This is a genomic window from Roseobacter sp. FCG-D35 (assembly GCF_033436665.1).
Taxonomy (GTDB): Bacteria; Pseudomonadota; Alphaproteobacteria; order Rhodobacterales; family Rhodobacteraceae; genus JAWQFO01.
Window position 1 is genome coordinate 53,065 of record NZ_JAWQFO010000011.1, and the last position, 54,429, is coordinate 107,493.

At 63.8% G+C, this 54,429-nt stretch carries 59 protein-coding genes (2 of these 59 cut by a window edge); 31 read left to right on the forward strand and 28 right to left on the reverse strand.

Annotated elements, in window-relative coordinates; all coding sequences use genetic code 11:
- Both R5H30_RS19855 and R5H30_RS19860 read right to left on the reverse strand, forming a co-directional pair.
- A protein-coding gene (locus tag R5H30_RS19855; protein ID WP_318330398.1) for a xanthine dehydrogenase family protein molybdopterin-binding subunit crosses the window boundary here: on the reverse strand, positions 1 to 1,764 show its 5' portion. It extends 480 nt beyond the left edge of the window; only the first 1,764 of its 2,244 coding nucleotides appear in the window; it begins with the start codon at positions 1,762 to 1,764; its stop codon lies off the left edge, out of view.
- A 3-nt stretch (positions 1,765 to 1,767) separates the two neighbouring features.
- The gene (locus R5H30_RS19860) at positions 1,768 to 2,226 is read right to left on the reverse strand and encodes a (2Fe-2S)-binding protein (RefSeq protein WP_318330400.1); all 459 of its coding nucleotides are present in this window, start codon (positions 2,224 to 2,226) and stop codon (positions 1,768 to 1,770) included.
- A gap of 215 nt (positions 2,227 to 2,441) precedes the next feature.
- Here R5H30_RS19860 and R5H30_RS19865 point away from each other — a divergent pair, with 215 nt between their 5' ends.
- A complete protein-coding gene (locus R5H30_RS19865; protein ID WP_318330401.1) occupies positions 2,442 to 3,437 on the forward strand; it encodes a helix-turn-helix domain-containing protein in 996 nt (331 codons plus the stop codon).
- Positions 3,438 to 3,796: 359 nt separating this feature from the next.
- Here R5H30_RS19865 and R5H30_RS19870 read toward each other — a convergent pair whose 3' ends face one another.
- The 3 genes from R5H30_RS19870 to R5H30_RS19880 all read right to left on the reverse strand — a co-directional run bounded on the left by R5H30_RS19870 (position 3,797) and on the right by R5H30_RS19880 (position 6,382).
- Positions 3,797 to 4,252 (reverse strand): GNAT family N-acetyltransferase, encoded by a 456-nt coding sequence (locus R5H30_RS19870; protein WP_318330402.1) that lies wholly within the window; start codon positions 4,250 to 4,252, stop codon positions 3,797 to 3,799.
- Positions 4,253 to 4,361: 109 nt separating this feature from the next.
- Positions 4,362 to 4,985 carry a LysE family translocator gene (locus R5H30_RS19875; RefSeq protein ID WP_318330403.1) on the reverse strand — a complete coding sequence of 208 codons (624 nt, stop codon included), beginning with the start codon at positions 4,983 to 4,985 and terminating at the stop codon, positions 4,362 to 4,364.
- Positions 4,982 to 6,382 (reverse strand): aminotransferase-like domain-containing protein, encoded by a 1,401-nt coding sequence (locus tag R5H30_RS19880; protein ID WP_318330404.1) that lies wholly within the window; start codon positions 6,380 to 6,382, stop codon positions 4,982 to 4,984. Before R5H30_RS19880 ends, R5H30_RS19875 begins: the two co-directional genes overlap by 4 nt.
- Before the next feature lie 59 nt (positions 6,383 to 6,441).
- On the opposite strand from R5H30_RS19880, the gene R5H30_RS19885 reads away from it, so the two are divergent.
- The 7 genes from R5H30_RS19885 (at position 6,442) to R5H30_RS19915 (ending at position 11,993) form a co-directional block, all read left to right on the forward strand.
- Entirely contained in the window at positions 6,442 to 7,005 is a 564-nt protein-coding gene (locus tag R5H30_RS19885; RefSeq protein ID WP_318330405.1) for a DinB family protein, read from the forward strand.
- Positions 7,002 to 7,862: an NAD(P)-dependent oxidoreductase gene (locus R5H30_RS19890; protein ID WP_318330406.1), complete on the forward strand. Its 861-nt coding sequence runs from the start codon at positions 7,002 to 7,004 to the stop codon at positions 7,860 to 7,862. Before R5H30_RS19885 ends, R5H30_RS19890 begins: the two co-directional genes overlap by 4 nt.
- A 4-nt stretch (positions 7,863 to 7,866) precedes the next feature.
- A complete protein-coding gene (locus tag R5H30_RS19895; protein WP_318330407.1) occupies positions 7,867 to 8,523 on the forward strand; it encodes a LysE family translocator in 657 nt (218 codons plus the stop codon).
- Positions 8,524 to 8,571: 48 nt separating this feature from the next.
- On the forward strand, positions 8,572 to 9,183 hold the full coding sequence (locus R5H30_RS19900) for a VOC family protein (RefSeq protein WP_318330408.1): 612 nt from the start codon (positions 8,572 to 8,574) through the stop codon (positions 9,181 to 9,183).
- A 103-nt stretch (positions 9,184 to 9,286) separates the two neighbouring features.
- Entirely contained in the window at positions 9,287 to 10,360 is a 1,074-nt protein-coding gene (locus tag R5H30_RS19905; protein WP_318330409.1) for a bifunctional transcriptional activator/DNA repair enzyme AdaA, read from the forward strand.
- Positions 10,357 to 11,127 carry an isocitrate lyase/PEP mutase family protein gene (locus R5H30_RS19910; protein ID WP_318330410.1) on the forward strand — a complete coding sequence of 257 codons (771 nt, stop codon included), beginning with the start codon at positions 10,357 to 10,359 and terminating at the stop codon, positions 11,125 to 11,127. The genes R5H30_RS19905 and R5H30_RS19910 overlap by 4 nt, the downstream gene beginning before the upstream one ends.
- 41 nt (positions 11,128 to 11,168) lie before the next feature.
- On the forward strand, positions 11,169 to 11,993 hold the full coding sequence (locus R5H30_RS19915) for a class I SAM-dependent methyltransferase (RefSeq protein ID WP_318330411.1): 825 nt from the start codon (positions 11,169 to 11,171) through the stop codon (positions 11,991 to 11,993).
- Between the two features lie 119 nt (positions 11,994 to 12,112).
- On the opposite strand, the gene R5H30_RS19920 is transcribed toward R5H30_RS19915, so the two are convergent.
- Positions 12,113 to 12,508, reverse strand: a complete 396-nt coding sequence (locus R5H30_RS19920; protein WP_318330413.1) for a RidA family protein — start codon at positions 12,506 to 12,508, stop codon at positions 12,113 to 12,115.
- Positions 12,509 to 12,593: 85 nt separating this feature from the next.
- Between R5H30_RS19920 and R5H30_RS19925 the strand changes: the two genes are divergently transcribed.
- The 5 genes from R5H30_RS19925 to R5H30_RS19945 all read left to right on the forward strand — a co-directional run bounded on the left by R5H30_RS19925 (position 12,594) and on the right by R5H30_RS19945 (position 15,980).
- Positions 12,594 to 13,316, forward strand: a complete 723-nt coding sequence (locus R5H30_RS19925) for a helix-turn-helix transcriptional regulator (RefSeq protein WP_318330414.1) — start codon at positions 12,594 to 12,596, stop codon at positions 13,314 to 13,316.
- A 392-nt stretch (positions 13,317 to 13,708) separates the two neighbouring features.
- Positions 13,709 to 13,921, forward strand: coding sequence for a helix-turn-helix domain-containing protein (locus R5H30_RS19930; protein WP_318330416.1), 213 nt, complete (start codon positions 13,709 to 13,711; stop codon positions 13,919 to 13,921).
- Positions 13,922 to 14,278: 357 nt separating this feature from the next.
- Positions 14,279 to 14,635 carry a hypothetical protein gene (locus R5H30_RS19935; RefSeq protein WP_318330417.1) on the forward strand — a complete coding sequence of 119 codons (357 nt, stop codon included), beginning with the start codon at positions 14,279 to 14,281 and terminating at the stop codon, positions 14,633 to 14,635.
- A 240-nt stretch (positions 14,636 to 14,875) separates the two neighbouring features.
- A complete protein-coding gene (locus R5H30_RS19940) occupies positions 14,876 to 15,124 on the forward strand; it encodes a hypothetical protein (protein ID WP_318330418.1) in 249 nt (82 codons plus the stop codon).
- 109 nt (positions 15,125 to 15,233) lie between these two features.
- The gene (locus R5H30_RS19945; protein ID WP_318330419.1) at positions 15,234 to 15,980 is read left to right on the forward strand and encodes a hypothetical protein; all 747 of its coding nucleotides are present in this window, start codon (positions 15,234 to 15,236) and stop codon (positions 15,978 to 15,980) included.
- 114 nt (positions 15,981 to 16,094) lie between these two features.
- Here the strand turns inward: R5H30_RS19945 and R5H30_RS19950 are convergent, their stop codons facing one another.
- On the reverse strand, positions 16,095 to 16,358 hold the full coding sequence (locus tag R5H30_RS19950) for a hypothetical protein (RefSeq protein ID WP_412105159.1): 264 nt from the start codon (positions 16,356 to 16,358) through the stop codon (positions 16,095 to 16,097).
- Positions 16,359 to 16,571: 213 nt separating this feature from the next.
- On the opposite strand from R5H30_RS19950, the gene R5H30_RS19955 reads away from it, so the two are divergent.
- The 15 genes from R5H30_RS19955 (at position 16,572) to R5H30_RS20025 (ending at position 28,181) form a co-directional block, all read left to right on the forward strand.
- A complete protein-coding gene (locus R5H30_RS19955) occupies positions 16,572 to 16,907 on the forward strand; it encodes a hypothetical protein (RefSeq protein WP_318330483.1) in 336 nt (111 codons plus the stop codon).
- Between the two features lie 64 nt (positions 16,908 to 16,971).
- Complete coding sequence (locus R5H30_RS19960; RefSeq protein WP_318330421.1) at positions 16,972 to 17,595, forward strand: lytic transglycosylase domain-containing protein; 624 nt, start codon at positions 16,972 to 16,974, stop codon at positions 17,593 to 17,595.
- Positions 17,592 to 17,882, forward strand: coding sequence for a TrbC/VirB2 family type IV secretion system protein (locus R5H30_RS19965; RefSeq protein WP_318330422.1), 291 nt, complete (start codon positions 17,592 to 17,594; stop codon positions 17,880 to 17,882). The genes R5H30_RS19960 and R5H30_RS19965 overlap by 4 nt, the downstream gene beginning before the upstream one ends.
- Before the next feature lie 7 nt (positions 17,883 to 17,889).
- A complete protein-coding gene (locus tag R5H30_RS19970) occupies positions 17,890 to 18,168 on the forward strand; it encodes a VirB3 family type IV secretion system protein (RefSeq protein ID WP_318330423.1) in 279 nt (92 codons plus the stop codon).
- Entirely contained in the window at positions 18,158 to 20,521 is a 2,364-nt protein-coding gene (locus tag R5H30_RS19975) for a VirB4 family type IV secretion/conjugal transfer ATPase (RefSeq protein WP_318330424.1), read from the forward strand. The genes R5H30_RS19970 and R5H30_RS19975 overlap by 11 nt, the downstream gene beginning before the upstream one ends.
- Entirely contained in the window at positions 20,518 to 20,688 is a 171-nt protein-coding gene (locus tag R5H30_RS19980; protein ID WP_318330425.1) for a hypothetical protein, read from the forward strand. The genes R5H30_RS19975 and R5H30_RS19980 overlap by 4 nt, the downstream gene beginning before the upstream one ends.
- Positions 20,689 to 20,746: 58 nt before the next feature.
- Entirely contained in the window at positions 20,747 to 21,835 is a 1,089-nt protein-coding gene (locus tag R5H30_RS19985; RefSeq protein WP_318330485.1) for a lytic transglycosylase domain-containing protein, read from the forward strand.
- Positions 21,835 to 22,659 carry a type IV secretion system protein gene (locus tag R5H30_RS19990; protein WP_318330427.1) on the forward strand — a complete coding sequence of 275 codons (825 nt, stop codon included), beginning with the start codon at positions 21,835 to 21,837 and terminating at the stop codon, positions 22,657 to 22,659. The genes R5H30_RS19985 and R5H30_RS19990 overlap by 1 nt, the downstream gene beginning before the upstream one ends.
- Before the next feature lie 102 nt (positions 22,660 to 22,761).
- Complete coding sequence (locus R5H30_RS19995) at positions 22,762 to 23,433, forward strand: VirB8 family type IV secretion system protein (protein WP_412105157.1); 672 nt, start codon at positions 22,762 to 22,764, stop codon at positions 23,431 to 23,433.
- Positions 23,434 to 24,129 (forward strand): TrbG/VirB9 family P-type conjugative transfer protein, encoded by a 696-nt coding sequence (locus tag R5H30_RS20000; protein WP_318330428.1) that lies wholly within the window; start codon positions 23,434 to 23,436, stop codon positions 24,127 to 24,129.
- Positions 24,126 to 25,508: a TraB/TrbI/VirB10 family type IV secretion system protein gene (locus R5H30_RS20005; protein WP_318330429.1), complete on the forward strand. Its 1,383-nt coding sequence runs from the start codon at positions 24,126 to 24,128 to the stop codon at positions 25,506 to 25,508. The genes R5H30_RS20000 and R5H30_RS20005 overlap by 4 nt, the downstream gene beginning before the upstream one ends.
- Positions 25,508 to 26,494, forward strand: coding sequence for an ATPase, T2SS/T4P/T4SS family (locus R5H30_RS20010; RefSeq protein WP_318330431.1), 987 nt, complete (start codon positions 25,508 to 25,510; stop codon positions 26,492 to 26,494). Before R5H30_RS20005 ends, R5H30_RS20010 begins: the two co-directional genes overlap by 1 nt.
- Entirely contained in the window at positions 26,491 to 26,685 is a 195-nt protein-coding gene (locus R5H30_RS20015; RefSeq protein WP_318330432.1) for a DUF4177 domain-containing protein, read from the forward strand. Before R5H30_RS20010 ends, R5H30_RS20015 begins: the two co-directional genes overlap by 4 nt.
- Positions 26,682 to 27,083 (forward strand): hypothetical protein, encoded by a 402-nt coding sequence (locus R5H30_RS20020; protein WP_318330433.1) that lies wholly within the window; start codon positions 26,682 to 26,684, stop codon positions 27,081 to 27,083. The genes R5H30_RS20015 and R5H30_RS20020 overlap by 4 nt, the downstream gene beginning before the upstream one ends.
- A gap of 15 nt (positions 27,084 to 27,098) precedes the next feature.
- Positions 27,099 to 28,181, forward strand: a complete 1,083-nt coding sequence (locus R5H30_RS20025) for a TrbL/VirB6 family protein (RefSeq protein ID WP_318330434.1) — start codon at positions 27,099 to 27,101, stop codon at positions 28,179 to 28,181.
- A gap of 365 nt (positions 28,182 to 28,546) precedes the next feature.
- Here the strand turns inward: R5H30_RS20025 and R5H30_RS20030 are convergent, their stop codons facing one another.
- The 10 genes from R5H30_RS20030 to R5H30_RS20075 form a co-directional block, all read right to left on the reverse strand.
- Positions 28,547 to 29,068, reverse strand: coding sequence for a DUF2478 domain-containing protein (locus tag R5H30_RS20030; RefSeq protein ID WP_318330436.1), 522 nt, complete (start codon positions 29,066 to 29,068; stop codon positions 28,547 to 28,549).
- A gap of 12 nt (positions 29,069 to 29,080) precedes the next feature.
- Positions 29,081 to 30,358, reverse strand: a complete 1,278-nt coding sequence (locus tag R5H30_RS20035; protein ID WP_318330437.1) for a molybdopterin molybdotransferase MoeA — start codon at positions 30,356 to 30,358, stop codon at positions 29,081 to 29,083.
- A complete protein-coding gene (locus R5H30_RS20040; RefSeq protein WP_318330438.1) occupies positions 30,355 to 30,987 on the reverse strand; it encodes a carbonic anhydrase in 633 nt (210 codons plus the stop codon). Before R5H30_RS20040 ends, R5H30_RS20035 begins: the two co-directional genes overlap by 4 nt.
- Positions 30,977 to 31,546, reverse strand: a complete 570-nt coding sequence (locus tag R5H30_RS20045) for a hemerythrin domain-containing protein (protein WP_318330439.1) — start codon at positions 31,544 to 31,546, stop codon at positions 30,977 to 30,979. Before R5H30_RS20045 ends, R5H30_RS20040 begins: the two co-directional genes overlap by 11 nt.
- Positions 31,547 to 31,566: 20 nt before the next feature.
- Entirely contained in the window at positions 31,567 to 32,361 is a 795-nt protein-coding gene (locus R5H30_RS20050) for a peptidylprolyl isomerase (protein ID WP_318330440.1), read from the reverse strand.
- 5 nt (positions 32,362 to 32,366) lie between these two features.
- The gene (gene narI, locus R5H30_RS20055; RefSeq protein WP_318330442.1) at positions 32,367 to 33,152 is read right to left on the reverse strand and encodes a respiratory nitrate reductase subunit gamma; all 786 of its coding nucleotides are present in this window, start codon (positions 33,150 to 33,152) and stop codon (positions 32,367 to 32,369) included.
- A gap of 1 nt (position 33,153) precedes the next feature.
- Positions 33,154 to 33,873 carry a nitrate reductase molybdenum cofactor assembly chaperone gene (narJ, locus tag R5H30_RS20060; protein WP_318330487.1) on the reverse strand — a complete coding sequence of 240 codons (720 nt, stop codon included), beginning with the start codon at positions 33,871 to 33,873 and terminating at the stop codon, positions 33,154 to 33,156.
- A 2-nt stretch (positions 33,874 to 33,875) separates the two neighbouring features.
- Positions 33,876 to 35,402, reverse strand: coding sequence for a nitrate reductase subunit beta (narH, locus tag R5H30_RS20065; RefSeq protein ID WP_318330443.1), 1,527 nt, complete (start codon positions 35,400 to 35,402; stop codon positions 33,876 to 33,878).
- Complete coding sequence (locus R5H30_RS20070; protein WP_318330444.1) at positions 35,399 to 39,157, reverse strand: nitrate reductase subunit alpha; 3,759 nt, start codon at positions 39,155 to 39,157, stop codon at positions 35,399 to 35,401. The genes narH and R5H30_RS20070 overlap by 4 nt, the downstream gene beginning before the upstream one ends.
- 64 nt (positions 39,158 to 39,221) lie before the next feature.
- Positions 39,222 to 41,945 (reverse strand): nitrate/nitrite transporter, encoded by a 2,724-nt coding sequence (locus tag R5H30_RS20075; protein ID WP_318330445.1) that lies wholly within the window; start codon positions 41,943 to 41,945, stop codon positions 39,222 to 39,224.
- A 256-nt stretch (positions 41,946 to 42,201) separates the two neighbouring features.
- Between R5H30_RS20075 and R5H30_RS20080 the strand changes: the two genes are divergently transcribed.
- Together R5H30_RS20080 and R5H30_RS20085 are read left to right on the forward strand one after the other, a co-directional pair.
- Positions 42,202 to 42,900, forward strand: coding sequence for a cyclic nucleotide-binding domain-containing protein (locus R5H30_RS20080; protein WP_318330447.1), 699 nt, complete (start codon positions 42,202 to 42,204; stop codon positions 42,898 to 42,900).
- A 23-nt stretch (positions 42,901 to 42,923) separates the two neighbouring features.
- Positions 42,924 to 43,223, forward strand: coding sequence for a carboxymuconolactone decarboxylase family protein (locus R5H30_RS20085; protein WP_318330448.1), 300 nt, complete (start codon positions 42,924 to 42,926; stop codon positions 43,221 to 43,223).
- 3 nt (positions 43,224 to 43,226) lie between these two features.
- Here the strand turns inward: R5H30_RS20085 and R5H30_RS20090 are convergent, their stop codons facing one another.
- The 4 genes from R5H30_RS20090 to R5H30_RS20105 are packed head-to-tail and all read right to left on the reverse strand — an operon-like array spanning position 43,227 to position 46,283.
- Positions 43,227 to 43,892 (reverse strand): NnrU family protein, encoded by a 666-nt coding sequence (locus tag R5H30_RS20090; protein WP_318330449.1) that lies wholly within the window; start codon positions 43,890 to 43,892, stop codon positions 43,227 to 43,229.
- 11 nt (positions 43,893 to 43,903) lie between these two features.
- Positions 43,904 to 45,109, reverse strand: a complete 1,206-nt coding sequence (locus R5H30_RS20095; protein WP_318330450.1) for an NnrS family protein — start codon at positions 45,107 to 45,109, stop codon at positions 43,904 to 43,906.
- Positions 45,110 to 45,120: 11 nt separating this feature from the next.
- Complete coding sequence (locus tag R5H30_RS20100; protein WP_318330451.1) at positions 45,121 to 45,801, reverse strand: 5-formyltetrahydrofolate cyclo-ligase; 681 nt, start codon at positions 45,799 to 45,801, stop codon at positions 45,121 to 45,123.
- Positions 45,798 to 46,283, reverse strand: coding sequence for a hemerythrin domain-containing protein (locus R5H30_RS20105; RefSeq protein WP_318330452.1), 486 nt, complete (start codon positions 46,281 to 46,283; stop codon positions 45,798 to 45,800). The genes R5H30_RS20100 and R5H30_RS20105 overlap by 4 nt, the downstream gene beginning before the upstream one ends.
- Positions 46,284 to 46,390: 107 nt before the next feature.
- On the opposite strand from R5H30_RS20105, the gene R5H30_RS20110 reads away from it, so the two are divergent.
- Positions 46,391 to 46,804, forward strand: coding sequence for an RrF2 family transcriptional regulator (locus tag R5H30_RS20110; protein ID WP_318330454.1), 414 nt, complete (start codon positions 46,391 to 46,393; stop codon positions 46,802 to 46,804).
- A 420-nt stretch (positions 46,805 to 47,224) separates the two neighbouring features.
- Here R5H30_RS20110 and R5H30_RS20115 read toward each other — a convergent pair whose 3' ends face one another.
- The 7 genes from R5H30_RS20115 to R5H30_RS20145 all read right to left on the reverse strand — a co-directional run.
- Entirely contained in the window at positions 47,225 to 49,237 is a 2,013-nt protein-coding gene (locus R5H30_RS20115) for a type IV secretory system conjugative DNA transfer family protein (RefSeq protein WP_318330455.1), read from the reverse strand.
- Positions 49,237 to 51,576, reverse strand: coding sequence for a relaxase/mobilization nuclease domain-containing protein (locus R5H30_RS20120; RefSeq protein WP_318330456.1), 2,340 nt, complete (start codon positions 51,574 to 51,576; stop codon positions 49,237 to 49,239). The genes R5H30_RS20115 and R5H30_RS20120 overlap by 1 nt, the downstream gene beginning before the upstream one ends.
- The gene (locus R5H30_RS20125; protein WP_318330457.1) at positions 51,563 to 52,144 is read right to left on the reverse strand and encodes a transposase; all 582 of its coding nucleotides are present in this window, start codon (positions 52,142 to 52,144) and stop codon (positions 51,563 to 51,565) included. Before R5H30_RS20125 ends, R5H30_RS20120 begins: the two co-directional genes overlap by 14 nt.
- Positions 52,145 to 52,492: 348 nt before the next feature.
- Positions 52,493 to 52,630, reverse strand: coding sequence for a hypothetical protein (locus tag R5H30_RS20130; protein WP_318330458.1), 138 nt, complete (start codon positions 52,628 to 52,630; stop codon positions 52,493 to 52,495).
- Positions 52,631 to 52,813: 183 nt separating this feature from the next.
- A complete protein-coding gene (locus tag R5H30_RS20135; RefSeq protein WP_318330460.1) occupies positions 52,814 to 53,173 on the reverse strand; it encodes a DUF2958 domain-containing protein in 360 nt (119 codons plus the stop codon).
- Positions 53,174 to 53,237: 64 nt separating this feature from the next.
- Positions 53,238 to 53,576, reverse strand: coding sequence for a DUF736 domain-containing protein (locus R5H30_RS20140; RefSeq protein WP_318330461.1), 339 nt, complete (start codon positions 53,574 to 53,576; stop codon positions 53,238 to 53,240).
- Positions 53,577 to 54,040: 464 nt separating this feature from the next.
- A protein-coding gene (locus tag R5H30_RS20145; protein WP_318330463.1) for a zinc-binding alcohol dehydrogenase family protein crosses the window boundary here: on the reverse strand, positions 54,041 to 54,429 show its 3' portion. 589 nt of this gene lie beyond the right edge of the window; 389 of the gene's 978 nt are visible here — the last part of the coding sequence; its start codon lies beyond the right edge, outside the window — the gene reads right to left on this strand; the stop codon is at positions 54,041 to 54,043.

The window sequence follows — 54,429 nt, forward strand, 5'->3', positions numbered from 1 at the left end:
GGCTTCCAGCACGCGGCGGCTGTCGGGGTCGGCGATCAGGCGCAGCCGTTCCTCCAGCGGGTCGGCGCCGGCGGCGTGGATCAGTTCGGACAGAAAGCTTTCGTGGAAGAAGCTGTTGGAGCAGGCCCCCGGCGATCGCCAGGACCCGACCGGCATCATAGGCGGAGCGGCATAGCCCGTCACCCGATAGTTGGGGATAGCGTAGGGCTGGTCGAAGGCGCCCCAGACCAGCATCGTGTCGGGCCCCGGCGGAACGATGAAGATGCGCCCGAACCACGATGAGATGAGCGAGGGGCTGACGATATCCACATCGAACGCCTGCACTCGCCCATCGCCCACCGCGCCGCGACCCACGGCCATGTGCAGCGGCCGGGGAAAGTCGTGGGTCATGTCCTCCTCCCGGCTCCAGGTGGTCTTTACGGCCGTGCCGGGCATGGTGGCGGCGATCTGGATCGCTTGCACCACGTAGTCGTGGTCGAGCCTGCGGCCGAAGCTGCCGCCCGCAGGCAGGACATGGACGGTGACCTGCGAGGCATCGAGGCCGGTCAGCGCGACCGCTGCGTCGCGCACCACGGCGGGGATCTGGGTCGCGGTCCAGATCTGCACCCTGTCCGTCTCTACCAGCACCGTAGCGCAAAGCGGCTCGAGCGCGGCATGGGCGAGGAAGGGCGATCGGTATTCCGCCTCGATCACTGTGGCACCGTCCAGCGCCGCCTCGACATCGCCGTCGTCGCGCAGGCGGCTGTTGCGGAACTCATCGGTGCGCGCATCGCTCAGGGCCTGCCACATTTCGGTAGAGCTGGCGGGATAGTCGGGGGGCAGCCACTCGACCTCCAACGCCTGCGCCGCCTGAAACGCGAACCAGGTGTTGTCGGCGATGACCGCCAGCCCCTCGTCCACCTCGACGACCGACCGCACGCCCTGCATCGCCAGCGTGGCATCGGCGGAGTAGCTTGCCATGGCGCCGCCGCGCCCGGGGTTGGCGCGGACAGTGGCGTAGAGCATGCCGGGCAGGACCACGTCGATGCCATAGGCCTGGGTCCCGGTCGATTTCGCGACGATGTCGAGCCGTCGGTAGGGCTTGCCCAAATGCGTCCACGCTGAGGCGGGGCGGAGCGTCACGTCGGTGATGGGGTCTATCGCCGCCGCCTCGGCGCCAAGCTCCGTGTAAGGAATGCGCGTGCCGTCTGGCAGCACGACTTGCCCGTCCTCGGTCCGCAGGTCCGCCGTCGGCACGCCCATGCGCGCCGAAGCGGCGGCCTTGAGCGTCTCTCGGGCGGTCGCGCCAGCAAGGCGCAGGGTTTCGTGCAGGTCGGCGACCGACGACGATCCACCGGTGAACTGCGAACTGGTCAGCCGCGCGACCTGGCCCATCAGGTCGCGCACCGTGCTGGCCACGAAACCGTGGTCCCATGCAGGAAAAGGTAGGCTTTCCGCGGCGACGACAGCATTGAAATAGGCCTGATGCGGCTGTCCGGGGTCGAGCGTCGCAGTGCTTGGGTCGATATCAAGCTCCTCGGCGATCAGCATGGCCTGGGTCGAGGCGATGCCCTGGCCCACGTCAGCGCGCGGCACGATCAGTGTGATCCCGTCCGGCGTGATCTTGACGAAGGGGGTAAGCGCAGCCTCGCCCTGCGCCAGATCGTTCAGCAAGGGGTTGGGGGTCGGGCGGCTGACGAAGTAAGCCCCGAAGGCGACCCCGCCGAGAATGGCGGCCGATCCGATCAGAAAGGTTCGGCGGGCGATGGTTCTGGCACGTCCCATGGCTCAGGCCTCCCGCATCGCGCGGGCCGCAGCGTGGACGGCGGCGCGGATGCGCGGATAGGTCCCGCAGCGGCACAGGTTGCCCGACATCGCGGCGTCGATATCCTCGTCGGTCGGTTCCCCATTGCGCGCCAGAAGATCGGCCGCCTGCATGATCTGCCCCGATTGGCAGTATCCGCATTGCGCCACCTGATGGTCGATCCAGGCCGCTTGGATGACATGCAGCGCATCGGGGGTGCCCAGCCCCTCGATCGTGGTGATCTCGCCCCAGACATCGGCCAGAGCGACCTGGCAGGAGCGCACGGCTTCGCCGCCGATATGCACCGTGCAGGCCCCGCACTGAGCAATGCCACATCCGTATTTGACGCTGGTGATGTTCAGACCGTCCCGCAGCGCCCACAGCAGCGGCATGTCGTCCGGCAGGTCAACCGTGTGACTGGTGCCGTTTATCGTAAGGTCCATGGCTTTCTCCGGTCGGCTGGTGGACGAGACCTGGCGTATCGATCACTCCACGCTAGGCCCGACAGCGCACTGCGGCGATATGCATATGTGGTCAGGCGCATGCAAATCGGGTCAGGCGCTATTCAGGCGCTGGTCCTGCCCACCCGCACGTGGCATCGAGGCAAGGCATTTGAAGGCTTGCACGCATGGATAATTCACAGACCTATTCCCTGTTCATGGCGACCGACGTGGTATGCCGGATCCTTGGCGTGGATCCGCAGGTGATGCTCGAGACTGCGGGACTTGGCACGCTTCCCTACGGGCGGAGCGAGGTGCGCGGGACGGTGCAGCAGTATTTTGACTGCTGGAACACGATGGAGGTGCTGTCGCCACGCCCCGACTATGTGCCCCACCTCGGTGTTGCGATCTCGCGCGGACCGGTGATCCCGGTTTTTTTCACGTTGTCCTGCGCGCCGGACATGGAAACTGGCCTGATGCGTTTAGCGCAATTCAAGTCGCTGCTCGGCCCGACGCTGATGCGAGTGTTCTGGGATGGCGGGCTGTTGCGACTGGAATTCGACAGCGTCGATGCCCGCGTACCCATGCCGCCGAGCCTCGGCGCACTCCAACTGGTTACCGCGGTGGAGAACATTCGCGGCGCGACCGCCCAACCAGTCTGCGCCGTCGCCGCCGGTTTCGACGGGTCGGAGGAGGATCGGCACATGATCGCCGGTCATCTCGGTGCCATGCCAGAGCGGTCGCATGCCGCCTACGTGGCGTTTGCGCCCGAGGATGCCAAGCGCCGGTTCGTCTCCGAGAACGCTGCCCTCTGGGCCGATATCGAGGCCGACCTCAGGCTTCAGCTGGGGGCACAGAACGACCGTTGGCCGGTCGCCGAACGAGTTCGGGGAGCCTTGGTCGATCTGATGCCCTCGGGGCGCACAGGAGCCGAGGATGTAGCCCTGGCCCTGGGAATTAGCCGCAGCACGCTCCAGCGGCGATTGCGCGAAGAGGGGACGTCATATCAGGCGCTCCTCGACGCCACGCGGCGCGACATGGCGATCCGTTATCTCACCAAGACCACCCTGCGCGCCGATGAGATCGCAAGCATTCTGGCCTACCGAGACGCCAACAGCTTTTCGAGAAGCTTCCGCAGGTGGACGGGCCAAGCGCCTGTTGCCTTTCGCGAGACGCTGACGCACAAGCCGACGCGGACCGGAGATACGGAGTAGGTTCGAAGTGATTGCGGCGAGCGCATCGGCCGAGAGCAGAACCTCGCGCATCAGCTCGGCACTTTGAATTCGGCGATCACCTCGCGGCGGAACGGCAGACCAAGTTGCTATCCTCGGAAGCGCCGTCTTCCACGGGCATCTAAACAACCAGATTTGGCATCGTCTAGTTACCTGCGCGCTACAAGACTGTTGCATGGTTCCGATTCAGTCGGCTCTTGATTCAGCTTAGCTATGGTACAGCTTTCCAGAGCTTCAGGCGAAACACAGCATACATCTCCTTTGGCTCAGAGTGGCGTTCTGGTTCAACCTGCCCAGATGTCCGAGCCGCTGAGCGTATGAAACTCGCCAGCTGGAAGCACTCAAATCGTGCGCGCCAAAACCAAAAGCGTCTCCGGCTCTTGATACTGGCGATTATAATAGAAACGAATCGTCGACTCAGCCCGAGCTGTAACCAGCCAAATAGACTCGTATCCCAGCTCCTTCGCCAATCGTTCGAAGCTCAGCAACAGGCTCGCGCCGACACCTGCGTTTTGAAACTGCGGTTCGACAACGATCTCTGATAGATAAAGTGAAGTTCCTTGTGCGCCTGTATGCGGCACGCCGGCCGCAAATCCGACAAGACTATTCTCATGGAAGGCACCGATCGACAAACAACTCGGAGTGCTACTTAGCTCGTTCAGCCGTTGCATGGCGAGTTTTGGCGACCATTCCTCGTTCCAGGGCGGCGGTCTGTAGCATGCAATAAGCAGTCTCGCACCGATATCGGTGTATTCTGCCAGCTGGATGCGCCTAAAACGTACAATCCTATCACTCATCGCATTTCTCTCTTGGCGCTCGCTAAAATTTCTACTGTCCTGTTTGCTATTCCCGAAGACATGTGCAGGGCCAGGTGTCGAGTCATGTCGTCCAATCGAGGTGCAGAATTCACTGAAGCCTTGTGGTGAGGATTTTCATGCCAGCTGCCGTAAAGCCAACGGCGAACGCACCTTCGAACCAACGGCGGCCCGCAACATAGGCACGTGTGATCGACGATGTCGAAAACAACAGAGCATAGCCGAAGAATACGACCATGCTCTGAATTCCGACGGCTATCACGACCAAGGCAAGCTGCGCATGGCTCGCGTCGGAAGGCAGGCCAAGTGCGTAGAGGGCGCCGAAGAATAGGATAGATTTCGGATTGGTAATATGCAGCGCCGCACCCCGAAGGATCAGGCGGCTTGGTCGGCCTCCGATAGACCGTGGCGCGATTGTCTTCTGCGCCATCGCGGAACGTGCGGCTTTCCATGCAAGAAAGAAGAGATAGGCCGTCCCGGCATAGCGGATAACCTCGAGAACCCAGCCGTGCGACAGCATGATGGCACCTAGGCCAAAAGCGGCCGCCAGGGACCAGGTAAGTGATCCGATCACGATGCCGGAGGCGAGCAGGAGCCCGGAGGGGCGACCCCGCGCCATCGATGTGCCTGCGATCGCAAGTGTCGCGGGTCCCGGACTTGCGCTGGCAGCAAGATGCGCCAGCAGGATCAGAGCAAGATTGATGTCTCCGATCATCTGGGCCTCCGGTCGGAACGGGGTCTTCTTTCTGCGGCTGTGCTGGCCACGACGCTGGCAGGGGAGAAGACTTGCGCCAGTTCTGTAGGCGCGCTCTTTGCAATGCGCGCAACTTCTCTCAGGGCATGGGTCCAGATCGTCAGGTCGTTTGCTGAGAAGGCAATTCTGACCCCCGACGGGGCCGCACCAGGGACCACTGCGAAAGCACTCCCTGGTGCTACGGCGATGCCGATTTCGGCGCAGGCTGCTGCAAAGGCTTCGCTGCGCCAGCCTTTTGGAAGGGTGAGCCATCCGTGCAGTGCTTCCGGTGCGCCGGAGAAGTAGAGACCCGCGAGCGTCCTTCTTGCGACGTCGAACATCTGGCGCGCCTCTTGCCGCTTGATCTTCTCGACGGAGGCGACCGTTCCGTCCTCGATCCAATGCCGGGCGAGTTGAACGGCGAGGCTCTGCGCCATCCAGCCGCCGGATCTTGCCGCGCGCCGGATCGCATCAGCCATCGGCTCTGGTGGCGCGATGACCCCCAAGGAAAGACCTGGCATCAGCCTCTTTGAAAGGCTGTCGATGCGAATGACGTGTTCGGGCGCATACGAGGACAACGGCTTGTTTGGCTTCAGAAAGCTGTAGATCCGGTCCTCGATCGCACTGAGCCGATGGCGTTTCAGCACGTCGGCGATGCGCTGCTTGCGGTCCTCCGACATCGTCAGGACGAGGGGACTTTGCAACGTCGGCTGGAGATAAACGCCCTGTAGTCCCGTCTGCGCCGCACGATCCAGGGCGACCGGCGTCACCCCTTCGGCGTCCATTGAAAGGGGGACGAGATCGATGCCGAGTTGGCGGGCGGCAGCACTCACATAAGGATAAGTCATCGTCTCGACGCCGATGCGCCCACCGCGAGGGGCCAGAGCGGCCAGGCAGGTCGAGATTGCTTGCTTGCCGTTCCCGACGAGGACGAGCGAGTTGGGAGAAACAGGGTGCTCGGTAGAGCCGACAGTCTCGGCGAAGACCGACGCTACCGAAGGCTCGGTCGACGCCGAAGATGGTGCAACTGCGGATTGTTCCAATCCTTGGCGGAAAAAGCGCGCTGTCGATGCGGCGATACGGTCTCGCCCCTCCGCGCTTAACCTGAAGACGATGTCCAGATCGATGCCGCGGCCCGAAGGCTCTTGCAAGGCAGGATCGAGAGGCCGGAACCGGTTTGCGACAAAGGTGCCGCGCCCGACTTCTCCCACGACGAGACCTCTGCGGCGCAACTCTTCGTAGACGCGGCTGGCGGTCGAGACGGCGATGCCTTCGGTGTGGGCAAAGTCACGCTGCGGGGGCAGGCGCGCACCCAGGGGCAACTCTCCGGTCGCGATCCGCAGCGCGATACGATCTGCGATTTCGGTATAGGGCTTCAAGCGAAAATTGCTCCGAGTACAATGATTACCTTGATCGGAACATTAGGACAGTTCATTTCATGGAAAATCAAGGAGAATATTCAATGCCTACGCTTTCGCTTTGTCACCGCATGACAGCCTACATGGAGTGGGCCGACGATGTGATGCTCTCCGCCGCCGAAAGGCTGCCACAGGACGCCGTAAGTGCGCCGCGCGATGCTCTCTTCAAGTCGATTGCGGGTACGTTCGATCATACTCTGGTCGTCGGAGAGATCTTTCAGGCGCATCTGGAAGGTCGCTCCCATGGCCATGATGCGCGGCATCGGGCCAGTGTTCTCGACTTTCCACAAGTGGCAACGCGGCTGCGCGCCATGAACAGCTACTACGTGCGCTGTGCAAGGGACTGGACGACCAGCGATCTGGCCGAAACGATCGAGTTCACATTTGTTGGGGGTGGGCAGGGCGCAATGACCCGTGAGGATATCCTGCTCCACCTAGTCAATCATGCGACGTATCATAGAGGCTTTGTCAGTACGCTTCTTTATCCGCTCAAGGCTAAGACTGCAGCGAGTGACCTGACCGTCTTCCTCCGCGATGTGTGGCCTGAAATGGTCGTAGAGTTGAGGGCGGATGCATCGTCATGAAGATCGGATGGATTGGTTTGGGTGTCATGGGTTATCCGATGGCAGGGCACTTGGCGCGTGCAGGTCATTCAGTGACAGTTTTCAATCGAACGCCCTCCAAAGCCAGAGATTGGGTCGAAGAATACGGCGGCAGGCAAGCTGCGAGCCCGGCGGAAGCGACGATAGGCGCCGATATCTTTCTGAGCTGTGTTGGCGCAGATGAAGATCTTCGGGAAGCCACCATCGGGCCCGATGGAGCGTTTTCCGAACTTTCGGAAGGTGGGTGTTTCGTTGATTGTACCACCGCTTCTGCAGACGTAGCCCGTGAGCTTTCTCACCTGCTCAACGATAAAAGCTGCCACTATCTCGATGCTCCTGTTTCCGGTGGCCAAGCGGGTGCCGAGTCCGGCCAGCTCTCTGTTATGGTCGGCGGAGAGATCGCTGCATTTGAAATCGTCCAACCTGTGCTCGAGGTGTTCGCGAGGAAGGTCGTCAGGATCGGAGATGTCGGGTCCGGGCAAACTGCCAAAATGGTCAATCAACTTTGCATTGCGGGTGTTGTCCAAGGGCTGGCTGAAGGCATGGCCTTGGCAGAACGCGCCGGACTGGACATTCCCGCCGTCATGGAAGCGATCGCCGAAGGCGCCGCCGGATCTTGGCAAATGTCAAACCGCTGGAAGACGATGCAGGCTGGAGAATATGAATTCGGCTTTGCGGTAGACTGGATGCGCAAGGATCTTTCGATCGCATTGAAAGAAGTCGCTCGCCTTGGTGGAACAGCTCCAGTTGGTACTCTTATCGATCAATTTTATGCGGATGTGCAGCGCGCCGGTGGCGGGCGGTTGGATACATCGAGTCTGCTGAAAAGGCTGCGGTGACACAATGGCCGACCTCGACTCACTATTGGCTTTTGCATTCATCGTAACGCTCATTGTCACATCCCCTGGCCCGAACCTCTTTCTACTTTTGCGGACCGTGCCGACATTCGGTCGATTTGCCGGTTTGGCCAATACACTCGGCTTCGCGACAGCGATTCTGACCCACGCCACTTTGTCGTTCATTGGTGTAGGAGCGATCCTAGCGACTTCTGCTACAGCCTTCACATTTCTGAAGATCACAGGCGCGGGGTATCTTTTCTGGCTCGGGCTAAAAGCTTTGCGGTCTGCCATCGCGGGTCCGAGAACGATTTCGACTCCAGACCCTGACCCGGCAACCGAAGGTCTTGCGCCTCGTCATCTGAAGCGCTTCGCTGAGGGATTCCTGACCAATATCCTCAACCCAAAGCCGACATTGTTCTATCTTGCAGCGTTTCCACAGTTCCTCGCAGTCGGCGGTGCACCGCTCTGGTCTCAGGCTCTTTTGCTGGCATGGGTCCACGCGGCCATCGCTCTTGCGTGGTATGGCTTCGTGGTGCTGACCCTATCGCAATTCGTGGGCTGGCTCCGGCGGCCGCGGCTTTGGCAGGCGATCCAGGGGCTGACGGGGGTGGCCCTGACCCTGCTTGCGGTCCGCCTTTTGTTGTTCCGCCAATCACCGTGACGAGCCATCCAATTTGCTGAATTCAGCTTCAGGTCAGGACAGAAGACAATGAAAGCCGAACTCGATCACATATTTCTTTTCGTCGCGGACCGAAGCGTCGCCGAACGTCTGATGCAGACGGCTGGTCTGGTCACCAATTATTCCCGTCAGCATCCGGGCCAGGGGACAACGAACATCTGCGCCTGCCTCGACGACATGTTTGTCGAATTCCTCTGGCTGGATGGGTCGGAGATCAGCGCGGAAAGCGAACGCATCGGTCTGGGGGATCGCGGGCGCGGTGCCGGATCGCCGATCGGTGTGTCGTGGCGCGGTGCGGCGCCCGTAGCGTGTGACCCGTATTCGGCGCCGTTCCTGCCTGCCGGGGTGACGATCCCTGTTGCGAAGGCGAGCCTTGATCGTTCCTTGCCTTTCGTGTTTCAAACTCCGGGTGGCGTTCCGCCGATAGATCGGGCGGACGGTTTGGCCGGTGAGCGGCAGAGGCCACGATTTGCGACGCTTGCACTCTGCGAAGTCAGCCTCCCGACCCCGCAACAAGCCGCGCCTCTTCTTCAATGGTGCGAAAGGATCGAACTAGTGACGGGACAACCGGGGTTTCGGCTTGTGTTCGTCACGCCGGATGGATGTTCGAGCCAGTGCACCGGTTTCCTTTCACCGATCTGAGGTCGTCGGAGATGAGCTGAAATACACGCCCGATTTTCGACGGAACAAAGCTGTTCTGGAGCGTAGGTATCGGGGGCAACTGCACCAGCCTTTGGAAGACTACATGCTCTTCGATCTCCCCGACCACGACACGCTGTACCGCGCCCTGCTCGACCGGATCGAGGAGTATGATGGACGAGTCTACGTCTGCGTTGGGACAACGGGGATTTTCTGCCGGTTGACCTGTCCGGCCCGCAAACCGAAATCCGAGAATTGCACCTTCGTTGCCACTATCGGGGAATGCATCGAGATGGGCTTTCGCCCTTGCAAGCGCTGCCATCCCATGCAAGCCGCAGCTGCCGCCGATCCCGTTGTCGGCGAGCTCCTGAGGCTTCTTGACGAAAAGCCTGAGGTCAGATGGTCCGAACGGGACATCGCGCGGCTGGGTTACGACCTTTCCACGGTGCGGCGCAGTTTCAAACGACAGTTCGGCATGACATTCCTCGAGATGGCGCGTCAGCGCCGCCTGCGCGACGGGTTCGAGGCGCTTGCCGATGGTGGCAAGGTCATCGAGGCGCAACTGGAGGCGGGGTTCGACTCGCCCAGTGCCTTCCGGGCCGCTTTCGCCCGGCTGCTGGGGTGTCGACCAAAAGACCTCGGAACAGAGGGAACTCTGCTCGCGTCCTGGATCTCCACACCGCTTGGCGACATGGTCGCGGTGTCCAGCACGTCTCATCTGCATCTTCTCGAATTCGTGGACCGCAAGGCGCTGCCGAACGAGCTCAAGAAGCTGGCGATGCACGGCCGGAATGCGATCGGTCTGGGCAAGACGGCCGCGACGGAACAGGCGGCGGCAGAGCTTGACGCCTTCTTTGCGGGCACGTCGAGCCATTTCGAAACACCGTTGGCTCCGCCGGGGACGGCCTTTTCGAAAATTGTCTGGGATGCTCTGCGCGACATTCCCGCAGGTCAAACACGCAGCTATCGCGACATCGCTATTACCATCGGCAAGCCTTCCGCGACGCGCGCGGTCGCGCGGGCCAACGGCGCCAACCAGATCGCGCTCATGATCCCTTGCCACCGGGTGATCGGCGCGGATGGCAGCCTGACGGGGTATGGGGGCGGGTTGTGGCGCAAGCAGCGGCTTCTGGAAATCGAAACACGCTACAGTTTTGAACAGAAAGAACTCCAGCAATGACGAACCAGGCACAGAGAGCGGAGGCGTTCCGCGCGCTGCACATTCCGGGCAACCCGCTTGTTCTTTACAACATCTGGGACGCGGGCGGTGCGAAAGCGCTGGTCGACGCGGGCGCACCGGCCGTAGCCACCGGTAGCTGGTCCATGGCCGCAGCGCACGGCTTTGACGACGGGGAGGCGATCCCGCTCGATCTTGTTCTCACTTTGGTCGAGAGGATCACCGCTTCGGTGGATTGTCCGGTCACTGTCGATTTCGAAGGCGGCTATGCCCAGACGCCCGACGATATAGCCGGAAATGTCACGCGCTTGATCGCGTGCGGAGCGATTGGCTTGAACTTCGAAGACCAGATCGTCGGTGGAAAGGGGCTTCATTCGGTGGAAGACCAGGTTGCGCGCCTGCGCGCCGTCCGAAAGGCAGCGGACGATGCCGGGCTCCCGCTTTTCATCAACGCAAGGACGGACCTGTTTCTGAAGAACGAAGCGGGCGTTGAACACGCGCTTCTGGTCGAAGAAGCGATCGCGCGCCAGAACAGCTATGCCGAGGCGGGCGCGGACGGCTATTTCGTCCCCGGGCTGACCGACCCGACGCTCATCTCGCGCATCTGTGAGGCGTCGACGCTCCCGGTCAACGTCATGATGATGGGGGAATTGTCATCGGTGTCCAAGGTCGCATCGCTCGGCGTGGCACGTGCCAGCTATGGGCCCGGACCTTACATCATGGCCATGAAAGACCTAGTTGCTGCGCAGTCCGAGGCTCTTGCCTCGTGATGCGCTGCAGCCTGTGACCGACCGGATGCGATAGAGATGCAATGACGACCTCCATACTCCAATACTACGATATCTTCGACGAGTGGGCACGACTGGAGACGCCCGCCGGCATCGTCGAACTGGATCGGACGCTGCGGATCATTGATCGCTACGTTCCAGCGGCTTGCAATATGCTGGATTTGGGTGGTGGCCCCGGTCGGTACACACTCGCCATGGCGGAGAGAGGGCATCGGTGCCAACTTGTCGATCTGTCGCCGCGCCTTGTCGAGGAGGCCAATGCTCGCATTTCCGACAGCCTATACGCCACCACTACGCCGCGCGCGGTTGTTGGCGATGCGACCGACCTATCGGCCTTCGCCGACGCTTCTTTCGACTGCGTCCTTGCCCTTGGACCGTTTTATCACGTGACAAAGAACAAAGACCGAAAGACGGCCGCGCGCGAGTGTTTTCGTGTCTTGCGTCGTGGGGGCGTCGTTCTGGCCGCGTTTATTCCGAGGCTGAGCGGCGTTGCGGATCTGATAGATCGAGCGGCCAGATCGCCGGAGCAGGTCAATGTCTCTGCGTTCACCGATGCGGCAACCGACGGCATATTTGAAAATGCCTCTGCCGAAGGCTTTCAGTCCGGGTGTTACCTGACACCACTCGAAGCCGGTGATCTCTTCCGAGCTTCAGGATTTCAAGTCGACAAGACCATCTCTGTCCGGAGCATTCTATACGGAAGGGAGAAGGCGTATCTGGAGATCGCACAAAATGAGCCTGATCTTGCGAAGGTCGTCCAGACACATGCCGACGAGCTGTCGTCAGAGGAGGCCGTGGTGGCAACCTGCGGGCAAGCACTCGTTGTCGCAAGAAAACCGGCCTTGTGAATGGGCGTGACCTTGAGCTTCATTGGATCAGGCGCATCGCTGCAATTCAGCTTTGATTGGCCCTGAGAAGGAAGCGGCCGCGCGTCGCATCCGGACCGGTAGCCGCTTCGCTCGTTCATCTAGGCTGCTGCCGTCGCTTCGATTTCGAAGAGCAGGCCGGGTATGGCGAGGCGCGTGACCCCGAGCAAGGTCATCGGTGGTGCCACCTGGTGAGGGCCGAACCGCATCCCCATCAAGTCGAAATTCTTCAATGCCTCGTCCACGTCCGTCGCATAGATGCCGAGCCGGACGACATTGCCGAGGTCCATGTCAGCCCCTTTCAGCACCGCCTCGAGATTGTCCAGGGCGAGGTCGATCTGGGCCCGCATATCGCCGGCATGCTGAGGATTTCCGTTCGCGTCGACCGCCGTCTGACCCGCGCAGATCAGTTGGCGCGTCGCGCCCTCGATCGCTTCGGCCTGGTTGTATCCCAGCTTGATCGACCAATCCCACGGGTTCACTGCTGTCCGTTCCATGTCGCAATCTCCTATTTCAGTTGCCGGAAAAGGGGTAGGACAAAACGGTGACAAATCTTGGCACCTTTTGTGCTATCGTTTGCGAATGAATGTAAGACTCAGACATGACGCGATCATCCGTTCGCTGCGTCGTAACGGCACGTCCACGATCGGGGCGCTTTCGCAAGAGGTCGGGGCGTCCCGACGGACCATCCTGCGCGATATCGGTGCCTTGCGAGATGAAGGATATCTGATTCATTCCGACGTGGGGCGAGGCGGCGGAGTGCAGCTCGATCCGCAATCGCTGCACACAACGGCAAAGCTTTTGGTCCCGGAGGTATTTGCGTTGCTCATCAGCGTCGCGGCCATGCGGGCCGCCGGAAACCTTCCTTTCGCAGATCTTGCGGATGTCGGCCTGGCCAAGATCGAGCGGTCGCTGTCGGCTGACAGGGTCAGAGATTTGCGCGCAATGCTCGCATGCCTGCACATCGGTCAACTGTCGCCGCTGCAAGATCTATCGGATTTGGGGGAAATGGATCCGGAGCTGCTTGCTGCCTTCGAAACCGCGTTCCTTGCTCGTCGGCTCCTCCGGTTCCAATATCGCGATGCAAGAGGTCGCGAGACCCAGCGGGAAGTTGAGCCGCAAGCAATGCTCGTCCTGTCGCCACTATGGTATCTTGTCGGTTGGGACCCTGACCGCGATGGCTTTCGACACTTCAGGATGGATCGGATCAGTAGTCCGGAAGCGCTGTCGGAAACGAGCTTCCGCAGAAGGCACGTCCCCTTCGAAGATGATGTCTGTCCGTACAATGAACTTCGAACAAGTTGAGCCTACAGGCCACCCAGCATCGCCCATATATCATGGAGGACCGGAGCGATTTCATCGGCAACTTCGTCATTTGGGTGGATGATATGCACGATCTGTGTGCAGTCAACTTCCATCTAAGATTAACATAATTAGCCTTATGCGACTTTTGATAAACCACTGACAAATATAGGAAAAGCCTCCGTCAGGCCTTTACTACTCCGCAATTGGCGGAAACCTGCCCGATCTCCGGACCCCTTCCCTCGGCAGGCCCCATCCATGTTATCATCACAACCTGATGGCGAGCGATTTCGAGAACCGAACCCTTTCAGACTTCAGAGAAACCAACGCCCTCACCGTCGAATGTATAGTATATCGCGTGGCTAAATACGCGACATCGTGGCCGAGCTTCGGCCATGAAGCTGCGGGAACGAGTAGGTCTGAACATTCAGGAACTCCGGCGTATCCAGGGGATAAGCCAGGAGGACCTCGCGCATCGGGCCGGCATCAACCGCGGCTACATGGGCAAGCTCGAGAACGCGAAGTACGCCGCCTCGCTCGACAAGATCGAGGCGATTGCCGAGGCGCTGAAGGTCGACCCCGCGGAGCTTCTGAAGCCCAGGTCCTGATCGACGCGGTGCCCGCCGCGACACGCGCGGTCCGTGTCTGATCGTCTGACATATGGCCTCCCCGTTCGGGAGGGATTTGTTAAGGTAAATGCTGAAGAGCGGACGGTTTGGCTCGAGCATGTCTGGAACACCGGGAGGCGAACCCGGACCATCGTCGATCCGGACCTGGCCGAGGCGCCGGTCAGCGAGCGCGCGCTTCCGGACATCCGGGGACAGCAACGGTGAGAGTCCCCATGACTACCGATAGTATGGGCGCATTCTCGCCTAAACGATAGAGTGCACATTTTTACATATTGCGCGGAGATGTCTTTGCGCGCTTTCCTGCCGGATGTAGAAGGACTCCCGTGGGGGAGTTCGGTGCCGATCGCAAGAGACCAGATCCTGATTACGATCGATGGGGTGAAAGACCTCATCGAGTCGGGAGTCGATTACCGCTGTCGGTACGAGCTTGTCGGGTTCACGGACGATGGGAAGCCCCGCTACCAATGCATCTACCTGCGCGAAGGCGAACCGGAGGCGGTGCTCGTCTCCACCCGCTTCGGCCCCTACGGGCCTGAGGCGCGTCTCTTCAACATCTGGCCCGGACTCTTCAAGCACCATCACGAGTTCGGCGACGGTCACGCGCTCACCTTTGACGACGCGTACAACATCGTCTTCGATCCCCCGGGCAGCGACAAGGATGGTTCGCGCGGACGGAAGCGGAAAGCCAACTGACAGCAATCAGCTGCGCGGAACGGACTGCGTCTCATTCGGCCGAATCCGCCGACAGACGGGACAACGCCAATGTCGAGTTCCTCTTCACCGAGCGGTGACGCCTGTGTCGCGAAGGCGCAGCAATACTATATTTATGTAATGCACGCTCGACAGATTTGAATTCAGGGCAAGACAGCTACAGCACGTTCTCGGGGGCCACGATTCAGATGTTCCTTTCCCTTTCGACGGGGGGCCACGCCCGTGACTGCACATCGTACCGAAGGCACCGCCATTGCGCGGCTCTATGGCCGGGACCCGGCCAAGATCATCGCCTGGGTCTACCTCTGGAACACGGAAGAGCTCACGATTCTGTGGCTCGGACGAAAACGTCAAGTCCGTTTCATCGATCCGCCGATCGATAAAGACCGGTTCTGCCCAAACCTCCGGGCCAACCGCGAGGTATTCGCCCGCATCTCGGCGGCCCGGGCCAGGTCGGTGCCGAAGTCCTGAGCTGCGCTGTACCCCTAGAGCGCTACAGGAAGCAGGCTTGCCAAACGTGGAAAATCTGCGACAATGCTATATCATTGTATGGCACTGCTTCGGCACGGGAGATGGTCCGATGCTCAATTCCCGAAGATCACAAGCCCTGGCGGCCGGTCTTGTCGCACTCCTGTCGGGCGGTGGACCGGCCCCGGCTGTCGCGCAAACCTATCCGATCGATTGCGCGATCCTGCTCTGCCTCTCCGGGGGATGGCCGGCGTCGGAGCCCTGCGCGCGCGCCCGCGCCGAGTTCATCCGCCGGATCACGCCCTGGCCCGTCGAGCCGCCCTTGCAGATCTGGCGCTGCCCAATGGGCGCGTCCTTTGAACTTGACGGGGAGGAAACTGTGCGACCGCGGGTCTACGACATCCTGTTCCGCGACGCGCGGGAGCTCCTGCCCCACTCCCGTCCTGGCGTGCCAGAACGCGCAGCTCCGGTCTCGGCTGTCTTTCGGGCACCGGACATGGCCTCTGGTCCCCTGAGCGACGACGAGGCCCTCAGGCTGGTCCAGGACCGGGCGGATATCGATATCAGCGGTCGGGAGTTCGACTTCGTCCGGTCGATCCGGGTCTACCATGTGCGCTACGCCAGCCAGTGGGAGTCCGGCGAGGACGACAACTGCAATCGCTTCGCCGCGGTCCAGGTGGGCGGGTACGGCACACAGGGCGATTTCGCCTGGCGGCGATCTTCACTAGGCGCCCTGCCCGAGGCCCATGTCGGTCTCGAGCGGTGGGGTGAGGACTGCCCAGGCGTCCGGCACAGGTCCGTCTTCGTCGACTGGCGCGACTACGAAGGCAATTACGGCTTCGAGCAGGTGAACTACTGACGACGGTCGTCGACGTTCTTGGACAGACGCACCGCAAAGCGGTCACTGCGCAGCATTTTGGCAGAACGCGATCTCGCCCACTCCGACTCTGAAGTGCCACTAGGGCCGCCGGCCCTAATCGCCGACGCGTTTCAGGAAGGCACCGTACTCCTCGCTGACCTCGCGTGCTTCCTCGAAGGCGCGGCTCCGCTCCGCCTCGAGGCATCGGAAGTAATTCTGGATGTCCTCGATGTAGAGTTCGAATTCGCGTCTGATGAGATCGGCATATTCCCGCGCAGCCACCGGATCGCTCGGCACGTAAGGCCGGACCGGGGCGAGACAGCTCTCCGCACCCGCCGGCCGCGCCAACGATCCAGCCAATAATATAAGGATTGGCAGGCAGATATACCGCGGCGGGCGCAGCGCCGGCATGCCCGAATTCCCCCGTCTTTCCTTGTCTCTTGGCCGTGCTCGTGCGTAATGATGGCAGCTTCGCGAGCACCGCACAATGACAAAACTATAGCTTGCGGATGATACTATAGCATCGTATGGTCTGGCTGTCCGGGAAGGATGCCGGGTCATTCGCCAGAAATTGAGAGCGTGGCCCGGGTGATAGATCTAGAAAAAGCAGCGCCGAATGTGGTCACCGAAACCAAGTTCCGCGACCTCGCCGCGGAAGGCTACACCGTCGAGGTCGTGGCCCAGTCCGACGCCCTCAAGAAGGGCCCGAGCTGGCATGGCGTCTGGATCATCCGGGCCGTCAGCGACGACGGGATGGAAAAGCTTCTGGTCACCGCCCGCACCCGCACCTCGCGGGGCGACATCAAGATCCGCGAGTTCAAGACCGTCACCGGCGTCATCTCCTTCCTCGTGGGGATCGGCTTCTCACATGCCGACATCCCGCTCGAGGAAGGACAGCGGACGACCCTCAAGCTGCCCAAGGCCTAGACGCCGCCTCCTGGCGGCCACCGCCCTCCTTACCCTCTGCCTTGCGGCACCGGCCTCGGCGCAGATGGTGCTGATCATGGAGAGCGACGGTACGCTGACGCCGTCGGTCCCGCAGGAGCGCTTCTCCCGCACCTACAATGACGGCATCGGCCAGGGCTCGGCCAGCGATCCGATGCGCATTTTCGGCGAGGTGGTCGGCACCGACGATCCGAAAAACAGGGCCGAAGTCGGCTCCGTCACATCGGCCGTCCGCGCCCCATCGCCGGCGCTTCTCGCGGCGATCGACGACGCCGCGCTCCGCTATGCCGCGCATCCGGGTCTCCGCGCCGCGGACATCACTGTTACTGACTGGCTCACGCTCTACCGCGCCAATATCGAGGTCGAGAGCGCCTACGATCCGGCCGCCCGCTCCCGCGTCGGCGCGATCGGTCTCGGGCAGCTCATGCCGGAGACCGCCGCCGAGCTCGGCGTCGATCCCCATGATGTCGGCCAGAACCTCGACGGCTCGGCGCGCTACCTCGCGATGATGCTCGCCGAGTTCGGCGATCCGCGCTTGGCGCTCGCCGCCTACAACGCCGGGCCGGACGCCGTCCGCCAACATGGCGGCATCCCGCCCTACCTCGAGACCCAGACCCATGTCCGGCGCGTGCTGGCGGTCGCGGGCCGTCTGCAAGGAGAGACCCCATGACGCCCATATCCAGAACGTTCGTCGCCACCCTCGCGGTCCTGCTTCTCATCGCGGACCCCGCCCTCGCCCAGAGCATCGATCTCTCGCCGATCCAGAACCTGCTCCAGGGGATCGTCGATGCGCTGACCGGCCCGCTCGGCGTCGTCATCGCGACGCTCGCCGCCATCGGCGTCTTCCTCAGCTGGTTCTTCAACATCATCGATCTCCGCCAGGCGCTCTGGGTGCTCGTCGGAATCGCTGGGATCGCCGCCGCGCCGACCATCGTCGCGGCCGTCTTCGGCGGGTGATGCGCGCATGGCCGAACGCTCCCCCCTCTTCCTCGGTCTCGTCCGCCCGCCGAAGCTCCTCGGCCTGCCGATCCTCTACGCCATGGTCTGGCTCTTCGGCTCGGTCCTGCTCTTCGTCTGGGTCCAGCATATGGCCGTCCTCGTGGTCGCGGCCCTGCTCTACCCGGTGCTCTGGAAGGCCGCCGACTGGGACCCGCGTTTCATCGACGTGCTGCTGGTCGTCTTCCAGGAGACGCCGCCGACCCGGAATCGCGGGATCCACGGGGGCGACAGCTATGCCCCGTGACGACAGCCACGACGAGCGCACGCTCCTGCCCGACTGGTACGCCCGCGAGCGGCGCCTCGCGCATATGCTTCCTTACGTCAGTCTCGTCGGCGACCACACGGTCCGGACCCGCGCCAACGAGCTCTTCCAGTGCCTGCGCCTCGGCGGGGTCAACAGCTACACCACCGACGACGCCTATCTCGACAAGCTCCGGGCGCTCTTCGCGCGGATCGTCGCGCAGCTTGGCCCCGAGTTCAGCTACTACGTCCACAAGGTCTCGAAGGGCATCACGCCGGATCTCGTGCCGGTCCAGGGCGACGGTTTCGCGGCGCGGGTCGATGGCCTCTGGCAGGAGAAGCTGCGGTCGAGCGGGCTGCGCGACAAGACGCTGACGCTCACCGTCATCCACCGCCCGCCCGAGGGCAGCTTCCGGGCTTTTTTGGGCCGGAGCGCGCCGGAGCGGCTGGCACGAGAGACGGCGAAACGCCTTCGCCGCCTCGGCGAGGCAGTGGGCGTCTTCACCTCGGGTCTCTCCGACCTCGAGCCGCGCCTCCTCTCGGCCGCGAGCGGCGAGCTCATCGGGTTTCTGGGCGCGCTGAACACCGGCCAGGAGCTGCCGCTCTACCCCGCGGGCAGCTACGGGTTTCTCTCGTGGAACGTCGCCAACACCCGCGTGACCTTCCATGACGATCATTTCGAGCTCTCCGAAGGCGTGGTGGGACATCGCTACGGCAAGAGCTTCACCATCGGGGAATATTCCGAACAGACCCAGTGCACGATGTTCGACATGCTGAACCTGCCGGTCGACATGATCGTCACGCATTCCTTCACGCCGATCAATTCGAACCTGATGGCGGGCCGGATCAAGCGGCAGAAACGCCAGATGCAGGCCTCCCAGGACGCCGCCCTCTCGCTCCTCGAGGCACTCGACATCGCGCATGACGATCTCGAGGCGAAACGCCAGAGCTTCGGCGAGCACCACATGGTCGTGACGGTCTTCTGCGACAGTTTGGACGACCTCCAGGCGCTCGGGGCCGAGATCGTCAATGCCGCCGCGGCCGAGGGCGTGAAGATGATCAGCGAACGGGTCGCGGCGAAGACCCATTACTTCAGCCAGCATCCGGGCAACCAAACGAAGCGCGTCCGCGCCAGTGCCGTCACCAACCGCAATTTCGCGGATTTCGCGGCCTTCCACCGGACGCAGCTCGGAAAGGCCAAGGACGCCCTGCCCTGGGGCATGGAGATCACGATGTTCCCGAGCCCGGAGCAGAGCGCCTACCGGTTCTCCTTCCATGAGCGCGGCTCGCCCGACAAGGAGCCGACGAGCGGCCACACGCTGATCCTCGGGCGTCCCGGCTCCGGCAAGTCGGTCCTTGCCGGGTTCCTGATGACCCAGGCCCGCAGCGCAGCGGCGCGCATCTTCGTCTTCGACTATCGCCAGGGCATGGAGATGGCGGTCCGGGCCAATGGCGGCCGCTACGCCACGGTCACGGCGGGCGCCGCCACCGGCCTCAACCCGCTCTGGACCGAGACCGACGCGCGCGGCACCGCCTGGCTCTCGGACTGGCTCGCCGCGCTCCTCCACCGCGCCGACAAGCCGCTCACCCCGATCCAGACCAACCGCATCCAGGAGGTCGTCCGCCAGAACGCGGGTGCGACCGATCCGGCATTGCGAAACTGGCGAGACTTCGCCTCGCTTTTCGTCTCGACCGACGATGGCGGCGACCTGCACCAGCGGCTCCTCGAATGGACCGAAGACGGTCGCTACGGCTGGATCTTCGGCCAGAGCCTCGAGGACACCTTCTCACTCGAGGGCGACGTCGTCGGCTTCGACCTCACCGGCATCCTTGACAGCGAGAGCGAGAAGGAGCGGATGGCGGTCCTCTCCTATCTCTTCCGCCGGGTCGAGCGCAAGATCGAGGACCGCAGGCCCACGATCATCGTCATCGACGAGGCCTGGAAGGCGCTCGACAACGCCTACTTCGCCGAGCGGCTCTCGAACTGGCTGGTGACCGCGCGGAAGCAGAACACCGTGGCGGTGATGATGACGCAATACGCGAGCCAGCTCGAGCGCACCCGGACCGGCAAGACCATCATCGAGGCGGTGCCGACGCAGATCCTGCTCCCGAACATTCGCGCCCAATCCTCCGACTACGCGATGCTCCACCTCCACGACAAGGAGCTCGACGTCCTCCTCAACACCGGGAGCAACTCGCGGCTCGCGCTCATCCGCGACGACACCGGCTCGGTCGTGGTCGACACCGATCTCTCCGCCCTCGGCGCCAACCTCACGATCCTCGGCGGCATGGAGAAGGGCGAAGCGCTCGTCGGCGCCGACTACCGGGACCGCCCCGACTTCTGGAGGCTCGCATGATCCGGCTGCTCCTCTTCACCCTCCTTCTCTGCACGCTCGCTGCCTGCGCGGAGTACCGAGAGCCGCGCGCGAACTGCTTCAATCTCATTGCCGCGACCGAAAACGAGGATCCCTGCGACTTCTTCGAGCTTGGCGGGCCGGACGGCACCCCGGTGACCGATGCCTAGAACAGGCGTCCTGTCCCTGGCGCTCTGCGCCGCCGCGGGTGTTGCCGCGGCGCAGGGCGTGCCCGTCAACGACAGCGGGCTGACCGCGCGGGACATCATCGAGACCGGCGACCGGGAGGCCGACCTCGCCGTCCAGCGCGACACACTCGCGGTCGAGGAGCTTCTGACCGCCATCGAGCGGGAGCAGCTCGCGGTCCTTCGAGATATCCTCGATGCCCAGACGAGCTTCGGCGGCCAGGGGCTGCCGGCTATGGTCTCGGACCTCGAGGCCGGGAACGGCGACGCCGCGCGGTCCGTCGAAGCGGTCTACGGCACGGCGGACATCGATCCGAACCCTGGCGGCGCGCAGATGTTCGGGGACGCCGCGGAGAACATCGAGCAGCTGATCATCCGCGTCGCCCAGGAGACTGGAGGTCGCCCCGGGGTCGGCCGCGCCGGTCTCTCGGTGGTGCAATGGCGGGCGCTTCTGCAGGCGCTGATCTGGCAGGAGAGCCGCTTCACGATCGGGGCGCGCTCGCCCGTGGGCGCCTTCGGGCTCACCCAGATCATGCCGGGGACGGCGAGCGACCTCGGCATCAACCCGGAATACTACGACAGCCCCTACCTGCAGGTCGACGGCGGCGCGCGCTATCTCGACGCGCAACTCGCCACCTTCGACGGCAACATCATCAACGCGCTCGCGGCCTACAACGCCGGCCCCGGTCGCGTCATCGAATATGGCGGCGTCCCGCCCTTCGCCGAAACCCAGCATTACGTCCAGGTGATCCCCCAGCGTTACAACCTCTATCTCTCGCGGATCGGCGGCATCGAGGCCCTCGGCACGATCGCTCCGGCCCTTCTCGCCAATTCCAACCTGTCGCTCATGGGCGCCGGCGCGGCCTTCTACGGCAGCAATTCTCCGGCGGCGATCCGGGCCGCGGCGCTCCGCATCCAGGACATCGTCCGCCGCATCGGCGCGACGGAAGACATCCAGGAGAGCCTCGCGCTAAACACCTATGCCCGCGCCGAACTCGTCCGCCTCGTCGCCGCCCGCCTTCGGCTCAAGGCCGCGCGCACCCAGCCCCTCAGCGCCGCGCAGCTGCAGCAGGCCGCAGCGCGCATGGCGGAACAGGACTTCATGGAATTCACATTGGAGGAATTGGATTGATGAATAAGCTCCCTGCCCCCGCAACCCTACTGCGCACCACGGCCCTCGCCGCTGTTCTCGCGCTCACCCTCGTCCTCACTTCCTACACGGCCCGCGCCCAGGGCGTGCCCGTGGTCGACACCCAGAACATCGCCCAGAACATCCAGCAGCTTCGGCAGATGATCGAGGATGAGATTCTGCAGAACGAGCAGCTCCTGCAACTTCGCGAGCAACTTGCCACCCTCACGAACCAGCTCGCGGAGTTGCAGCGGACCTACGAGGCGCTGACGCGCCTTGCCGAACTGCCCGAAGTGATCCGGACCGAGATGGAGGACGAACTGAACGGGCTCCTCGACCAGGAGTTCGGCGACATCCAGGCGACGATCCGCGCGATCCGGACCGGCGATTTCTCCGGGCTCACCGGCTCGGGCGCGAGCGAGATCGAGACCCAGATGGACCGGGTCCTGGCCGATCTCGGCTTCGACGAGGACACGCTGTCGGAGATGGCCCGGAGCGGCAATGCCGGCGCCGAACGCGTCGCCACCCAGGCCACGACGGGCGCGCTTGTCTCCGCCGCGGCACAGAACAGCTACGACGATGCCGGGCAATCGCTCGAACGCGTCGAGCGCCTGGTCGGGCTCATCGACGACATGGACGAGCTCAAGGAAAGCGTCGATCTCAACACCCGCGTCACTGCCGAGCTCGCGATCGCGCTCGTCGCGATGTGGCAGCTCGAGGCCGTCCAGACCGTGGGCGACGGGACCGGCGGCGTCATCGATGCCGCCACCATCGCCGAGGAACAGCGCTTCATGGAGTTCACCCTGCCCGAGCTCCGGGCTGAGTAAGGTGTTTCGAATGCATGTTGACCTTCAAGGATCGGATTTCGCGTTCGAGCGAAGCGAGAGGCAACGAACAACCGATGCACCGCCATTCGAAACGCCACTGAAATGAAGGACACTGCCGAGGTGTATAGCGAGCGGGAGGTCATCGAGGAGGAACTCGTCTACGGCGCGCTCCGCCGCGAGCGGCTCTGGCAGCGGATCGGCCTTCTCGGCATCGTCTTCGGAACCTTGGGCTGCCTCGCCGCCGCGCTCGTCGCCATTCTCGACGTCGACCCGCCGCCCGTCGTCGTGCCCTACGACCCCGAGACCGGCTTCGCGCTCCCCGAAGCCTCGGTCGGGGCCACGAGCGTCACCGCGAACCAGGCCATCATCGAGGCCGAGGTTTACCGCTATGTCACCGACCGGGAGATCTACAACCAGCTCGACAACGATCTGCGGATCCGGAGCGTCCTCCGGCGCTCCGACGGCGCCTCGGAAGCCGCGCTCCGCCAGATCTGGAACAGCGCCAACGAGGCCTATCCGCCGAAGGTCTACGGGCCCAACTCCCGGCTCGAGGTCGAGATCCTCAGCATCAACCGTATCGGGTCCAACCGGGCCACGGTCCGACTCCGGAAGCGCCTGACCTCGTTGGGCGGCGTCCAGGCGGGTCTTTTCACGGCCACGCTGCTCTTCGAGTTCCGGCCCGAGGAGCGGCGGTCGATCGACGAGGTCTGGACCAATCCCTTCGGCTTCACCGTGACCGAGTATGCGATCCGCTCGGACCGGCTGGAGGAATAGATGCGTCGGCCACTCCTCACCGTCCTGGCCCTGGTTCTCTCTGCCGGTCTCGCCGCCGCCGAGGCCGTCCCGCGCGGCGGCCGCAACGACGCCCGGGTCCGGATCGCCACCTACCAGGAGGGCCAGGTCTACCGTCTCAGCGTCTCGCTGACCCATGTCACCTCGATCGAGTTCGGCGAGGGCGAGACCATCCGCTCGATCATCGCGGGCGACACCGAGGGCTTCGAGATCGACGGCGTGCCGGGCGGCCGCGCCTTCGCCATCAAGCCGCGCGCGCGCGGTGTCCACACCAACATCACGGTCTATACGAACCGCCGCAGCTATTATTTCACGGTGCGGGAGGCCATGAGCCCGACCTTCTACGTGGTCCAGTTCCACTATCCTGACGACGCCCGTGCGGCGCGGGGCGCGATCGCGCGGGCCGCGCCCAACTACAACTACGGCGCCAGCGATCGGACCGAGTTCACGCCGACGCGCGTCTGGGACGACGGCACCTTCACCTACTTCCAGTTCCCGCGGAACGCGCCGGTCCCGGCGATCTTCCGGTATTCCAGCGGACGCGAGCGCACCGTGAACACGGGCGCCGTCCAGGACGGCGTGATCCGCGTCTCCGGCGTCAACCGGGACTGGGTGCTGCGCCTCGGCGAGGAGGTGGTCTGCGTCTCGGCGACCCCGCCCGCGGGAGCGTCCTCATGAGCGACAACCCAAACAACGGCGATCTCGAACGGCGTCTCCGGGCGCTCGAAGCTGGCTCGTCCGGCTCTAGGCGCCGGCCGCAGCGCCGCTCGCCGCTTCTCGCGCTTTTGGTCGTCGGGCTGATCGCCCTTGGCGGTCTCGTGCTCTTCTTCTTCGCGCAGCCGGAGGACGAGGTGGCCCTGCCGACCGCCACGCCGGACGAGTTCCAGGCCGAGGGCGACGGGTTTGGCGGGATCGCGCCCGTGGCCCCGCCCCCTGCCCCCGCTCCCGAAATCGTCGCCGAAACCGCACCGGCCGAACCCAACGCCGAGCTTCTGGCCCAGCTCGAGGCGTTGCAGGCCCAGATCGAGGAGCTGCGCAATGCGCCGGAACCGGTCGTTGAGGCGGACAGCGCGGCAGCAGACGCGATCGACGCCCTGACAGCCCAAATCGCCGAGTTGCAGGCGGCCTCGCTCGCCGCACAGGAGGAGTTCCAGCAGGAGCTCGCCGCACGCGACCGCGAACTGCAGCAGCTCCGCATGGATCTCGACCTCGTCGAGCTCGAGACGAACCGACCAGCCCCCGGCCCGAGCGACGAAGAATTACGGCGCCAGGAAGAGGAGCGTCTCCGTCGCGAGGAGGAAGCCCGGCGGCTCGCCGATCTGCAGCGCCGGTCCGACGAGGAGCGCGCCTTCGAGGCGCGTCGCGTCGCCTCGCCCTTCATCGCCTTCGGCAGCACGGGCAGTGCCGGTCCCTCCGATGAACTTTCCGAGCGCCGGTTCGGGGAGGTGACGGATTTCGTGCTGAACGGCGCGCGGCCGACGACCGTCACCCAGGCCGAGGTGATCGCCAATCCCTCGAACACCGTCACGCAGGGCACGATGATCCAGGCCGTCATGGAGACTGCGGTGACGAGCGAACTCGCGGGCCAGGTCCGGGCGATCACCTCCGAAGACGTCTTCAGCTACGACGGCAGCCGCATTCTCATCCCCCGCGGCTCGCGTCTCATCGGCCGCTACCGCTCCGGCGCCGAGATCGCGCAGCGGCGTCTGACGATCGCCTGGGACCGGATCATCCTGCCGACCGAGCAGACGGTCCGGATCAGTTCCTTCGGCGGCGACGAGCTCGGCCGGTCGGGCGCAACCGGCTTCGTCGACACGCGGTTCGACGACCGTTTCGGGGCGGCCGCGCTCATCTCGATCATCTCGGCCGCACCGAGCGTGGCCGCAGCGGAGGCCAATGACGAGGTCACGGCCGACGTGCTCGAGGACGTGGGCGACGATCTCGCCGATGCCACCGACAGCGTCATCGGCGAGTATCTCTCCATCGGCCCGGTCATCTATGTCGACCAGGGTGCGCAGGTCACTGTCATGGTCGACCGCGACCTGGAGATCTTCTGATGGCGCTGAGCTACCTCCAGGCCTCGCTCGACCGGATCGAGGACGCCGCACGGGATGACGTGATCGAGATCTGCATAAACCCCGACGGCGCCTGTTGGGGAGAATTCCAGGGCGACCATTTCATGCGGCCGCTCAGCCAGTCGCTGACACTCACCGAGCTGCGCGACCTCGGCAACCAGATTGCGTCCGATGCCAACACCACGATGAGCAAGGACCGCCCCATCGTCTCGGTCTCGATCACCTATCGCGACCGCCCGATCCGGGCGCAGGTCATCACGCCGCCCGCCGTGCTGAGCGGCATGTCCGTCAGTCTCCGCTTCTTCTCGACGCTTCCCCTCGACAGCATCGAGCTCGCCTATCTCTACGGGCAGGAGCGGAAGCTCGAGGAACTCCGCCAGGAGAAGAACCGCGAGTTGCGCGAGGTCGTCGCCGGCGGCGCGATCACGGACGCCCTCGAGTTCTGCGTCGAGAACAAGCTCAACATGATCGTCTCGGGCGGCACCTCGACCGGCAAGACAGTCGCGGCGCGGAAGATCCTGTCCTACGTCGACGACGCCGAACGGATCGTGACCATCGAAGAGGCGGCGGAACTCCTGCCCCGGCAGCCGAACGCCGTCACGCTGATCGCCAATCGAGACAGCCAGCTTCAGACCGCGGATGTGCTGCTCACGGCGACGCTCCGGATGCGCCCCGACCGCATTATTCTCGGCGAGGTGCGCGGCAAGGAGGCCATGACCTTCCTCGAGGCGATCAACACCGGCCACGGCGGCTCGATGACCACGCTTCACGCCGAAACCCCCCAATTGGCGGTTCAACGCCTAGCCATCGCCGCCCTCAAGACAGAAATCCCAATGACTTACGGCGATATGATACACTACATCGAAAGCTCCATCGACGTGATCATTCAGGCCGGACGCCACGATGGCGCCCGCGGGATCACGGAATTTTACCTGCCGGGAACAGCTTCCGAAGGAGACGTGACATGAAGAGATTTGAACACAAGGTCCTACATTTCGAGATTAAGTCGAAGCGCAGCTATGGCGAAATGGACGAACTCCTGAACCGCTATGGCGCCGAAGGCTGGGAAGTGGTCTCCGCCATGGTGAATGGCGAAGGCTTCACCGCTTTCTTGAAACGCGAAACGTCTCAAGACCAATCGCATGAACACGCCGCATGAGACTGGCCTGCATCTTATCTCTGGCCATGGTCCTTTCCGCGTCCGCTGCGCACGCCGAGCAGAACACGGTACCGACACTCGACAACCAGTTCGATGTTTGCACCGAGCGCCCTTTGCAGCCCGATTGGATCACGAATATCGACACGCGAGATGCAAACAAGGCGCGCCTCATCCAACAGATCTACCGTGCCCAGAGCATGGAAAGGATTGTCGAGGCCGGCGAATGCTCTTGCGAGACACGGTTCCCAGGTTGGGCAGCGGCCGAACAGGTATACTTCGAACGCTTCGCATCCGCCGACAGAATTGAATTGCGTGAGGCGATCTCGGAGTACAGCCGGGTCGCCAACGAACTTCGCCAAACCGCGAAACCAATTTGCGAGGGACAGGGAAACTGGTGATCTAGGAGGCGCACTATGAGCGTCGTTGCATACTTCGTCGACACAGCCCAAGGCTATCTGGACGATGCTGCCGAAACACAGTTCGGTGCGGTGGCATCCACCGTGGGCACCATCACGATCGCGGCGGTCACGCTCGTGCTCATTCTGGTTTGCGTCAACATGATCTACCAGTATCGCGCTATGGACGGCAGGACGGCCTTCTGGCTGGCCTTCAAGGTCGCACTCATCGGAATCTTCGCCAGCAATTGGGTGCAATTCAACGCTCTGTCGTCGGCGATACTTTCAGGCATCGACAGTATCGCCGGATCCCTTGTCGCCTCGATCGGAGGCGGCGTGCCTGGTTCCTCGGGGACTTTCGCAGAGGAATTCGACGACATCATCGAGCAATTCGGGAACTATCTGAACGCCGCTGGATCTGAACTGAATTGGATGGCAGGCGCGCTACTCGATACACTCGGCGTCTTTCTTCTCTCGCTTCTCGGCGGTCTCGCCGCCTTTCTCATGGTCGCGTCGCGCCTGATGATCGCTTTGCTGCTCGGGCTTGCGCCCATCATGATCTTCCTCACGCTGTTCGAGGTCACAAAGGACTATTTCGCGCGCTGGCTTTCAGCGTTGGTGTCCTTCGCAATGTATCCGATCGTCATCGCGGGCATCTTCTCGACAATTGCGGGTGTATCGTCGTCCTTGCTCAGCGCACTCGGTGATCCCGAGGACGCCTCCAATATCGGGGCCCTCATCCCGTTTTTCATGATGGTACTGATGGCGAAAGGATTCATCCTGGCGACTCCTTTCATCGTTCGAGCAATCTCGGGAAACATCATGATGCCGGCAATCTCTGGAGGACTTGGCGGCGCGTATGCATTCGGCCGGGCTGCAATGGGTTCGCCGCAAGCGCAGAACCGCTACCTTGTTGGGGCAGCCTCCGGCGCGGAGTATGCGGCACTTCGAGCGCGGGCGATGTTCGGTGTTCAGCAGATGCCGGCTCGCTATCCCAGCCAAGGTGTGTCGCCTCCAGCTAATCGGGAACCCGTTTCAACCGGGACCGGCGCTCAGATGCTGGCTTTGCTGGATCGTGCGAAACGTCTGGGTCGGCGTTGATCGTCCGAAAGCGGTCGCTCAGTCTGTCGTTGCCAATGTCGATAGTGCGGACATAGGGTGAACTCGCTGCGTTTGCGTAAGAGGCTGCTTATGTGCGCTTTCCGTACCTTCACTTTGGATTGCACACAATTTGCACGCCTCCGGTGGGTGCGACCCTGATCCAGCGAGAACATCTGTCCAATCCTCCATGGTCCCGGTCCGTAGATCATTCCTGCCGCCCGCGTGGTCTTGATGATTCTTTTCTTGCTTATTTGCATGGCATGCGCTCGGCCCAATTCCGAGACCGGGCAGAACATACTCTGTTGCATTGACTGGCCGACCTTCAACTCGGAAAACGAAAAGCCAATCCCGACGATCGGCCGAAATCAGACCAGCATGTCAGCCGACACGGTCATCTCGTTCACCCACGCCATCAGCGCTGCGGGTTCGGGCGGCAACCGGGTTGCCAGCCCCTCCGCGAAGGTCTCGAAGGCCGGTCGGTTGAGCGCATTGAGTCCGACCAGTACCGGGATCTCCGTCGCAACCGCCTCGGCGATCACGTCGCGGAACCCCCGCCCCTCCGCCTCGTGCTTTCCGAACTTGTTGACGATCAGCAGGTCCGCGCCGGATGACAGGCTGACCTTGACCAGCCCGACCGCCGTTTCCAGCGCGGCCGGGTCGAGGCGGCACCCCCGCGCCTGCGACCCGAGGTCCTGGCTGATGCGCAGGACGGGACCATCGGGCAGCACCCGCACATCCATGTCGCAGGGGCCGACATCGGAGCGCTTGCTGTTGATCTGGACGGTCCCGCAGCATCTGAGGCCCCGGGCTGCGAGGTTCGCTGCCAGCCGTTCAAGCACCAGATCCGTATCGCCGCGTCCTGGCGCCATCGTGTAGGCGAGTTTCATGTCCGGGCTCCTTCAGGATTGGCAGAAAGGTTGGAATTCGACCAGCGCACCGGCTGGCAGGGATTCGACGTCGGCGGGCAGAAACATCAGCCCGTCCGCTGGAGAGAGCAGCCCGACACGGGCCGAATGTGTGGCATCCTCGAAGGAGACGATCTCGCGACCATGGCCATCGAAACCGGCCAGCGTGGCGGGTCGGAGTTCGCAGCGCCCGGGCTTGCGGCGGATTGGGCCTGCGGTCACGACATGCCGTCGGGTCGGGGCGGGTCCCGCGCCGCTCAGGGCACGGATCAGCGCCAGTCCGAAGACCTGCCATGTGACGAAGGCCGATACCGGGTTGCCGGGCAATCCAAGCCAGTGCGCCTTGCCGATGCGCCCGACCGACACCGGCTTGCCCGGTTTGATCGCGACGCCGCTTAACAGGGTTTCGCCGCCCAATGCCATGACAGCCGGCTTCACATGATCTTCTTCGCCCACCGAGATACCGCCCGTGGTGATGACAAGATCGGCTTGCGCCGCCATGTCGCCCAATTCACGGACAAGACCGGCAAGGTTGTCGGCACCATGAGCCGAGGCAACGACGTCCACATCCGCAGCTGCAAGGCCTGCCGTCAGCATCGGTGTGTTCACGTCCCAGATCTGGGCTTCCTCGCGCGCGCCCCCGGCGCGGCGTACCTCGTCGCCGGTGACAAGCAGTGCCACGCGCAGCCTGCGCCGAACACGCAGGATGCCCGCGCCGGCGGCGGCACAGGCGGCGATCTCCCTTGGTCCGAGCCTGCGGCCCTTGTCCAGAACGGTCGCACCCTTGGCCATGTCACTACCCGCGCGGCGGACGTTCAAACCCGGTTCAGGTCTGTGCGACAGATGAATAGCGTCCCCGTCACGCAGGACGTCCTCCTGCATGACGACCGAGTCCGCGCCCAACGGGACTGGCGCGCCAGTAAAGATTCGGGCCGCCACGGCCCCTGCGACCGGTGTCGTCACCGCCTGCCCGGCAGGCACGCGCGCAACGACTGGCAGCACCCAGGGTCCGGCGCCAGTGAGGGCCGATGTCGCGATCGCATAGCCATCCATCGCCGCATTATCGAAAGCCGGTGCCATGGCTCGGGACCGGACCGGCTGAGCGAGAATGCGGCCAAAGGCGTGGTCGAGCGACAGGGCCTCGGTCCGGCCGACCGGTGCTATATGCCCTGCAATCCGGGCCAGTGCCTCGTCGATGCTGATCAGCGAGTGAAGCATGTCCTGACTGTCACAGCCGCAGCCCGGTGACGCGATGGCTTGATGGATGGTCATTGTGCTGCCTCCTCGGCGGAATTGGTAGGCTGGAAATGCCCGGGCCCGATGCTGCAATCGAGGTCGCGCAGGCGCCCGTCCTTGAGCCCGTAAATCAGGCCGTGCACGCGGACATCGGCTCCACGGCGCCATGCCCTCTGAAGGATCGGCGTCTCGCAGACGCGCCGCACGCCCTCGACCACATTGAGTTCGGCCAGCCGGTCGCGTTGTGCTTCGAGGTCGGTTTCGCGCCCCAGATCGACCGCATATGCGCGGGCCAGGCGCCGGATCGGCTCGAGCCAGTGATCGGCCAGACCGTGTGGCAGATCCTCGGTCGCGGCCTTGACCCCCCCGCAGCCATAGTGGCCGCAAACGATGATCTCGCGCACATGCAACGCATCGACCGCGAATTCCAGCGCCGACAGCAGGTTCATGTCCGAGGAATGAACGATGTTGGCAACGTTGCGATGGACGAACACCTCGCCCGGATCGAGCCCCGCGACCACGTTGGCCGGTACCCGGCTGTCCGAACAGCCGATCCAGAAGAACTCGGGCGCCTGAAGGGCGGCAAGCCGGGTGAAAAAGTCAGGCTCCTCGTCGTGACGTTGTTTCGACCACGCCACGTTACGCTCCAGAAGGTCATTCAGCATCGGTCGTCTCCGGGAAATCTGGCAGCCCGCGTCTGGATCGCATGTGTTTCGACAGGATCCGCAGATCGGCCCGAGTCAGCCGGGCGCGGGCAATCGGCAAGAGGATCGCGTTTTCGGCAACGAGGTGGCGCCGCACGTGGCCCGCGAACCTGGACAACACCCAGCGCTCCTTGGCGGACAGATCGGCCCCCTTATCAAGGCAACCGGCGAGCATCGCACGCACTTCGGGCAGCAGACGCATCGCCTCATCCTGATCGGCCCTTATCCGGTCGATCGCACTCTCAATCGCATCCTCCTCTGTACAGCGCCGGGCAAGAAGCGGGAACAGGTCCTCTGCCTCGTCGCGTAGGTGGACGTTCAGTTCCTCATTCAGAAAGCGCAGCACCGCTGTCGCTTCTTGGCGATTGAAAGCGTCCGCCGTTGCCAGCCCGTCGATAACTGCGCAAATCTGACGTTCGCGCAGGTGGTCTTCGCTGATGAAATCCAGAGGATTTGCGAGCAGGCTCGGACTCGTCGGTTTGTCGCCACTTCCGCGCGTCACTGTCTCTGACAGTTTCATCACACGTCCTTTCGCGTGGTTCAGATCGGCGTCAGGCTTGCGCCAGAGATCTGCGCCTCTTGACCGAGGCTCTCCACGAAGGCGCGCGAGGCGCGCGCCCAGGCGGCCTTTTCCAACGCCTGCGCTATCTTCGGGCGAACGGTGTCGTACGGCAGCACCTGACCCGGCGCCGTGGCATTCAGTCGGATGATGTGCCAGCCGTGGCGCGATAACACGGGCGCCGGTGTCACCGCCCCTTCGGTCAGGGAGCGCAGGGCTGCCTCGAACTCCGGCACGGTGTCGCCGGGGCCAAGCTGACCCAGATGGCCGCCAGAGGCTTTCGAACCGCAATCGCTTTCGCGCGCGGCAGCGGCAAATCCCTTTGCATCGCCGTCGAGTCGCGTCAGCAGGACAACGGCCCGTGCCCTCGCCGCGGCGCACTCGGCTTCGTCGCGCGGATCGCAGGCGCACAGGATGTGCGAGACATCCCAGAGGGGTGCCGAACGATATCGGGCAGGGTCCTTTTCCCATTCCACGCGCACGGTCTCTTCGGTGACGGGGGCGATCACCAGCGCCTCGTCCAACAGGGCGCGGATCAGGGCTTCGTCGTCGGTTTCGAACCGCCCCGGCGCCAGTTCGAGCGGGTCGGGCGTCAGCCCGCGCCGCTTCGCCTCCTGCAAGAGCAGCGCACGGATCGCCAGCGCCTGCGCCGCCTTGCGCCAGGCGATCCCGGGCTTGTCCTTGGGGGCGCTGTGGTTCTGGGCCTCGGCGGCAATTGCCGCCGAGGGGATGGTTTCGCCGTTCACGACGACATCGGGAAACAGGGCCACGTTCATCTGGCTCACTCCGCTGGCGTCGTGGCGGTAGGACCGCCTTTGGCTTGCACCTTGTCATAGGCGCGGCGGCGTTCCTCGAGCGGGCGATGCCGCCGTGAGCGTACGATCTGGTAACCCGGCCGCGTCAGCAGGTAGCGGAAGGGGGCTGCGAACCCGGACCAGATGTGGACGAGCCGCGTGAACGGAAACAGCGCCGTGATGATGAGACCGAGGAAGATGTGCAGCTTGTAGAGCCAGTGCACGTCGACGACGGTGACCCAGGCGTTGATGTTCCAGCTGACCACGCTCTGCGACCAGGTCATGAAGCGGACCATTTCCGACCCGTCCATGTGCTGCAGCGTCTGGGTGATCGTCAGCAGGCCGATGGCCAGCTGCAGCCAGATCAGGACCATGATCAGGATGTCGGGGAAGGTCGATGTCACGCGGATGCGCGGATCGACGAGGCGGCGGTGGAGCAGCATGGTCGATCCGATCAGGGCGGCGATGCCAGCCGGGCCGCCGATCAGAACTGCCATCCATTGCTTAAGCGCATAGGGAATGCCCAAGGCATCCAGCACCCAGACCGGCGTGAAGAGGCCGACGAGGTGACCGAAGAACACGGTCAGGATGCCGACATGGAACAGGATCGACCCCCAGATCAGCTGCTTTCGGCGCAGAAGCTGGCTCGAGGAACTCTTCCAGGTGAAGGGGTCCCGCTCGTAACGCACGATCGATCCCACGAGGAAGATCGTCAGCGCGACATAGGGCATGACCCCGAAGATGACGAAGTTGATGTCGAAGTCGCCAAACATGTCATGCGCTCCTGTTCAATGGTTGCGGGGCGGGGGTAGGATTGAACCCAGGTTTGTCCATCGCCGCGAGCATGTCGCGGACTTGCGGGCAACCTGCGTTCGTATCGGGGCCGAACGTAACCTCGGTTTCCTCCCAAACGGCATCGAGCGCCGCGAGGTCGGTCGGGTCATCATCGGGCTGAGACAGCATGTCGGCCACGGCTTCGGCGTCGGCCTGCATGTCGGCGAGCTGGGAAAGAGCGGCGAACGCGGCAGCATACCCGCTGTCGCGCCGGACAAGCCGGGCCGCGAGAGCATCAAGGATATGCGCCGCGTCCGCCAGAGTTTCCTGCACTTCTGCGAAGGGACGCGTCGACAGGAATTCCAGCAACACCGGCAGGTGGTCCGGCAGTTCCGAGGTGGCGGGTTCGAACCCGCCCGCCCGATAGGTCTCGATCAGGCTGACCATGGCGCCGCCCCTGTCACGGCTTTCGCCGTGAACATGCTCGAAGAGATTGAGCGACAGCGTCCGCGACCGGTCGAAGAGCATCACATAGCTTTCCTGCAGGTCGTATAGGTCGGCCTTTGCGAAGCCGTCGGCCAACCTGCGCAGCGCAGCTCGTGTGTCGGCGGCGATGCGGGGATCGGCTGCGATGACGCCCCCGATTTCGGGCATGGCCTCCTGAAGCTCCCGCGAGGGATAGCTCAGGATCAGCGACAGGGCCTTGAGTGTGCGGTCCATCATCAGAAGGTCTCCTGCGGAAGGGCGAATTTCTTTTTCTTGCCGCCGAACAAAGTGGTCTTGCCGGCCTCACCGGTGGAACAGCCGTTGCCGTCGGTAAAGCCGCAGCCGCCCCGTATGTCGGCTCCATGTTCGTTCTGTTCGCGGTGCGCCGTGGGGATCGCGAAGCGGTCCTCGTAATCGGCGATGGCCATGATCTTGTACATGTCCTCGATCACCCGGCCCGACATGCCGACACGGGCAGCGATCGCCTCGTCCCGCACGCCCTCCACGCTGAGCGCCCGCATGTAGAGCCTCATCGCGGACATGCGTTCGAGGGCGTGAACGATGGGTTCCTCGTCACCCGCCGTCAGCATGTTGGCGAGGTACTTCACGGGGATCCGCAGCGACCGCACGTCGGGCATCTGGTCGCTCATCGCGATCTGTCCCGCCTGAGCGGCGTTCTGGATCGGGCTGAGCGGCGGGATGTACCACACCATCGGCAGCGTCCGGTATTCCGGGTGCAGCGGGAAGGCGACCTTCCAATCCATCGCCATCTTCCAGACCGGGCTGACCTTCGCCGCCTCGATCCAGTCCTCGGGCACGCCGTCGCGGCGCGCCGCGGCGATCACCTCGGGGTCGTTCGGGTCGAGGAACACGTCGAGCTGCGCGCCGTAGAGATCGGTCTCGCGCTCGGCGCTGGCCGCAGCTTCGATCTTGTCTGCGTCATAAAGGATCACGCCCAGATAGCGAATGCGCCCGACGCAGGTTTCCGAACAGACCGTCGGCTGGCCGGACTCGATGCGCGGATAGCAGAAGGTGCATTTCTCGGACTTGCCGGTATCCCAGTTGTAATAGACCTTCTTGTAGGGACAGCCCGAGATGCACATCCGCCAGCCGCGGCACTTCTCCTGGTCGATCAGGACGATGCCGTCCTCTTCGCGCTTGTAGATCGCGCCCGATGGGCAGGAGGCGGAACAGGTCGGGTTGAGGCAATGCTCGCACAGACGCGGCAGATACATCATGAAGGTGTTTTCATACTCTCCATAGATGTCCTTCTGGACCTGGTCGAAGTTGTAGTCCTGCGACCGCTTGGAGAATTCGCCGCCCAGGATTTCCTCCCAGTTCGGACCCTTCTCGATCTTCTCCATCCGCTCACCCGTGATCTTCGACCGGGGCCGCGCGGTGGGAAACGCGGTCATGTCGGGCGCGGACTTCAGGTGGTCGTAGTCGAAGTCGAACGGCTCGTAGTAGTCGTCGATCTCGGGCATCGAGGGGTTAGCGAAGATGTTCGCGAGGATCCGCCATTTGCTGCCCTGCTTGGGATGCAGTTTGCCCGAGGCCGAGCGTACCCAGCCGCCGTTCCAGCGTTTCTGGTTTTCCCAGTCGGTCGGATAGCCGGTGCCGGGCTTGGTCTCGACGTTGTTGAACCATGCGTATTCGACACCTTCGCGCGTCGTCCACACGTTCTTGCAGGTGACCGAGCAGGTGTGACACCCGATGCATTTGTCGAGGTTCAGGACCTTTCCGATTTGTGCACGAACTCTCATTCCGCTGCCTCCACGTTCTGGGTTGCGGACCGGCTTGCGGGTTTGTCGAGCCAGTCGATCTTCTTCATTTTCCGCACGATCACGAACTCGTCGCGATTGCTGCCCACGGTGCCGTAGTAGTTGAAGCCGTAGGACATCTGCGCGTAGCCGCCGATCATGTGCGTGGGTTTCAGCGTGGCACGGGTGACCGAGTTGTGGATGCCGCCGCGATTGCCGGTCTTCTCGGACCCAGGCGTATTCACGATCTTTTCCTGCGCATGATACATGAACAGCGTGCCCTGCTTGATGCGTTGGGACACCACAACCCGAGCCGTTAGCGCGCCGTTGATGTTGTAAGCTTCGACCCAGTCGTTATCGACAAGGCCCGCCTTTGCCGCGTCCACCTCGGACATCCAGACCACCGGTCCGCCCCTGTTCAGCGTCAGCATCAGCAGGTTGTCGGTATAAGTGGAGTGGATGCCCCATTTCTGGTGGGGCGTGATGAAGTTCAGCACCACGTGCGGGCTACCCTCGGCCGCGTCGTTGTTGACGGCGGCCGTGATGGTCTTGAGGTCCACCGGCGGGCGATAGCTGACAAAGCCTTCGCCAAAGGCACGCATCCATTCGTGATCTTGGTAGAGCTGCTGGCGGCCCGTCAGGGTGCGCCACGGGATCAGCTCGTGCACGTTGGTGTAGCCCGCGTTGTAGCAGACCTCCTCGCTTTCGATGCCCGACCATGTGGGGCTGGAGATGATCTTGCGCGGTTGCGCGGCGATGTCGCGGAAGCGGATCTTGGTGTGATGCGCGCCTTCCGCGAGGTGGGCGTGATGCCGGCCGGTGGGTTTCTCCAGTTCTTCCCAGGCCTTCACGGCCACCTCGCCGTTGGTTTCGGGGGCCAGCATCAGGATCATCTCGGCCGCGTCGATGGCGGTTTCGAGCTTCGCCTGGCCTTTCGAGACGCCCTCATCCTGGACCACGCCATTCAGATCGCGCAGGTGCTTGACCTCGGTCTTGGTGTCCCAGGTGATCCCCTTGCCACCGTTGCCAAGCTTTTCAAGGAGCGGACCGACCGAGGTGAACTTCTTGTAGAGGTTCGGATAGTCCCGCTCGACGGCGATGTAGTTCGGCGCTGTCTTACCGGGGATCAGGTCGCATTCGCCCTTCTTCCAGTCCTTCACATGCGCCTGCGCCAGTTCGGCGGCGGTATCGTGCAGGAGAGGAAGCTGGACGATGTCGGTCTCGACACCCAGCACCTCGGGCGCGACTTCGGAGAATTTCCGGGCGATGGACTTGAAGATCTCCCAGTCGGACTTGCTCTCGTAGGCCGGGTCCACCGCCGCCTGCAGCGGATGGATGAAGGGGTGCATGTCCGAGGTGTTGAGGTCGTCCTTCTCGTACCAGCTGGCCGTGGGCAGGACGATGTCGGAATAGACCGCCGTCGTAGACATGCGGAAGTCGATGCACACCAGCAGGTCGAGCTTGCCCTTCGGCGCGTCGTCGTGCCAGCGGGCCTCCTTCGGCATCACGCCGCCTTCCTCGCCCAGGTCCTTGCCCATCACCCCATGGTCGGTGCCCAGGAGGTGCTTGAGGAAGTACTCGTGTCCCTTGCCGGACGACCCCAGCAGGTTCGAGCGCCAGACGAACAGATTGCGCGGCCAGTTTTCCGGGGCGTCCGGATCCTGACACGACATTTCCAGATCACCGGCTTTCAGCTGTTCGGCGACGTAGTCCTTGATCTCCTTCCCGGCCTTCTTTGCGGCTTTCGAGACTTCCAGAGGATTGGTCTTGAGCTGCGGGGCGGAGGGCAGCCAGCCCATGCGCTCGGCCCGGATGTTATAGTCGATCAGGGAGATGTCCCAGTCGCCCTCGGGCGCCGTTGGCGACAGGATCTCGCCTGCGCGCAGCGTCTCGTAGCGCCACTGGTCCGTGTGGGCGTACCAGCAAGACGTCGAGTTCATGTGTCGAGGCGGGCGGTTCCAGTCGAGCGCGAAGGCCAGCGGCTGCCAGCCCGTCTGCGGGCGCAGCTTCTCCTGGCCGACATAGTGCGACCAGCCGCCGCCCTCCTGGCCGATGCAGCCGCACATCACCAGCATGTTGATGATGCCGCGGTAGTTCATGTCCATGTGGTACCAGTGGTTCAGACCAGCGCCGAGGATGACCATGGACTTGCCATGGGTCTTTTCGGCGTTGCCTGCGAATTCGCGGGCGACCGCGATGATCTTCTCCCTCTCAACGCCGGTGATCTTTTCGGCCCAGGCGGGGGTGTAGGGGCTGTCGTCGTTGAAATCCTTGGACACCCAGTCACCGCCAAGACCCCGGTCGAGACCGTAGTTGGCGCAGAAGAGGTCGAAAACGGTGGCAACCAGCGCCTCGGACCCGTCGGCAAGTTTCACACGGCGCGCTGGAATGTTCCGGGTCAACACTTCGGGGTGATCGCATTTCACGAAGTCGCCCGTGGCAGCACCGCCGAAATAAGGGAAGTCGACGCCTACGACCTCATCGTGATCACCATCCATGATCTGGCTGAGGCGCAGCTTGCTTTCAGCGCCCTTCGCTTTCTCTTCGAGGTTCCATCTTCCCTCTTCGCCCCAGCGGAACCCGATGGACCCGTTGGGCGCCACGATCTGACCCGACGCCTCGTCATAAGCGACGGTCTTCCAGTCGGGGTTGTTGGCCTCGCCAAGCTTGCCGTCGAAGTCGTCGGCGCGCAGCATCCGGCCAGGGACATGATGCCCGTCCTTTTCATCAAGCCGAACGAGCATCGGCATGTCCGTGTACTTGCGGGCATACTCCTCGAAATACTCGGCCTGCCGGTCGAGGTGGAATTCGCGCAGGATCACGTGACCCATCGCCATTGCCAGCGCCGCGTCGGTGCCCGCCTGCGGGTTCAGCCAGATGTCGCCGAACTTGGCGGCTTCCGAATAGTCCGGGCTGACCACGGCCGACTTGGTGCCGCGATAGCGGACCTCGGTGTAGAAATGCGCGTCCGGCGTGCGCGTCTGCGGCACGTTCGAGCCCCAGAGCATCAGGAAGCCCGCGTTGTACCAGTCGGCCGATTCCGGCACGTCGGTCTGTTCGCCCCAGGTCTGGGGGGAAGCTGGCGGCAAGTCGCAGTACCAGTCGTAGAACGACATGCAGGTGCCGCCGAGAAGCGACAGGTAGCGCGAGCCGGCGGCATAGCTCACCATCGACATCGCCGGGATGGGCGAGAAGCCGAACACCCGGTCGGGCCCGTAGGCTTTCGCGGTATAGGCGTTGGCAGCGGCGACGATCTCGGTCGCCTCGTCCCAGCTTGCTCGCACGAACCCGCCCTTGCCACGCGTCTTGGTGTAGCTGGCGCGCAGAATAGGATCGTTCTGGATCGCGGCCCAGGCGGCCACCGGCGTCATGGTCTCGCGCATCTTCCGCCAGGCACGCATCAGGCTGCCGCGGATGAGGGGGTTCTTCACCCGGTTCGCGGAATAGAGATACCAACTGTAGGAGGCACCCCGCGCACACCCGCGCGGTTCATGATTAGGCAGCCCCGCGCGGGTGCGCGGATAATCCGTCTGCTGCGTCTCCCAGGTCACGATGCCGGATTTGACGTAGATCTTCCACGAACACGACCCGGTGCAGTTCACCCCGTGGGTCGAACGGACGATCTTGTCGTGCCGCCAGCGGTTTCTGTAGGTGTCTTCCCAGCTGCGATCCTCACGGGTGGTCTGTCCCCAACCATCGGAGAATTGCTCCAGTTCCTTGCTCTGGAAGAAGTTCAGTTTGTCGAGCAGATGGCTCATTGGGCTGTCCTTTCGGGTGTCTGAGCCCGGGCGGCGAGTTCCGCCGCCCGGGAAATCAACTGGATCATTCAGCGGCCTGGGCTGCGGTGCCCTGCGGCGTGCGGCCATGTTCGATGTCGTGGAGAAGGCCGCCGGGGCGCGTGTAGACCACCCACGTGATGACGACGCAGATCACGTAGAAGATCAGGAAACCCCACAGCGCCCCAACGGCAGACCCGGTCATCGCGATTGATGTCCCGTAGGCCTTGGGGATGAAGAAGGCGCCGTAGGCCGCGATGGCCGAGGTGAAGGCCACGATGGCGCCCGACTCCATGGCGATCTGGCGCTTGCGCTCCTCGACCCCGAGGTGCGGCATCAGGCGCGGCACTTCGCGGCCCATGATCACCGGGATCATCTGGAAGGTCGACGCGTTGCCGACACCGGTCAGGAAGAACAGCGCCATAAAGCAGGCGAAGAAGCCGATGAAGGACCCCAGCCCGAGGAAGGAGATCACGCCGAAGGTGGCCGCGATCATCGCCGCGAAGGTCCAGAAGGTCACGCGCCCCCCGCCGAAGCGGTCACTGATCCAGCCAGTTCCGGCCCGGCTGAGCGCGCCTACCAGCGGCCCGAGGAACACGTAGTTGAGTGCGTTCACCTCCGGAAAGGCCAGTCGCGCCAGCAGGGGGAAGCCAGCCGAATAGCCGATGAAGCTGCCGAATGTGCCGGTATAGAGGATGCACATCAGCCAGTTGTGCTTGCGACTGAAGATCACCGCCTGATCGGCGAAGCTGGCGCGTGCATCGGCAATGTCGTTCATGCCGAGCCACGCCGCGACGGTGGCTGCGAGGATGAAGGGCACCCAGACAAAGCCTGCGTTCTGCATCCAGAGCTGGCCGCCGTCGGACATGGTTTGCGGTTGCCCGCCGAGCGCCCCGAACACGCCCGCCGTGATGACGATGGGCACGAGGAACTGCATGACGGACACGCCGAGATTCCCGAGGCCTGCGTTCAGCGCCAGCGCGTTGCCCTTTTCGGCCTTCGGGAAGAAGTAGCCGATATTGGCCATGGAAGAGGCGAAGTTGCCGCCGCCGAAGCCGCACAGCAGCGCCAGCACGAGGAAGATCAGGTACGGCGTGTCGGGGTTCTGGACTGCGTAGCCGATACCCATCGCAGGCAGCAGAAGCGAGGCGGTCGACAGCGTGGTCCATAGCCGCCCACCGAAGATCGGCACCATGAAGCTATAGAAGATCCGCAGCGTCGCGCCCGACAGGCCCGGCAGGGCCGCCAGCCAGAACAGCTGGCCCGGGGTGAAGTCGAATCCGATGGCGGGCAGACGGGCGACGACGACCGACCAGACCATCCAGACCGAGAAGGCCAGAAGCAGCGCCGGGATCGAGATCCAGAGGTTGCGACGCGCAACGGCCCGACCCTTGTCCGCCCAGAACGTGGCGTCTTCAGGATGCCAGTCCGCGAGGACGCGCGGCATGACCGTCTTCCCCGGCACGTGGATTTCCTGCATCTCCGGCAGGCTTGGCAGCTCGTCGAGCGCCGGGCCATGTGCCGCGCGCTCCATGGCCCGGATCGACAGATGCATCCAAGTCAGCGCGATGCCGACAAGACCGAAGAGCAGTGCGAAGCATGAGGTGTAGATGCCGGTGAGGTCCAGGAGTGCGCCGAAGGCTATGGGCAGGACGAAGCCGCCAAGGCCGCCGATCATGCCCACCAGACCGCCGACCGCGCCGACATGCTTGGGGTAGTAGACCGGGATGTGCTTGAAGACCGCCGCCTTGCCGAGGCTCATGAAGAAGCCGAGCGTGAACAGGACGGCGATGAAGGGCCAGAACCCCATCGAGGTCGAGAAGGCGATCGGCCCGTCCTTGCCCTGGATGACGTAATCCGTCGGCGGGTAGGACAGCATGAACAGAAGGACCAGCGCGAAACCGAAGGTCCAGTACATGACCTGGCGCGCGCCAAACTTGTCGCTCAGGTGACCACCATAGGCGCGAAACAGCGAGGCAGACAGGCTGAATGACGCCGCCGCCATGCCAGCGGTTTTCACGTCAACGCCGTAAACGTCGATCAGGTAGTGGGGCATCCAGAGCGCAAGTGCCACGAAGGCGCCGAACACGAAGAAGTAGTAGAGCGAGAAGCGCCAGACCTGCAGGTTCTTCAGCGGCGCGAATTGCTGCGCCAGCGACGGTGCCTTCGCCCCTGTCTTGCGCCGCTCGACCAGCTCGGGGTCGTCCTTTGCCAACAGGAAGAACAGTACGCCGATGATGGCGAGCCCCGCGGCCCAGGCATAGGCCACACCGTGCCAGCCATAGGCGACCATGACGAAGGGAGCGACGAACTTGGTGACCGCGGCGCCGACGTTGCCCGCACCGAAGATACCTAGCGCGGTCCCCTGGTGGCCAGCGTCATACCAGCGGCTGACATAGGCCACGCCGATGATGAACGATCCGCCAGCGAGGCCGATGCCGAGCGCCGCAATCAGGTACATGATGTAGCTGTCCGCCAGCGTCAGCGCCCATGTGGCCAGCGCCGTCAGAATCATCTGGCTCGAGAACACCAGCCGCCCGCCGTATTTCTCGGTCCAAACGCCGAGAAACAGGCGGATGACCGATCCGGTCAGGATCGGGGTGGCGACCAGCAGGCCGAACTGGGTGTCATTCAGGCCAAGCTCGGCCTTGATGGCGACACCGATGATGGAAAAGATCGTCCAGACCGCGAAACAGGCGGTAAAGGCGATCGTGCTCAGGCTCAGGGCGCGTGTCTGATCGGCGCGTGAGGCTGTGGCTACGGTCTGCATGGCGGGTCTCCGGCAAAATATGTCTTTCACCCCTGTGAGGGGATCAGTGCCAGACCTGACGCTGCTGAGCCGCCGGTGACTTGATCTAGATCACAAAACCCGGAAAAGGATAACGAAATAAATGGCTTACAGAAATTTGTCATCCGGTGCGCGGTCGCAGATCAAGGCTGCGGTCGCGAAGGTCAACCGACGGTTTGACATATATCAATTGATTTGGTGACAATTGTTAAGCGCGCAAAGTCGAAGGGGGACCGACATGCCCGATTCCGAATACCGGGATATTCGAAAACTCGATCTCTTTGCGCAGATGGCGGATGATAATTTCACATCCTTGATGCGTGGCGCCTATGTGCAGAATTTCCCTGCACAGATCGAATTGATCACTGAAGGAGAACCGAGCGATTTTCTTCACATCGTCATTTCGGGTTCTGTGGATCTGTTTTCGACCTGGAATGGCCGAGAGACCAGCATGGCGACTGTCCGCCCAATCTCGACCTTCATTCTTGCCGCGACCATCAAGGATGCGCCCTACCTGATGTCGGCCCGCACGTTGGAGAAAAGCCGGATCGCGCTGATCCCCAGTCAGGACGTGCGCGCGATCTTTGGTGCCGACAGCAACTTTGCCCGTGCGATCGTCACGGAACTGGCGCAGTGCTATCGCTCGGTCATCAAGGCGCAGAAGGACCTGAAACTCAGAACGTCGCTCGAGCGGCTCGCGAATTACCTGCTCAGGCAACAAAGGCACGCCGGCGGTGGGGCTGCGTTCGAGTTGGACTTCGAGAAGCGGCGCCTGGCCTCTGTGCTGGGCATGACCCCTGAAAATCTCAGCCGCGCCTTCAAGGGCCTGCAGCCCTATGGCGTTACCGTGACCGGCACCCGCATCTCCATCGACAATCAGGCGGACCTTGAGCGCTTTGCGAAACCAAATCCGCTGATTGATGACTTTTCAACCTGAGGGACTGACAAATGACCAAATCCATGCCCGGCGCCGCCGGAGATCTCGCCGAGGAACACCCTGATGTCTGGAAGGCCTATGCTGCCTTGGGCAAGGCAACGGCCGATTGCGGCCCCCTGACAGACCGCGAGAAGCGCCTCGTCAAGCTCGCCCTCGCGATTGGCGCGGGCTCCGAAGGCGCGGTCCATTCCCACACCCGGCGCGCCAGATCGGAGGGGATTGAGGCTGAGGCGATCATGCAGGTTGCGATGCTGGCCATCGGCCCGCTTGGCCTGCCCCGTGCCGTCGCCGCAAAGACCTGGATCGAAGACATCAAGGATTGACGTTCAGGGAAGCGGACTGACCCCAAAAAGAAATGGATGCGCACAGAGCAGCGCCCCGTACAGCGCAATGCCTGCCGCAACCCGCAGGAGAGTGCCTCCCGACTGGGACGCCGAGAGGAGCGGTGCGTCCGCCACGCAATCACGCCTCCGTTGCCACTCTGGCCCCATTTCGCGGCGCTTGCGCCGGTCGATCAGTCGGCCTCCCAGCAGCGCGAAGGCAGCGAAGGTGCCGAACAGGATCACATGTGCCAGATCTCCGTTTGGCACGACATGGGCCGCCGCCCAAAGCGCCAACGCCAGAAGCAGCGGATGACGCGACAAGCGAATGATGCCGGGCCGTGCAGGGTCGAACTGGTCGTTGCGTGCACCCCCGAACGAGAAAGGGTTGGGCCGGCCGATGGAGAGCGCAAGGATCAGGCAGACAGGCCCCATGACCGTCAGTGGGACATGGACCTGCCATGGCGCCCAGTCCCAAACGGCCAAATGCGGCGCGCGGCCTGCCGCACCGATCAACCAAGCCAGAACGACGAGCGACAGAGCGGAATAGGCCAATGTGAATCCGGACGACCCAAGCCGTGCCTCAAGCCAGGGCCGAACAGAGGGGCGCACCGGAAGGGAATGCGACGCGAAAAACACGGCATAGGCGGCGACGAACTCCAGCCATCCCATGAGCGCGCGCCTCAGGCCCGTCTGGCCGCGAGCAGGCGCAGCAAGAGCGTGCCGTAGACGATGGCAAAACCGCCGTAGGCCACGATCCACAACAGACCTGCCGCCGTGGTCAGCGTGCCGGAGACTTCGGGCCAGACGCCGCCAGCGACCCGCGCGAAGACGGACAGGATCAGGGCTAGGTAGATTATAACCGTCCCCGCGCCGGCGGTGAGGTCCTGCCCTGTATGACCCAGCGTGGCGCGTGTCATCACGGCAAGCGTCATCAGCCCGATTGCGCCAGCCATCCAGAAATGTTGCGCGCCTGCCATTCCGAACGACCCCGGAGCAAGAATTTCCACAGCCAATGCCAGAGCCCCCAGTGGGACGAAGGCGTAGCCGGCATGCAGCACCGTCACCAGCGGTTCAGCAAAGGTCCGGTGTCCGGCCCAGCGGGCCAATCGCAGGGCGTGCAATACGCCTGCCAGCGCAAGGGCCGGCCCGGTCAACGTCCCGAGAGGCAGGACGACCCACAACAGAAGCGCGATCAGGAGGACCAGCAACGCCACCTTGTCGAAGGACTGCATCGGCGCCACGGGCAGGACGGCGCTGCGCCGTTTCACCAGCCAGTTGCGGGTGAAGGAAGGCACTATGCGGCCGCCGATGACCGCGATCATCATCACGCCCGCGCCAAGGCCCAGCCGCAGGCCATAGCCTTGGGCCGCGTAGTCGCCCTTTGCCGCCTCCCAGTGGAAAAGTGCATTGCCGAGAATGAAGACCCCCAGCATCGCCAACACGATCAAGTTGCGCCAGTTCTTGCCCGCCACGATTTCCCGCGCGATCAGAAGCGCAAAGACAACCGGAAACGCCAGATCGACCATGGCGACTGGCAGCGCAGGAATGCTGCTCGAGACCGCAACCGCCACACGCCCTGCCAGCCAAAGGACCGCGAGCATCGCGAGGCGCCAGCCGACGATCGGCAAGCGCCCCGTCCAGTTCGGCACTGCGGTCAGCAGGAACCCGGCGACGACGGCGCCCAGATAACCGAACAGGAACTCATGCGCATGCCATGACACGGGGTCGAAAGCGGTGGGCAATGTCAGGTGCCCCGACAGTATGGGCACCCAAAGTGCCATCGCCAGCACCGCCCAGACCGCTGCGCCAAAAAAGAACGGGCGGAACCCGAAGGTCAGGATCGCGGGTCCGGTCCAGGCGCGCATCTGTTCGGTCGTGGTGGTCATCTGTGTGTCCTTCAGTCCGGCCTTGTTGCCGCGACGCCGTCCTCGGTCAGGATCAGGTCGAGCGGGATGTCATGGGGTTGCGGAAAGATCGTCGGCAGGCGGGCGGCGTTCAGCGCGATGCCGATGGTGATGGGGCGTGGCGTCAGCACCGCCAACGTCCGATCGAAGTAGCCCCCACCCCAACCCAACCGATAGCAGTCGTCGGTCCACCCGAGGCAGGGCGCGAGCGCGAAATCGGGCACCAGCACATTGGCCCCGGGCGGGGGAACGGGGATGTTCCAGTCGCCGCGCACCAGTTTGGTCTCCGGTGTCCAGCGGCGAAACACCAGTGGCGCGGCGCGGTTCTCGACCACTGGCAAGGCGACGGTGACGCCCGCGCGGTGCAGATCGGCGAAGGTCGGGCGCAGGTCGGGTTCCCCCTTGATCGGCCAGTAGCCGGACAGGACGCATCCGCGCCTCACGCCACGCGTCGCAAGCACCCTGCCCAGATACCCCGCGATCCTGTCCGAAACCTGCGCCCGCCCGGCCCGGCCCAGGCCCTCTCTCAGCCCGGTCAGCCGTGCTCGTTCCGCCCGGCGCCAGCGCGCCACATCGCGCGCCTGCCCGGGATCAACGCCAAGCGGGTCGAAATACGCGGGATCGACCTCGGCCGCCATGCAAGGCGGCGAGGCATATGTCCCGTCCTTGGTCATCTTGCCGACTCGAACCGGGGGAAAAGCACGTCGTTCTCCAACGCGATGTGCGAGGCCAGTTCGTCAATCAATGTCGCCGTGCCGCCATAAAGCGACCACCACGAGCCACAGGCATGCTCTGGAGGTGTGAGATCGCCTGTCAGCTTGCGGATCAGAGCGATGGTCTCGGCGTGATCGTCATGGTCGGCACACATGACCGCAATGAGTGTTTCGATACCCACTCCGCCGCCCGCGCGCATTGCCGGGAACAAGATAATCTCTTCCTTTGCCATATGATCTTCCATCTCGTGCGCAAGCGTGGCCAGGGCATGGGCAAGACCCTTCGGGGCGTCTGGATCATTGGCGCGAACCTGTTCGACGCGCTCGGCCAAGGGTACGAGCGAGGCCAGATCCGCCCGGTGCATCTCGTGATAGTTGGACAGGATGTGGTCGATCAGGGCGCCGGTTTCCTGCGGCACTGCGGCGGTGGCTTTGTCGACCATGACTCATCCCTTCTGTGGCGAACCGGCGGATGATAATGAATTGGCATTTGATTTACCGATTAAACCACAGTAATACGCATTGTAAATACCAATTCAGGACAGCGACCATGCGCCTCACGTCCTTCACAGACTACGGGCTTCGCGTGCTGATGCGCATGGCGGGCACGCCGGATCGGGCCTTCTCGGCCGCCGATCTAGCCGCCGAGTTCCGTATCTCGCGCAACCACCTGGCCAAGGTGATTTCGGCGCTTGCCGCGGCAGGTCTTCTGGAAACCCGGCGCGGCGGCGGGGGCGGCGCGATGCTGGCTCGCGCGCCCGAGGACATTCGGCTGGGCGATGTGGTGGCGGTGCTCGAGGCCGATCAGGCGCTGGTGGAATGCTTTGCCTCCGGCACGAACACCTGCACCTTATCGCCAAAATGTCGGCTAAAGGCCCGGCTGGCCCATGCGGAGGCGGCCTTTCTGGCCGATCTGAACCAAAGCACGCTCGCTGATTGCGCCTATCGGCCCGAGAGTGCCTGAGGTGCCAATGGCGCTCTCAGCCCCCAGACAGCGATGCGTAGCGCAATCGCGACAGCCACGCGCATCTCGAAGACATCGCCGACATCAGTAGACTGACGAAATCCGCAGGGCCGACATCGCAGCGTAGTTCGCCTGCCACGTGCAGATCCCGGATCGTTTTACACGGCGGTTCTGAACCGAGCCGCAGGGAGCACGACACAATACGCAATCCCCCGATTGAAACATGAACATCTACTGCACACGGCACTGTTTAAGACACTGAAACCGTTTCTTAATCGCCACCATCCATCAGCGGGACGGTCGCGAAGTGCAACCTTTAATGGCCACCTACTCAGGGTTTTCAGCCATTGGTGCATAGTGCAGCATTCGTTAATTTGGGCTCAATCCTGTCTTTCGCCGCGAGTGTTTCCAATGTCTGCTTCAGCGTGCGACCAACTTACCTCCCGGCTCTGAAACGTCCGTGATCTCCCCTTCGAGACGATCAAGCTCGCTCAGTGCTTCCTGAACCACCGACAGGTCGTCCGCGGTAAGCGTTTCGACATCAAGACCTGCCCGACCCTCGAAATCCATCTCGAACTGGCGATGGTCATCCGCGATCGCGGCTGCACGGTACCGACGGACGTCCGGAGCCTCTGCCGGGTCGGCGGGTGAGCTTCCACCACCCTCGCCAATCCCCATCCTGGCTTCGAAATCGCGTTCCGAGAGACCCGATCCCCGCGGGGCCATCGCCGTCGCCCGGACGCTCAGGGGGAGCTCGCCCATCGGACCGACGGGCACGTCCGGAATCGGCAGGTCGCCGTCCTGCGCCGCGTGAATACTCTTGAAGAACGGGTCTTCGAAGTACACAACGCGCTTGGCCCGGACCGGCATCTGCGCATCGACCACGACGACGATCTCGTCGAGCGGCAGCCGACGCGCCTCGTCCTCGGGCAGGAGCGACACCTCCTCGGTCCGCTCGGACTGGCTCCGCCCCTCGAAGGGGTTCTTGCCGATCGCGCGGGAGCGCGTGACGACGGTCTTCGTGGTCTTGCCGACCGCCTTGCTCAGTTCCTCGACGGTCTTCTCGTCCGAGGGCGTGAGATAGAGCTTGATGCCGGCGTTGCCCTGCAGCGCGCGGCGCGTGTTCTCGCCGTAGATCTCGTCGATGGCGGGAATGGTCTGGGTGACGATGGCGAGATGCCCGCGGTACTGCCGCAGGATTTCGATGCTCTCGGCGACGATCGGCATCTTGCCGAGGCGGTTGAATTCGTCGAGCAGGATCATCACCGGCCAAGGCTCATCCGGACCCGGTTCCTTCTCCTGGAGTGCGGACAGCAGGTCCGAGAAGAAGAGCCGGATCAGCGGCGCCAAGGGCTTCACCATGAGCGGCTGGACCACGAGGTAGACGCTGAAGGGCTGCTTCCGGATCGTCCGGAAGTCGAAATCCGAGACCGCCGTGGCGTCGTCGATCGCCGGGTTCTGCCACTGGTCGAGCCCGGACGTCATGAGAAGCGAGACATAGGAGGTGAGCGTGTCGTTGTTGGTTGATGCCAGCCGGGTGAAGATCAGCCGCGCGGCCGGGTTCCGGACCTCGAGGGCGCGCGCGAGATACTCCTTCTGCTTCTGCCCGCCCGAGGCAGCGATCCTGTAGATCTCTCCCAACGTTGGTCGGTGGCGCTGAAAGGCCAGAATTCCGGCCGCGACGAAGAGATCGATCCCGCCCTTCAGGAGTCCCTGCACCCGGTCGTTGTCGTTCTGCAGGAAGAGCGTCGCCAGGAGCAGGAGTTCCATCTGCTGGCGCGCCGGATCCTGGAGTTCGTAGATCCGGAGAAGCGGATTGTAGCGATGGGTCCGGCGTGTCTCCCAGTCCGTCGGCGCGAAGCGGAAGACCCTGTCTCCCGCCGCGGCGCGGTGGCAGGCCGAGGCCTCGTAGCACTCGCCCTTCACGTCGAGGACGACCGCCGAGCCCTGCCAGGTGAGCAGGTTCGGAATGACGAAGCCGGTCGTCTTGCCGCGCCCGGTGGGCGCCACGATCAGCGCGTGCGGGAAGGTCTTCGAGCAGAGGAACGGCGCGCGGGACGTGGGCTTCCCGAGCTTGCCGATCACGAAGCCCGTGCCGGGTTTGCCGAAGAAGCCGTTCCGCTTCATCTCCCGGTGGGTCTGCCAATGCGTGTAGCCGAAGCGGGTGAGCGCCGAGCCGGACATGGCGAGGGTCATCAGGAGACCCGCCACCCCGGCCCCGCCCATGATCAGGTTGACGAGCCGGAAGTCTTCGGGCCGCGCGGCCCGGATCGCGAGATAGTTCTCGGCGATGTAGAAGAAGTCGATCTCGGCCCGGAGCCCGAGATCCCGGAAGGTCAGGACGGCCGAGGCGATGACATAGCCGATCAGGGCGGCGACGAGTGTCACCAGCACGACGCCGACGGCAAGCCGACCTGTCCCGAGCCCCGTCATCAGTGGGTCTCCCCGCATTCGCTCTCGCCGTCGTGGAGATCGGCGCGGTGCCGCTCGTACTCCCGGTCGGCGATCTCCTCGACCACGGCCCGGGTCGCATCGCTGTTCGCAGTCGCCGCGTCGGATTGCAGGTAGACCTTCGCCGCGTAGAGCCGGTCCAGACGGTCCCCGATCCGGGGTTTCAGGATGTCGACGTCGCCACCCCTCAGCCGGTCGATCTGGTCCGCGTCGAGCTCGCTCTCCACCGCGTCGCGAAAGGCCAAACGCTCCTCCGCATCCAAAAACGGCTCGGACAAGTCGCCGGACCGTTCATGCGCGATGACCCGTCGCAGCTCCGCGTCGCGGACCGGCTGACCGGCAACTTCGGTCGCCCGTCGTTCCGCCAGGCGCGCGTCCTGCGCTGCATCGATCACGCTGTCTCCCAGTCTTTCGCGCATCTCGGTCTCGCGCCGAACCTGGTTGAGGACCACCGTGTCGCGCGCCTCGACAACAGCTGCATAGGTCGCGCCAAGACCGCGGGCGAGATGCGAAGGCATGTCCGGATAGCGCGCGCGGAAATCGTCCGTGACGGCTTCGGCGACAGGCGTCCTGACGTCGCGCTCCGCCATGATCCGATCGACCTCGCGCGCGATCTCGTCGACGCGATCCTCGTCGGTAATGTGTTCCCTGAAGGGTTCAGACCGGTCGATCACCTCGCCAGGCCGGGCGAGCAGGTGCGGGTGCGCGTCGATATACGCGCGCTGCTCGGTTTCGATCCGCAGCTCGGCCCGGGACGCAATCTGCCAGTCGCGGTCTTCGATCTGCTGGTCGGTCATGCCTTCCGCGCGCATCTCCCGCCGGATCGTCCCTTCCATCGCCTCGGCGGCCTCGCGATGGTAATGGAAACGCTCCGAGATGGTTTCCGCGTCCATGACGCCGTCCTCCCTCAGGACACTTGCTCTCTCCAGCGCGATGCCGAGCTGAACATGGGCGCGGTTGAGCGCATCGCGGGCGGTCTCCAGATCGGCGCGGCGTTCGAGGTTAAGACCGTCGGTCTCGGCCACGCGCGCCAGGTCGTCGGCGATCCACTGCCGCTCGAGCGCGGCGTTCTGCGCCCCGGTCTCCATCCGCGCGATGACGACCGACGCCCGGATCCCGGTGCCCCGGAGCGCCGTGTCGATCTGCGCCCGGACATCCGGCTCCCTGAGCCGCACCAGCTGATCCCGGTCGATGTTCGCCTCTGAATAGATCCCGCCCTCGGACGGCCGTTCGGTCAGCGTCACCGACCGGAGTCCCAAGGGCTGCATATGGGCGAGCCGCGCCTGGATCTCGTTGAGGCTCCTCTCGAAGCGCGGCCGCTCCACCTCCGGCTTGCCCTCGATCATCCCCTGGACGCGCGCGACCTGGTCGGCGTAGCGGGTCCGCAGGTCTTCGAACGTCTGGTCCTCGGCCATGTAGACACCTCCTTCAGTCCCAAGTCTGCCGCCCGTCGCGAGAAGCTGGCCCGCCCGGAAGAGCGCGTCGGCAATGTCCTCCCGGGCTTCGCGCGAGGCCTCCGTGGCGAGCGCGTGGTAGACGGTGCGTGTATTGGCGATCTCGGCGAGCGCGCGCTTGAGGTCGGCGCCGACCCGGGGCCGCGGCTCCGGCGCCCGGCCCTCGTCCTTCGCCGCGTAGACCTCGCGCGTCCGCGGCGGGTAGTGCAGGACGCCCCGGTCAATCCGCCGGGTGGCCTCGAGCCGGAAGCCGAACCTTTCGGCCTCCTCGACCATCGCGAGGCGAAAATCGTCGTAGTTGAACCGGTGATCGCGACCGAGGAAGAAGAACTCGCCCTCCTGCGACCGGCGGTTCAGAACGATGTGGGCGTGCGGATGTGCCCGGTCCTCGTGGACCGCGATGATGTAGTCGAAGTGTCCCTCGTCGGTCTGGAAGAACCGCTCCGCGACATTCGCCGTGATATCGCGGACGTCCTCGCCGCGTGTCCCGATCGGAAAGGACATGAGCATGTGGGTGGTCTGTCCGAGCTTCGGCTTGAACCCGGCGCTCCAGCGCTTGGCGAAGCGCTCCGCCAGGTCCTTGATCTCGGCAGGCTCGAGCCGCGTTTTCCCGTCAAGGAAACCGCTCGAGTCGACGATATGGGCCGACTTGGTGGTGAGGTAGCCGAGCTGGTTCGAAAGCTGGGATTTGGTATGGGTGCCCCCGCCCCGGATCGCCTTGAAGACCGCCGCGCGATGCCCGGCGGCGGCGCGGATGAGCTGCCTCTGCTTCGCGACATGGAGTCCCTGCATCGAGCCCCGGATCCGGCTCCAGCCGTCCCGGAAGACCTCGCCGGTCACGTCGTGGACGGCATCATTCAGCCGCATGGGCGAACTCCCTCAGGGCGGCCGTGGCCTCGAGCTGCATCGCGTCTCGTCGGCGCCGAACGAGCAGGTCGATCTCGTCGGCCGCGTCCAGGATGAACCGTGCAAGCCCGCGCATCTGCGCCAGCCGCAACTCGGAGAATTCCGGGCGAGCCCCCTGCCCCCTCCGGTTGGCCTGCGTCATCTGCTTGGCGATCTGGGCGACGCCGTTGCCGACCTCGTGGAGCGCGGCCCGGTAGCGCGCCATCTCGGCGGCCAGGTGAACGTCAGGGACGAAGGTTCCCCCGGCGGCCTGGATCAGCCGTCTCAGCCCGTCCGTGCGGGTCTCGATCCCGGCGGCGTCCAGCACCGCGTCGAGGGCGCCGATCTCCTCCTGGGTCAGCTTCACGGTCACCGCGGCGGTCGGGATCGCGGCGTCCCTCTGCCGTTCCTCATGGGCCTTCAGCACATACCGAACCGCCCGCGACGTGACCCCGAAGCGCAAGGCCAGATCTGACGTCGAGACGCCCTCTCCGGCCTTTCGCACGATCTCCATCTTCTCGGTCTCGGTTAGACGTTTCGCGCGGGACATGCGGAAGAAAGCCCCCCTATTTCCTGCCACCTTCAGACGCGGCCACCCTCACCTTACGAAGCTATAGCAACGTGTCAATGATATATTATCGTAGAGTGAGGTGAGGGTGGCCGCGTCTTCCGTGTTCTCCGAGCCCCGACGGGGCGAGGCCCTGGCCCAAGGAACCTCATGGTGGCTGCCCGACCAACCGCCAGGCCTGACGAATGCGAAAGGCCCGCACCGTGTCATAACGATGCGGGCCCACGAGGGAGGAAGACTTGTCGATGCCGTCAGTCTACGCCCGATCTCGAAACCGGGCAACGGTGCCGGTGCAAGAGACGGGCCGCCGGAACGGCCCGCCTCGGTGTCTCAGGCCGGTGTCCCGTCGTGATCGGTGACGACCATGGTGTCGGTCACGCTCACGAACAGAGGTGTGATGATCACCTCCCCGTCCGCATCCTTCGGTGGCGAGACCGCCACTATGGCCGATGCCGGCGCCCCGTTCACGAAGCAGGAGAAGAGCGCGAAGTTCTCGTATTCCCCGGAGGTCAGTGCCTCGAAGGCGCTGACGTGGTCGGGTGCGATTGCCGGGGTTTCGGTTTCACGGATAACAAATCGTCGACATGCGCGTTCGAGCCGAAGGCGAGAGACAGCGCATGTCGATGCAACTTTACCGAAACACCGAGGTGCTCATGCGACGATCCCTCCCGCCTGTCGGGCGCGCTCGGCGTAGGTGCCGAGCGTCGCGTCGGGGTCGAAGTGGAGATCGCGCTCAACCGGCAGTCCGAGCCGCCCGCGCACCGCGCGGATGTCGCTCAGCCGCACCGAGCCGATCTCGGGGCAACCGAGGCCGAGATCGCAGAGCCCGAAGGCGACGTCCGGATCGTTCGGATGGGTTTCGGTCAGCAGCCAGGTCGCCCCGGCATCCGGGGTGAAGAGCTTGACCACCGGCCGGTGGTCGATCGTGTCAAGGCCGGACAGCTGGCGATCGTGGTTCTCGCGGCCGTTGGCGGCGAGCCGCTCGAGGATGGTGTCTGTCAGGAGGTCCATTGGTCTGGTCCCTTGTCCGATTGTGAAGAAAGCCGGGGCGGCCGGAGCCGCCCCGGGATGCGGATCAGTCGCCGTTCCGGCGGCCGTTCGGCCGCGACCAGATGAGGCTGAAGGTCTCCTCGCCGCCCTCGATGACGGTGTCGTCGAAGAGGTTGGCGTAGATCGGCTGGGTGAAGCTCGGGTCGTCGAGCTTGAGGCTGAGGTAGTCGCGCCCCTCGGCCGAGCGCTTCGACCAGGCGGCGCCGATCTCGGCCCGGCCGACGAAGACCCGGTGCGAGGGGGCGTTGTCGTTCGGCGTGCTGTCCTCGCGGACGATCCGGACGTTCTTCGCCTGCACGCTGAGGGTGACGATCTCGCCGACGTATTCGCTGCCGGCTTTTTTGAAGGTTCCGATGGTGGCCATGTCGTTTCTCCTTTGGCTCATCCGAGCCCGCGCCCGTCGCGGCCTCGATGGCGATCGACTGGACCGGGACGAACCGCCGACGCAGCCGCTTGCGGCCCGGAACGAGAGTGGAGGACGGCGGGGACGGTCTTTCTTGGACCCGCAGGGTCGTTCGCGAGGAATGGGCGATCCGGGGTCCCCGCGCGACTTGTCGCGTGGGGTGGTCGACCAGGGGAAGAAAGTCCGGACCCGCCGTTGCGGCCGAGGCGGTCGAGGCGTCAGCCGGTCGCGGTCAGATCAGCCCCGGAGAGGCCCGTCAGGGATGCGTGGCCTGCGCCAGGGGAAGGGGAAACTGGCCTGCCCTTCGGATCGGAGAAAAGTCCGGCCGCGACTGTCGCGATGAGGGCGTTCATTTGCGGGTGGCGGATCGTCGCGGCGACCCGCGTGACGGCTGCCGCGCGGCGCCACGATGACGGCTTGGCCGCTCAGGTTGTGACGACGATCTTGCCGCCGGCAGTGTTGTCCTCCATGGCCCGGTGCGCCGCGACGATCTCGTCGATGGAGAACGACATGCCGATGGGCGGAGCGAAAACCCCCGCCTCGACGGCGTCGACGACCTGCTGGAGCGGGGTCGACAGGAAGTCGCCGGCGCCACCCGAGTACGTGGTGAGGTTCACGGCGGTCGGGATGGCGTCCATCGGGCTAAAGCGCTCGAACTCCCAGGCGTTGCCGACCATGCCGGTCATGCAGACCGACCCGCCTGGGGCGGCGCAGTGCAGGCTGTCGAGGAGCGTGGTGGTCCCGACCAGTTCCAGCACGCGGTCGACGCCCTTCGGATGGCGTTCGCGGACCGCCGGAGCGATCGCCCCCGTGT

What these genes read in the sequence shown, in the direction of transcription:
- R5H30_RS20115 (WP_318330455.1), bottom strand. Translation starts at nt 49,237, where the DNA reads ATGACGGGGCTCGGGACAGGTCGGCTTGCCGTCGGCGTCGTGCTGGTG.
- R5H30_RS19965 (WP_318330422.1), top strand. Translation starts at nt 17,592, where the DNA reads ATGACGCCCATATCCAGAACGTTCGTCGCCACCCTCGCGGTCCTGCTT.
- R5H30_RS19870 (WP_318330402.1), bottom strand. Translation starts at nt 4,252, where the DNA reads ATGAGTGATAGGATTGTACGTTTTAGGCGCATCCAGCTGGCAGAATAC.
- R5H30_RS20075 (WP_318330445.1), bottom strand. Translation starts at nt 41,945, where the DNA reads ATGCAGACCGTAGCCACAGCCTCACGCGCCGATCAGACACGCGCCCTG.
- R5H30_RS20070 (WP_318330444.1), bottom strand. Translation starts at nt 39,157, where the DNA reads ATGAGCCATCTGCTCGACAAACTGAACTTCTTCCAGAGCAAGGAACTG.
- R5H30_RS20010 (WP_318330431.1), top strand. Translation starts at nt 25,508, where the DNA reads ATGGCGCTGAGCTACCTCCAGGCCTCGCTCGACCGGATCGAGGACGCC.
- R5H30_RS19990 (WP_318330427.1), top strand. Translation starts at nt 21,835, where the DNA reads ATGAATAAGCTCCCTGCCCCCGCAACCCTACTGCGCACCACGGCCCTC.
- R5H30_RS19865 (WP_318330401.1), top strand. Translation starts at nt 2,442, where the DNA reads ATGGCGACCGACGTGGTATGCCGGATCCTTGGCGTGGATCCGCAGGTG.
- R5H30_RS20085 (WP_318330448.1), top strand. Translation starts at nt 42,924, where the DNA reads ATGCCCGGCGCCGCCGGAGATCTCGCCGAGGAACACCCTGATGTCTGG.
- R5H30_RS20005 (WP_318330429.1), top strand. Translation starts at nt 24,126, where the DNA reads ATGAGCGACAACCCAAACAACGGCGATCTCGAACGGCGTCTCCGGGCG.
- R5H30_RS19860 (WP_318330400.1), bottom strand. Translation starts at nt 2,226, where the DNA reads ATGGACCTTACGATAAACGGCACCAGTCACACGGTTGACCTGCCGGAC.
- R5H30_RS19920 (WP_318330413.1), bottom strand. Translation starts at nt 12,508, where the DNA reads ATGGAACGGACAGCAGTGAACCCGTGGGATTGGTCGATCAAGCTGGGA.
- R5H30_RS20110 (WP_318330454.1), top strand. Translation starts at nt 46,391, where the DNA reads ATGCGCCTCACGTCCTTCACAGACTACGGGCTTCGCGTGCTGATGCGC.
- R5H30_RS19945 (WP_318330419.1), top strand. Translation starts at nt 15,234, where the DNA reads ATGCTCAATTCCCGAAGATCACAAGCCCTGGCGGCCGGTCTTGTCGCA.
- R5H30_RS19915 (WP_318330411.1), top strand. Translation starts at nt 11,169, where the DNA reads ATGACGACCTCCATACTCCAATACTACGATATCTTCGACGAGTGGGCA.
- R5H30_RS20030 (WP_318330436.1), bottom strand. Translation starts at nt 29,068, where the DNA reads ATGAAACTCGCCTACACGATGGCGCCAGGACGCGGCGATACGGATCTG.
- R5H30_RS20020 (WP_318330433.1), top strand. Translation starts at nt 26,682, where the DNA reads ATGAGACTGGCCTGCATCTTATCTCTGGCCATGGTCCTTTCCGCGTCC.
- R5H30_RS19970 (WP_318330423.1), top strand. Translation starts at nt 17,890, where the DNA reads ATGGCCGAACGCTCCCCCCTCTTCCTCGGTCTCGTCCGCCCGCCGAAG.
- R5H30_RS19995 (WP_412105157.1), top strand. Translation starts at nt 22,762, where the DNA reads ATGAAGGACACTGCCGAGGTGTATAGCGAGCGGGAGGTCATCGAGGAG.
- R5H30_RS20050 (WP_318330440.1), bottom strand. Translation starts at nt 32,361, where the DNA reads ATGAACGTGGCCCTGTTTCCCGATGTCGTCGTGAACGGCGAAACCATC.
- R5H30_RS20105 (WP_318330452.1), bottom strand. Translation starts at nt 46,283, where the DNA reads ATGGTCGACAAAGCCACCGCCGCAGTGCCGCAGGAAACCGGCGCCCTG.
- R5H30_RS19905 (WP_318330409.1), top strand. Translation starts at nt 9,287, where the DNA reads ATGCTCTTCGATCTCCCCGACCACGACACGCTGTACCGCGCCCTGCTC.
- R5H30_RS20125 (WP_318330457.1), bottom strand. Translation starts at nt 52,144, where the DNA reads ATGTCCCGCGCGAAACGTCTAACCGAGACCGAGAAGATGGAGATCGTG.
- R5H30_RS20090 (WP_318330449.1), bottom strand. Translation starts at nt 43,892, where the DNA reads ATGGGATGGCTGGAGTTCGTCGCCGCCTATGCCGTGTTTTTCGCGTCG.
- narI (WP_318330442.1), bottom strand. Translation starts at nt 33,152, where the DNA reads ATGTTTGGCGACTTCGACATCAACTTCGTCATCTTCGGGGTCATGCCC.
- R5H30_RS19885 (WP_318330405.1), top strand. Translation starts at nt 6,442, where the DNA reads ATGGAAAATCAAGGAGAATATTCAATGCCTACGCTTTCGCTTTGTCAC.
- R5H30_RS20100 (WP_318330451.1), bottom strand. Translation starts at nt 45,801, where the DNA reads ATGACCAAGGACGGGACATATGCCTCGCCGCCTTGCATGGCGGCCGAG.
- R5H30_RS20040 (WP_318330438.1), bottom strand. Translation starts at nt 30,987, where the DNA reads ATGCTGAATGACCTTCTGGAGCGTAACGTGGCGTGGTCGAAACAACGT.
- R5H30_RS19890 (WP_318330406.1), top strand. Translation starts at nt 7,002, where the DNA reads ATGAAGATCGGATGGATTGGTTTGGGTGTCATGGGTTATCCGATGGCA.
- R5H30_RS19910 (WP_318330410.1), top strand. Translation starts at nt 10,357, where the DNA reads ATGACGAACCAGGCACAGAGAGCGGAGGCGTTCCGCGCGCTGCACATT.
- R5H30_RS19930 (WP_318330416.1), top strand. Translation starts at nt 13,709, where the DNA reads ATGAAGCTGCGGGAACGAGTAGGTCTGAACATTCAGGAACTCCGGCGT.
- R5H30_RS19960 (WP_318330421.1), top strand. Translation starts at nt 16,972, where the DNA reads ATGGTGCTGATCATGGAGAGCGACGGTACGCTGACGCCGTCGGTCCCG.
- R5H30_RS20095 (WP_318330450.1), bottom strand. Translation starts at nt 45,109, where the DNA reads ATGACCACCACGACCGAACAGATGCGCGCCTGGACCGGACCCGCGATC.
- R5H30_RS20035 (WP_318330437.1), bottom strand. Translation starts at nt 30,358, where the DNA reads ATGACCATCCATCAAGCCATCGCGTCACCGGGCTGCGGCTGTGACAGT.
- narH (WP_318330443.1), bottom strand. Translation starts at nt 35,402, where the DNA reads ATGAGAGTTCGTGCACAAATCGGAAAGGTCCTGAACCTCGACAAATGC.
- R5H30_RS20045 (WP_318330439.1), bottom strand. Translation starts at nt 31,546, where the DNA reads ATGAAACTGTCAGAGACAGTGACGCGCGGAAGTGGCGACAAACCGACG.
- R5H30_RS20080 (WP_318330447.1), top strand. Translation starts at nt 42,202, where the DNA reads ATGCCCGATTCCGAATACCGGGATATTCGAAAACTCGATCTCTTTGCG.
- narJ (WP_318330487.1), bottom strand. Translation starts at nt 33,873, where the DNA reads ATGGACCGCACACTCAAGGCCCTGTCGCTGATCCTGAGCTATCCCTCG.
- R5H30_RS19875 (WP_318330403.1), bottom strand. Translation starts at nt 4,985, where the DNA reads ATGATCGGAGACATCAATCTTGCTCTGATCCTGCTGGCGCATCTTGCT.
- R5H30_RS20120 (WP_318330456.1), bottom strand. Translation starts at nt 51,576, where the DNA reads ATGCGGCTGAATGATGCCGTCCACGACGTGACCGGCGAGGTCTTCCGG.
- R5H30_RS19980 (WP_318330425.1), top strand. Translation starts at nt 20,518, where the DNA reads ATGATCCGGCTGCTCCTCTTCACCCTCCTTCTCTGCACGCTCGCTGCC.
- R5H30_RS20000 (WP_318330428.1), top strand. Translation starts at nt 23,434, where the DNA reads ATGCGTCGGCCACTCCTCACCGTCCTGGCCCTGGTTCTCTCTGCCGGT.
- R5H30_RS19900 (WP_318330408.1), top strand. Translation starts at nt 8,572, where the DNA reads ATGAAAGCCGAACTCGATCACATATTTCTTTTCGTCGCGGACCGAAGC.
- R5H30_RS19895 (WP_318330407.1), top strand. Translation starts at nt 7,867, where the DNA reads ATGGCCGACCTCGACTCACTATTGGCTTTTGCATTCATCGTAACGCTC.
- R5H30_RS20025 (WP_318330434.1), top strand. Translation starts at nt 27,099, where the DNA reads ATGAGCGTCGTTGCATACTTCGTCGACACAGCCCAAGGCTATCTGGAC.
- R5H30_RS19925 (WP_318330414.1), top strand. Translation starts at nt 12,594, where the DNA reads ATGAATGTAAGACTCAGACATGACGCGATCATCCGTTCGCTGCGTCGT.
- R5H30_RS19975 (WP_318330424.1), top strand. Translation starts at nt 18,158, where the DNA reads ATGCCCCGTGACGACAGCCACGACGAGCGCACGCTCCTGCCCGACTGG.
- R5H30_RS20140 (WP_318330461.1), bottom strand. Translation starts at nt 53,576, where the DNA reads ATGGCCACCATCGGAACCTTCAAAAAAGCCGGCAGCGAATACGTCGGC.
- R5H30_RS20135 (WP_318330460.1), bottom strand. Translation starts at nt 53,173, where the DNA reads ATGGACCTCCTGACAGACACCATCCTCGAGCGGCTCGCCGCCAACGGC.
- R5H30_RS20015 (WP_318330432.1), top strand. Translation starts at nt 26,491, where the DNA reads ATGAAGAGATTTGAACACAAGGTCCTACATTTCGAGATTAAGTCGAAG.